The 57,144-nt window shown below is 57.1% G+C and carries 53 protein-coding genes, 1 tRNA gene and 1 pseudogene (2 of these 55 only partly in view); 20 read left to right on the top strand and 35 right to left on the bottom strand.

The genetic code is table 11. From position 1 onward, the window contains the following. The 3 genes in view from ACA054_RS24205 to ACA054_RS24215 are tightly spaced (at most 3 nt apart) and all read right to left on the bottom strand, a layout consistent with a single transcriptional unit that may run on beyond the window. Positions 1–502, bottom strand: the 5' end (the start) of a protein-coding gene (locus ACA054_RS24205) for a hypothetical protein (RefSeq protein ID WP_497686511.1). Its footprint begins 917 nt before the window's first position; the window shows 502 of its 1,419 coding nt (coding positions 1–502); its start codon is at positions 500–502; the stop codon falls past the left edge of the window. Further along, entirely contained in the window at positions 502–3,477 is a 2,976-nt protein-coding gene (locus ACA054_RS24210; protein WP_497686512.1) for an AAA family ATPase, read from the bottom strand. Before ACA054_RS24210 ends, ACA054_RS24205 begins: the two co-directional genes overlap by 1 nt. A 3-nt stretch (positions 3,478–3,480) precedes the next feature. Further along, the gene (locus tag ACA054_RS24215; RefSeq protein ID WP_497686513.1) at positions 3,481–4,290 is read right to left on the bottom strand and encodes a Wadjet anti-phage system protein JetD domain-containing protein; all 810 of its coding nucleotides are present in this window, start codon (positions 4,288–4,290) and stop codon (positions 3,481–3,483) included. 287 nt (positions 4,291–4,577) lie between these two features. Here ACA054_RS24215 and ACA054_RS24220 point away from each other — a divergent pair, with 287 nt between their 5' ends. Next, positions 4,578–5,453 carry a helix-turn-helix transcriptional regulator gene (locus tag ACA054_RS24220; protein WP_497686514.1) on the top strand — a complete coding sequence of 292 codons (876 nt, stop codon included), beginning with the start codon at positions 4,578–4,580 and terminating at the stop codon, positions 5,451–5,453. 4 nt (positions 5,454–5,457) lie between these two features. On the opposite strand, the gene ACA054_RS24225 is transcribed toward ACA054_RS24220, so the two are convergent. Then, the gene (locus ACA054_RS24225; protein WP_497686515.1) at positions 5,458–6,441 is read right to left on the bottom strand and encodes a YagK/YfjJ domain-containing protein; all 984 of its coding nucleotides are present in this window, start codon (positions 6,439–6,441) and stop codon (positions 5,458–5,460) included. 391 nt (positions 6,442–6,832) lie between these two features. Continuing rightward, entirely contained in the window at positions 6,833–7,027 is a 195-nt protein-coding gene (locus ACA054_RS24230; protein WP_497686516.1) for a helix-turn-helix transcriptional regulator, read from the bottom strand. A 1,713-nt stretch (positions 7,028–8,740) separates the two neighbouring features. On the opposite strand from ACA054_RS24230, the gene ACA054_RS24235 reads away from it, so the two are divergent. Beyond that, a complete protein-coding gene (locus ACA054_RS24235) occupies positions 8,741–9,829 on the top strand; it encodes a hypothetical protein (RefSeq protein ID WP_497686517.1) in 1,089 nt (362 codons plus the stop codon). Between the two features lie 963 nt (positions 9,830–10,792). Further along, positions 10,793–12,250, top strand: coding sequence for a tyrosine-type recombinase/integrase (locus tag ACA054_RS24240; protein WP_497686518.1), 1,458 nt, complete (start codon positions 10,793–10,795; stop codon positions 12,248–12,250). A gap of 43 nt (positions 12,251–12,293) precedes the next feature. Here ACA054_RS24240 and ACA054_RS24245 read toward each other — a convergent pair whose 3' ends face one another. The 4 genes from ACA054_RS24245 to ACA054_RS24260 all read right to left on the bottom strand — a co-directional run bounded on the left by ACA054_RS24245 (position 12,294) and on the right by ACA054_RS24260 (position 15,218). After that, the gene (locus tag ACA054_RS24245; RefSeq protein ID WP_497686519.1) at positions 12,294–12,845 is read right to left on the bottom strand and encodes a hypothetical protein; all 552 of its coding nucleotides are present in this window, start codon (positions 12,843–12,845) and stop codon (positions 12,294–12,296) included. After that, the gene (locus ACA054_RS24250; protein ID WP_497686520.1) at positions 12,838–13,950 is read right to left on the bottom strand and encodes a hypothetical protein; all 1,113 of its coding nucleotides are present in this window, start codon (positions 13,948–13,950) and stop codon (positions 12,838–12,840) included. Before ACA054_RS24250 ends, ACA054_RS24245 begins: the two co-directional genes overlap by 8 nt. Positions 13,951–14,251: 301 nt before the next feature. Next, positions 14,252–14,869: a recombinase family protein gene (locus ACA054_RS24255; RefSeq protein ID WP_497686521.1), complete on the bottom strand. Its 618-nt coding sequence runs from the start codon at positions 14,867–14,869 to the stop codon at positions 14,252–14,254. Positions 14,870–15,002: 133 nt separating this feature from the next. Next, positions 15,003–15,218, bottom strand: a complete 216-nt coding sequence (locus ACA054_RS24260) for a hypothetical protein (protein ID WP_497686522.1) — start codon at positions 15,216–15,218, stop codon at positions 15,003–15,005. A gap of 140 nt (positions 15,219–15,358) precedes the next feature. Between ACA054_RS24260 and ACA054_RS24265 the strand changes: the two genes are divergently transcribed. Continuing rightward, positions 15,359–16,210 carry an exonuclease domain-containing protein gene (locus ACA054_RS24265; protein ID WP_497686523.1) on the top strand — a complete coding sequence of 284 codons (852 nt, stop codon included), beginning with the start codon at positions 15,359–15,361 and terminating at the stop codon, positions 16,208–16,210. Between the two features lie 3 nt (positions 16,211–16,213). Here the strand turns inward: ACA054_RS24265 and ACA054_RS24270 are convergent, their stop codons facing one another. Next, positions 16,214–16,462 carry a helix-turn-helix domain-containing protein gene (locus ACA054_RS24270; protein WP_497686524.1) on the bottom strand — a complete coding sequence of 83 codons (249 nt, stop codon included), beginning with the start codon at positions 16,460–16,462 and terminating at the stop codon, positions 16,214–16,216. A gap of 129 nt (positions 16,463–16,591) precedes the next feature. Here ACA054_RS24270 and ACA054_RS24275 point away from each other — a divergent pair, with 129 nt between their 5' ends. Next, on the top strand, positions 16,592–16,780 hold the full coding sequence (locus ACA054_RS24275) for a hypothetical protein (RefSeq protein WP_497686525.1): 189 nt from the start codon (positions 16,592–16,594) through the stop codon (positions 16,778–16,780). Between the two features lie 632 nt (positions 16,781–17,412). Next, a pseudogene (locus tag ACA054_RS24280) lies at positions 17,413–17,694 on the top strand (TonB family protein); the annotation flags it as partial. Between the two features lie 178 nt (positions 17,695–17,872). Here the strand turns inward: ACA054_RS24280 and ACA054_RS24285 are convergent. The 3 genes from ACA054_RS24285 to ACA054_RS24295 form a co-directional block, all read right to left on the bottom strand. Continuing rightward, entirely contained in the window at positions 17,873–18,517 is a 645-nt protein-coding gene (locus ACA054_RS24285; RefSeq protein ID WP_497686526.1) for a YagK/YfjJ domain-containing protein, read from the bottom strand. A 515-nt stretch (positions 18,518–19,032) separates the two neighbouring features. Next, a tRNA-Ser gene (locus ACA054_RS24290) sits at positions 19,033–19,122 on the bottom strand. An 85-nt stretch (positions 19,123–19,207) separates the two neighbouring features. Further along, positions 19,208–19,366, bottom strand: a complete 159-nt coding sequence (locus ACA054_RS24295; protein WP_497686527.1) for a hypothetical protein — start codon at positions 19,364–19,366, stop codon at positions 19,208–19,210. 64 nt (positions 19,367–19,430) lie between these two features. Between ACA054_RS24295 and ACA054_RS24300 the strand changes: the two genes are divergently transcribed. From ACA054_RS24300 to ACA054_RS24310, 3 genes are all read left to right on the top strand, one after another. Continuing rightward, positions 19,431–20,120: a crotonase/enoyl-CoA hydratase family protein gene (locus tag ACA054_RS24300; RefSeq protein WP_497686528.1), complete on the top strand. Its 690-nt coding sequence runs from the start codon at positions 19,431–19,433 to the stop codon at positions 20,118–20,120. Between the two features lie 215 nt (positions 20,121–20,335). Next, a complete protein-coding gene (locus ACA054_RS24305; protein WP_497686529.1) occupies positions 20,336–21,058 on the top strand; it encodes a lysophospholipid acyltransferase family protein in 723 nt (240 codons plus the stop codon). Between the two features lie 1,172 nt (positions 21,059–22,230). Continuing rightward, positions 22,231–23,202: a magnesium and cobalt transport protein CorA gene (locus tag ACA054_RS24310; protein WP_497686530.1), complete on the top strand. Its 972-nt coding sequence runs from the start codon at positions 22,231–22,233 to the stop codon at positions 23,200–23,202. A 97-nt stretch (positions 23,203–23,299) separates the two neighbouring features. On the opposite strand, the gene ACA054_RS24315 is transcribed toward ACA054_RS24310, so the two are convergent. From ACA054_RS24315 to ACA054_RS24325, 3 genes are all read right to left on the bottom strand, one after another. Then, complete coding sequence (locus ACA054_RS24315; RefSeq protein ID WP_497686531.1) at positions 23,300–24,022, bottom strand: amidotransferase; 723 nt, start codon at positions 24,020–24,022, stop codon at positions 23,300–23,302. A 94-nt stretch (positions 24,023–24,116) separates the two neighbouring features. Further along, entirely contained in the window at positions 24,117–26,261 is a 2,145-nt protein-coding gene (locus ACA054_RS24320; protein ID WP_497686532.1) for a 3-hydroxyacyl-CoA dehydrogenase NAD-binding domain-containing protein, read from the bottom strand. 24 nt (positions 26,262–26,285) lie between these two features. After that, positions 26,286–27,491 (bottom strand): acetyl-CoA C-acetyltransferase, encoded by a 1,206-nt coding sequence (locus ACA054_RS24325; protein ID WP_497686533.1) that lies wholly within the window; start codon positions 27,489–27,491, stop codon positions 26,286–26,288. Between the two features lie 301 nt (positions 27,492–27,792). On the opposite strand from ACA054_RS24325, the gene ACA054_RS24330 reads away from it, so the two are divergent. After that, positions 27,793–28,122, top strand: a complete 330-nt coding sequence (locus ACA054_RS24330; RefSeq protein ID WP_497690409.1) for a hypothetical protein — start codon at positions 27,793–27,795, stop codon at positions 28,120–28,122. Continuing rightward, positions 28,104–28,925 (top strand): c-type cytochrome, encoded by an 822-nt coding sequence (locus tag ACA054_RS24335; protein WP_497686534.1) that lies wholly within the window; start codon positions 28,104–28,106, stop codon positions 28,923–28,925. Before ACA054_RS24330 ends, ACA054_RS24335 begins: the two co-directional genes overlap by 19 nt. Before the next feature lie 203 nt (positions 28,926–29,128). Here the strand turns inward: ACA054_RS24335 and ACA054_RS24340 are convergent, their stop codons facing one another. The 7 genes from ACA054_RS24340 to ACA054_RS24370 form a co-directional block, all read right to left on the bottom strand. Then, positions 29,129–29,938, bottom strand: coding sequence for a transglutaminase family protein (locus tag ACA054_RS24340; protein ID WP_497686535.1), 810 nt, complete (start codon positions 29,936–29,938; stop codon positions 29,129–29,131). Further along, the gene (locus ACA054_RS24345) at positions 29,935–30,885 is read right to left on the bottom strand and encodes an alpha-E domain-containing protein (protein ID WP_497686536.1); all 951 of its coding nucleotides are present in this window, start codon (positions 30,883–30,885) and stop codon (positions 29,935–29,937) included. The genes ACA054_RS24340 and ACA054_RS24345 overlap by 4 nt, the downstream gene beginning before the upstream one ends. Before the next feature lie 12 nt (positions 30,886–30,897). After that, positions 30,898–32,307 carry a circularly permuted type 2 ATP-grasp protein gene (locus ACA054_RS24350; RefSeq protein WP_497686537.1) on the bottom strand — a complete coding sequence of 470 codons (1,410 nt, stop codon included), beginning with the start codon at positions 32,305–32,307 and terminating at the stop codon, positions 30,898–30,900. 316 nt (positions 32,308–32,623) lie between these two features. After that, positions 32,624–32,968, bottom strand: a complete 345-nt coding sequence (locus tag ACA054_RS24355) for a ribonuclease E inhibitor RraB (RefSeq protein WP_056721847.1) — start codon at positions 32,966–32,968, stop codon at positions 32,624–32,626. Between the two features lie 219 nt (positions 32,969–33,187). Then, positions 33,188–33,421 (bottom strand): hypothetical protein, encoded by a 234-nt coding sequence (locus tag ACA054_RS24360; RefSeq protein ID WP_497686538.1) that lies wholly within the window; start codon positions 33,419–33,421, stop codon positions 33,188–33,190. A 133-nt stretch (positions 33,422–33,554) separates the two neighbouring features. Beyond that, positions 33,555–33,749, bottom strand: coding sequence for a PLDc N-terminal domain-containing protein (locus ACA054_RS24365; RefSeq protein WP_497686539.1), 195 nt, complete (start codon positions 33,747–33,749; stop codon positions 33,555–33,557). 82 nt (positions 33,750–33,831) lie between these two features. Next, a complete protein-coding gene (locus ACA054_RS24370) occupies positions 33,832–34,362 on the bottom strand; it encodes a hypothetical protein (protein WP_497686540.1) in 531 nt (176 codons plus the stop codon). Between the two features lie 178 nt (positions 34,363–34,540). On the opposite strand from ACA054_RS24370, the gene ACA054_RS24375 reads away from it, so the two are divergent. After that, a complete protein-coding gene (locus ACA054_RS24375) occupies positions 34,541–36,022 on the top strand; it encodes a methyl-accepting chemotaxis protein (RefSeq protein WP_497686541.1) in 1,482 nt (493 codons plus the stop codon). Positions 36,023–36,135: 113 nt separating this feature from the next. Continuing rightward, a complete protein-coding gene (locus ACA054_RS24380) occupies positions 36,136–36,501 on the top strand; it encodes an Mpo1-like protein (protein ID WP_497686542.1) in 366 nt (121 codons plus the stop codon). On the opposite strand, the gene ACA054_RS24385 is transcribed toward ACA054_RS24380, so the two are convergent. The 3 genes from ACA054_RS24385 to ACA054_RS24395 form a co-directional block, all read right to left on the bottom strand. After that, entirely contained in the window at positions 36,502–37,299 is a 798-nt protein-coding gene (locus tag ACA054_RS24385; protein ID WP_497686543.1) for an acyl-CoA thioesterase, read from the bottom strand. 218 nt (positions 37,300–37,517) lie between these two features. Beyond that, a complete protein-coding gene (locus tag ACA054_RS24390) occupies positions 37,518–38,276 on the bottom strand; it encodes a CHAD domain-containing protein (RefSeq protein ID WP_497686544.1) in 759 nt (252 codons plus the stop codon). Positions 38,277–38,351: 75 nt separating this feature from the next. After that, a complete protein-coding gene (locus ACA054_RS24395; RefSeq protein ID WP_497635977.1) occupies positions 38,352–38,630 on the bottom strand; it encodes a hypothetical protein in 279 nt (92 codons plus the stop codon). Between the two features lie 218 nt (positions 38,631–38,848). Between ACA054_RS24395 and ACA054_RS24400 the strand changes: the two genes are divergently transcribed. Next, positions 38,849–39,889 (top strand): patatin-like phospholipase family protein, encoded by a 1,041-nt coding sequence (locus ACA054_RS24400; protein ID WP_497686545.1) that lies wholly within the window; start codon positions 38,849–38,851, stop codon positions 39,887–39,889. A 143-nt stretch (positions 39,890–40,032) separates the two neighbouring features. Here the strand turns inward: ACA054_RS24400 and ACA054_RS24405 are convergent, their stop codons facing one another. The 6 genes from ACA054_RS24405 to kdpF form a co-directional block, all read right to left on the bottom strand. Further along, positions 40,033–40,731, bottom strand: a complete 699-nt coding sequence (locus ACA054_RS24405; protein WP_497686546.1) for a response regulator — start codon at positions 40,729–40,731, stop codon at positions 40,033–40,035. 68 nt (positions 40,732–40,799) lie between these two features. Further along, positions 40,800–43,445 carry a DUF4118 domain-containing protein gene (locus ACA054_RS24410; protein ID WP_497686547.1) on the bottom strand — a complete coding sequence of 882 codons (2,646 nt, stop codon included), beginning with the start codon at positions 43,443–43,445 and terminating at the stop codon, positions 40,800–40,802. A gap of 135 nt (positions 43,446–43,580) precedes the next feature. Beyond that, the gene (gene kdpC / locus ACA054_RS24415) at positions 43,581–44,126 is read right to left on the bottom strand and encodes a potassium-transporting ATPase subunit KdpC (RefSeq protein WP_497686548.1); all 546 of its coding nucleotides are present in this window, start codon (positions 44,124–44,126) and stop codon (positions 43,581–43,583) included. Between the two features lie 148 nt (positions 44,127–44,274). Continuing rightward, positions 44,275–46,332: a potassium-transporting ATPase subunit KdpB gene (gene kdpB, locus ACA054_RS24420; RefSeq protein ID WP_497686549.1), complete on the bottom strand. Its 2,058-nt coding sequence runs from the start codon at positions 46,330–46,332 to the stop codon at positions 44,275–44,277. 10 nt (positions 46,333–46,342) lie between these two features. Next, positions 46,343–48,037 (bottom strand): potassium-transporting ATPase subunit KdpA, encoded by a 1,695-nt coding sequence (gene kdpA / locus ACA054_RS24425; RefSeq protein ID WP_497686550.1) that lies wholly within the window; start codon positions 48,035–48,037, stop codon positions 46,343–46,345. 8 nt (positions 48,038–48,045) lie between these two features. Then, positions 48,046–48,135 (bottom strand): K(+)-transporting ATPase subunit F, encoded by a 90-nt coding sequence (gene kdpF / locus ACA054_RS24430; RefSeq protein WP_007899818.1) that lies wholly within the window; start codon positions 48,133–48,135, stop codon positions 48,046–48,048. A 376-nt stretch (positions 48,136–48,511) separates the two neighbouring features. Here kdpF and ACA054_RS24435 point away from each other — a divergent pair, with 376 nt between their 5' ends. Next, positions 48,512–48,679 carry a DUF2897 family protein gene (locus tag ACA054_RS24435; RefSeq protein WP_020796133.1) on the top strand — a complete coding sequence of 56 codons (168 nt, stop codon included), beginning with the start codon at positions 48,512–48,514 and terminating at the stop codon, positions 48,677–48,679. Positions 48,680–48,738: 59 nt separating this feature from the next. Here ACA054_RS24435 and ACA054_RS24440 read toward each other — a convergent pair whose 3' ends face one another. The 3 genes from ACA054_RS24440 to ACA054_RS24450 all read right to left on the bottom strand — a co-directional run bounded on the left by ACA054_RS24440 (position 48,739) and on the right by ACA054_RS24450 (position 51,363). Further along, positions 48,739–49,752 carry a GNAT family N-acetyltransferase gene (locus tag ACA054_RS24440; protein ID WP_497686551.1) on the bottom strand — a complete coding sequence of 338 codons (1,014 nt, stop codon included), beginning with the start codon at positions 49,750–49,752 and terminating at the stop codon, positions 48,739–48,741. Positions 49,753–49,851: 99 nt separating this feature from the next. Beyond that, positions 49,852–50,646, bottom strand: a complete 795-nt coding sequence (locus ACA054_RS24445) for a substrate-binding periplasmic protein (RefSeq protein WP_497686552.1) — start codon at positions 50,644–50,646, stop codon at positions 49,852–49,854. A gap of 93 nt (positions 50,647–50,739) precedes the next feature. Continuing rightward, positions 50,740–51,363 (bottom strand): TetR/AcrR family transcriptional regulator, encoded by a 624-nt coding sequence (locus tag ACA054_RS24450; protein ID WP_497686553.1) that lies wholly within the window; start codon positions 51,361–51,363, stop codon positions 50,740–50,742. Between the two features lie 178 nt (positions 51,364–51,541). Here ACA054_RS24450 and ACA054_RS24455 point away from each other — a divergent pair, with 178 nt between their 5' ends. From ACA054_RS24455 to ACA054_RS24475, 5 genes are all read left to right on the top strand, one after another. Further along, complete coding sequence (locus ACA054_RS24455) at positions 51,542–53,344, top strand: acyclic terpene utilization AtuA family protein (protein ID WP_497686554.1); 1,803 nt, start codon at positions 51,542–51,544, stop codon at positions 53,342–53,344. Positions 53,345–53,356: 12 nt separating this feature from the next. Further along, positions 53,357–54,226, top strand: a complete 870-nt coding sequence (locus tag ACA054_RS24460) for an SDR family oxidoreductase (RefSeq protein WP_497686555.1) — start codon at positions 53,357–53,359, stop codon at positions 54,224–54,226. A 3-nt stretch (positions 54,227–54,229) separates the two neighbouring features. Next, complete coding sequence (atuC, locus tag ACA054_RS24465) at positions 54,230–55,846, top strand: geranyl-CoA carboxylase subunit beta (protein ID WP_497686556.1); 1,617 nt, start codon at positions 54,230–54,232, stop codon at positions 55,844–55,846. 129 nt (positions 55,847–55,975) lie between these two features. Further along, entirely contained in the window at positions 55,976–57,133 is a 1,158-nt protein-coding gene (gene atuD / locus ACA054_RS24470; RefSeq protein WP_497686557.1) for a citronellyl-CoA dehydrogenase, read from the top strand. Next, positions 57,130–57,144: the 5' end (the start) of an enoyl-CoA hydratase/isomerase family protein gene (locus ACA054_RS24475; RefSeq protein ID WP_497686558.1), read on the top strand. 783 nt of this gene lie beyond the right edge of the window; only the first 15 of its 798 coding nucleotides appear in the window; the start codon lies at positions 57,130–57,132; the stop codon falls past the right edge of the window. The genes atuD and ACA054_RS24475 overlap by 4 nt, the downstream gene beginning before the upstream one ends.

The following is a 57,144-nucleotide window of genomic DNA, read 5'->3' on the forward strand; positions in this document are numbered from 1 at the left end:
ACTCCTTCATCTTTGAGACTCCTGCGCGAATTTCCTTGCGCAGAACACTGACCTGCTCCTTAAAGCCAATATCCTCACTACTCATCGATGGCAGATTTTGGAACACCTCATACAAACGGTTGAATGAGGCGCGAATCAGTTCGTAGTCCGCACTATTCAAGTGGCGCAGGCGGGCGCCATCGAAGTGGCGGAACATCTCGATCACGAATGGCGCAAAAACCATCGTGCCGCGTGCCTTGTCTATCTGAATGACCAGGCCTGACCGCTGAAGATTCTCGACCGAAAGTGCACTTTCTAGCTTGCGCCGCTCGGCCGGCATCTCGCGTACCTTAGCGCTAGGCATAGGTGCGACCTTATCCAGCAGTCCACACAACTTCTTTTCGTACATGACAGTACGGACTTCGTCACCCTCACCGACCTTGTCCATGTGGTCGATTAGATCCAGGAAGATCGACTTGTTCTCGATCATTTTAATGAGGGCAATATCAGTTTTGACGAACATCAATCCCCCTGCACTTCTTCATCCATGGTCACTGCTGCTTTGACTTTCCCCTGTTCGATATGAGCTCCACGGTCCAGTGCAATCAATGATTCGCTGAGGCCGGTGTATAGAATCGTACGATTGGGGTGATACGCCTGCTCCGTTGCGTTGAAGTAGTCGAGGTTCATGTAGTTACCCAAGACCTTGCTGATCCCAGAGGTGAGGCTAGGCGTTGCCCCAAACACGTAGAACCCATCGGCATCGGCAATGTCACAGGCCGAACGCAGGTTTTTGTCGTCGAGAGTAGACAGTTCATCGATAAACAATGGCAGGCTGACCTTAGTATCCGCTTGCAGCAATTCTTTGAGTAAAAAGGCCAGCAGCCGGCAGTTGATCATCACTGAGGTGCCCGTCGATTGAGCCTCGACGGTGAACTCCTGACTCCCTTTCAGACGAACTCGGTAGTCGACCGAGACAATCAGGCGGGACATATTCAGACTGGCTCCGCGTCGCTGATCGGCTTCGAAAAACTGTGTACAGAAACTCCCAAGACGGTCGTACATTAGTTGCGAAGGCAGATCGCTCCCAGTCATGTTTGCCGAGTCCACTGCGGTCAACAGTTCATCGAACTGCGGGTGCAGCTTGCAGTCGATGGCCACCGCATTGAGGTTCGACACTTGGATTGTAGACAAATGGCCTTCTATTTCTTTGATGAAACCATTGATCAGAGTGCGGGCATGCCTGATCGATTGCATTTGAATACTGGTATCGTCGTTATGCTCGATTACCTGTTGGCGGTGGTTGATCTCCTCCATATCTAGGCGGCCGTAGAGCAACATGTATTTCTCATGGAGGCTGGCGAGCGTTTCAAGGCTGAGCGTGCTTCGATGGGAAAAGTCGGCATCCTCATCCAGCGCCACAGCATCTAGCAGATTCGATACCAGTTCCTTGGCCTCGTTGAATCTCTTAGCGATCTCCTGGGTCCGCCTTTCGATGTTATCCATTAGTTTCTGCGTGACCACAACCTCACTTCGCTCACCTTGTCGGTAACCGCCCTTAAGGAATTCCAGGCGGGCATGGAGCGTCTCACTGACTCTACCACCCCAGGTGGTTAGGGAGAGCTCATGCCGCTTAGCCTCATCCAGCGCAGCTTTGGCCATATCGAGGCGGCCGACTGCATCCGAAAGTTCATTGTTGATCTCAAGGCACTGCGCCTCAAGAATGCCTAATAGTGCAGTGACCTCCTCGAGTTCCTGCCTGAGCCGAGCAAATTCGTCTTCAATGTGTTCACAACGCTTCAGCAGAGCAACGTTTCGTTCGCTCGATTCGAGCTGGCGCTGCTTACCGGCAATTGCGTTTTCAATCTGTTCCACGCTCATAGTGGTCTTTTTCGATAGCTCACCTTGACGTCTCTTTTGATGCCTCAGTCGCTCCTTAATGCGCACCAACTCGTCTTTGCGGTCCTGAAGCAGCTTGCCGGCATCGTACTGGCTGGCTATAACAGGCGTCTCCTTGCCCAAGAACGTCAGCGTCCCGTTGAGTTCATCAAAGAGCGCAGTGAAGCGGTTGATTGTCTCACTGTCGACCGCACGAATCTGCGGGCATTCGCCAGTAAAGGCCTGCTTATTCAGTGAATAGAGGATGTTCGCGGAGGATCCCGGGATAAGGTCCAGCAACGTCGGCCTGATGCCAGCAATGAGCCCCTCAAGGTGCTCAACTTTCGTATTGTCGTTGTTAATTGCGCGCGTCAGTTGCTCAAATTCTCGGCGGAACTGTTCATTGTCCTTGAGTGCTTCGATGTCGGCCTTCTCCTCACCGATCACTTCTTGTAGGATCTCCAAAATCTCCTCGACTGACTTGGAGCCATAGCCCTGCATGGCAGACGAAAGATCAAAGGAGTCCTTTTTTGACTTCTCGTAGTTCTTCTTGAGCTGACGCATCTCACCCGTGAGCTCGTTGCTCTTACGGTTACTGGCGCTCGCACTCTCCCGCAAGCTTGAAGTCTCGCGACTGAGGATGTCGTGCGTTGTATAGCGTGCCTGGCGCACCTCCAAGTGGGCCGCACGCTGATCGTTGATGTTTTGCTCTACATCGCAGAGAAGGTTCATCAGGTCCGAGCTTTGGACCTGTAAATTAGTGAAGTGCTGATCGAAGTGGTCCCAGCTTGGTTTGCCGTTACGAATTTTCTGAAGCCGATCCTTTACTCCGCGTAGGCTTGCATAGCGGGCCAAAATCTCAGTGAAGTTGACGTTCAGCTCTGCCTCGGTACGATCCTTGCGCCCTTCAATAATCGTGGCAATGGTATCCGGCAGAGTGCGCCGGTCTTTGGCCCCAATGTCGAAGGCCAGATGAATCAAGCGTTTCCAGGCTTCAATTTCACGGTTATCTTTTCCACCATTCCTCAGTGGCAGCAGGCAGTAGCGACCTAAATCCGGACGGGTTGGCTGGTGCCTGTAGATGCGCTCCTTAATAGTCGCCACATCCTTGAACACCACACCACCGAGCCTCTTCAGCTCCTCTGCGACCTTACTGATCGACAGCCCCTTAATCGGAGCTCCCATACCGTCATTGACCGGTGAGCCGTGATCCCAGAACAGATGCTCGATCTCTGAATACGGTACCGGTACCCCAGTGCGTTCGTAACTGTATAGCTTGGTGCCCATATTCAGGACAATGCAAAACGGCCCGTGTGGGTTTTCCGCCTCAAGCACGATAAATGAGTTTTTCTCGGGAAAGTAGAAGCCGAAGGTAGACTCTTTTGAATAGTGGCCCTTGGAGCTTTTGAAGGCGAACTTGCGCTCACAATCATGAAAATTTTCCTCGGGCAGGAGAAACAGCTTCAACGAGTTAAGCAGCGAGGTCTTGCCCTTGTTGTTATCCCCAAGCAGGGCGGTGTGCTGATCAATCCGTACCTGGGTATTGCAATAGACACCGCTGTTCACCAGGACAACCTGTTTAATCTTGAATGCTTCGTAAAACATCGATTCCATGACCATGCGCTATTCCTTTCCAGCCTTCGCCAAGTAAGTTTCTTGTTCAAGCACTCTGCTGCTGTCGCGCATGAAACGGATCAACTGATCCGTTTCATGCGACAAGTGCTGGTACTTAATTATTTCTTGCCGTTGCTGGTCAGTCAGCAGGGACTTCGACCGCCCTATGCGCTCTCGCACATCAGGCGGGGCAAGGAACACCGGCGGGTTGTTCGGCAGTAGAGCTACTAACGTGGAGAACATCCGTAATCCGCCCATGTCCACGTCGAACAGGCAGTACAGCTGACTAAACTCGCTTAGGAGGCTGGCATTCAGTTTATTGGTCACTTGATTACCCGAACCGAACACCAGCTCGATCTCTCCGGAAACGCCAGATAGAAGATTGGCAATAAAGGGCAGTGTTTCCTCGAAGCGGAGGAAATTCTCCAGATTTTCGACAATGACCCCAACGGAGCCCAGCGGGCGCGGCAGCAACCATCGTCCATCTTCAGTGACGGCCACCACCGGATGTCGCTGTGCGGCCGAGCGGAACATCAGCAGAGACTCGGATACAGCGACCCTATGGCTGTTTCCATCTACTGCCGCACCGACACGGCCACCGACCTCGGATGGCTGGAATCGCACAATCAACTGATTGAACGCATCGCGATCCAGCACGGTCACGTTGTACTTAGCCTTGCCCAGCTTGGCCCCTGAGATGATGGCGCTGATCTCAGTTCGCAGCACGCCAGCGGACACCAACTTCGCGATAAGCGGGTCAAGATTTACGGGGTGGCCGTGCTGGATCTTGGTGAGGTAGTTATAAATGACAGAAGACAACTAAATTCCCTTGTATAAATGAGCACTCTCAAAGCCCTTCGATAACCACACTATCGTCGACTACCAAAATCGCGTCTTCATATTTTCCGCTGGCGCTTTCGACGACTGCCCACCGAAGAAAGCAGTCCTCCCCTAGGGCTCAGCAGCCAAACCACACACGCGAGACCTGCAGGGACCGCCTCATTACGCTGCCCCTCTTGAACACCTCAATCACGATATGTAGTCTTCTACGACTTATCTAGAGTGTTTACACATACAGGTAAAGTTTTCAAACAGATGGGGTGGCGATGAAACGCAAGCAATCGATTGAATCCGTACGCTGGGATCTAGCGCTGCGCTATCGCCTGATTGAAACAGTAGCCTGGTGGGAAGGCCGCCTAACGACGAATCATCTGATGCAAAGCTTTGGCATCAGTCGCCAGCAGGCGTCGAAAGACATCAACACCTACATCAGTGAGCACGCTCCGAAAAACCTGGAATATGACAAGTATTTGAAGGGGTATGTACCGAGCAAGCAGTTCAAACCACTGTTCATCGACAACAGTGCCAGCGCCTACCTGCACCTGCTGAACCAGAATCACGACCGGGCACCACACATCGAAGGCCTGGCTCTGGCCTATGCCCATACCGAGGTGCTGCAAGTACCTGATCGCTCGGTGCGCCCCGAAGTGCTACGCCCTATCCTTCGCGCCTGTCGAGACGGGCTTCGCCTCGAGTGTGAATACGTATCCTTAAGCACACCTGGTGTGGAAGCTCGCCTAATCGCCCCCCACACACTGATCTACACCGGCATGCGCTGGCATGTACGCGCTTACTGCGAGAAGAACCACGATTATCGGGATTTCGTTCTGAGCCGTTTTCGGGGAATCCCTGAGCTGATGGATAACCAGTCTGGAAATACCCGTGAGCAGGACAGCGACTGGAACAGCCAGGTACAGGTCATCATCGAGTCTGACTCACGCCTAAAAGCCGAGCAGGCAGCCATAATCGAAACCGACTTTGGTATGAGTGACGGCCAGCTTGTCATCGATACTCGTGGTGCTTTGGTGCAGTACGTGCTGCAACGCTACCAAATCGACCCGACCAAGGTGCATGCAAAAGCTACAGCGCAGCAGATCGTGGTAGCGAACCTGGATGAACTGCAACCTTGGCTCTATCGGTGACGGGCTAGCTGCCTACCAGTCCCATTCGCAGGCATCGAGCCCTCAATGGCTTTAGCCGCAGCTGCTGAGCGTCCTTGACCAGGTAACACATCGCATAGTGGACATGGGGACGGATCTCCTGATCGTTCTGAAAGATCATGCCGATACCCAGTTCGCGCTTGCCCTCTGCCTTTTCCTCTTCCTTCTTACCGTACTTTTCTTCCTTGTCGTGGTTGCAGCTGTGGAAGTAGCCCTGCCCCCAAGTAATGCGCTCCCACAACTCGCCGATCTGCTGGGCCTTGTATACGTCAGCCCATACCTCGTTACCGTTGAAGAAGAAAGCCGCATGGATGTGGTAGCCACGATCTTCCCCCTGCTCCACTGCGCAGATATAGCCAATGAGGTGGTCGAAAATCGGGTTACGCTCACGCTCAGCAATCAACCGGTCGAGATCATCGAATATTTGCTCGACTCGCAGCCTGACCTGAACCGTCTGGTAGTAATAAAGATTGACCCGAATGATCAGCGTCCGCGAGTAGCGAGCAAGCATCGCGTCTGAATAATCACGGACACGGCCCCCCTGCTGGCCGGCCAGATCGCGACGATCCCCCTTCTTACGGCGATACCATTGCTGACCCGTTAACCGACGGATCTGGTCGACGAGTACGTTCATGCTGCGGTGATGGTCTAGGTAGGCTGTAGCGCTCTCGTTCAAGCAGACGGGACGTTCTATGCCACGTTCCAGCCCGACGTCTTGGCAAGCGTCCCAGAACGCTTGCAGGTGCTCGCTGTATTGGTATTCGCAGCGATCATCGAACAGGTCAATCATTTGCCGAATGTGTTTGAAGTACCTGGACAGTCTGGTCCGCTCAATCCACTCATTACCTGAACGCGTGCCTGGCAGCCAGAATGCTGGGGTGTCGGATCGCTCGATGGACTTAACGAGCCGCTCGATCTGGATGGCGATATCGGACTGGGGCAGGCTGGTATAGGGAGTGCTATGGCTCATGGTTGAGTACCTGGTTGGTTGTTCACATACCAGATACCGACTGTGCAATTTATAACTGTTGACCTACTCCCTTGATAGCCAGCAATGACTGGACCATAGGTAAATTATTCATAGGTCGTTGATGAGTGCTTCATGGCGAGTAGATTGGGTAGTGAATGTCTACCTAGGAGCTATATAAATAGATGCAGCTCCGACTCAAGTGAACGCTCCCGACGAGGCCGGGCAATGTCGATCCTCATTGCCAAGCGTGCCGGGGGATTTGCCAATCCGTCTTCTGTCGGAGTTAGCTGAGAGCTGATGACCATCAGTCGGCATAAACACCATGACCAACAGCAAGCTGGTCATGGTGTTTATGCTTGATGGTAAGACTTACTCGCCATTGTTTTCTGGGTCACGCGAGCGCCGCCAGATCACGTTCCTCGATCCTGGCCAGGATCCAGTCGGTCACTTCGCTCTCTACCCAACCGACGCACCGATCGCCTAACGAGACCGGCTTCGGGAAGCTGCCATCCCCGATGTATTTGTAAATGGTTGACCGGGCCAGACCGGTCGAGTCGATAACTTCTTTCAGGCGAATGATCCTCATGAACGGGGCTCCTCTGTTCGTTCAGAGGATGGGCAGGGTCGGTATAAAAATAATTGCCACCTCCACACCGCATGAATCGACTCGTCACTTCCTGAAGCTTTGAAACCACTCAGATTCGCGCAGGCAAAAACTACGCGAAGCGATGGCTATTTAGCTACAGCCTCACTATACGAACACTCTCTCCCTCAGCTACTACAGTCAGCCGCCCGCCTGGAGATGTTAATAGGCCGTAGCAAAATCGATCCTCAAGAATAATTTCCTGCTCCGTTGAAAACACTGCTGGAAAAGGCATTCTCAAATCGACTACATGACACCCACTTTCCTTACTTACAGCGCGGGAAGCCGAAAGCACGGACACGAATGGAAAAATTGAGTGCCCTCCATTTGAAACGACGGGACTCGGAAGGATCTGGTGATCCATTAAATGGAAATCTAAACGAACGACTAACTGCATTGCAGCTTGTACCCTTCGAGCCTTGCGGAGAGCAGCCAAATAAAGTGAATTCACAAGTTGCTGCAACTCGCCCTCATTGGGAAATACGTCACCTTCACTTCCAGTCGTTGTTCGTGGCGGTTCAAAATCCTCCCGAATACGATCCATCAAGACAGTGTTGTACGCGTGTGGAAAACTACTGAGTGACGTCCAGCTCGTAGACAAGAAGCAGGATGCATATTCATCAACTCTGACTTGAAAAATGCGTGAAACTGCTAACTGATGCTTATCATGGAAAAATGCTAGGAACCTATCATTCGAATGTATTTCTTCCCTGAACCGTACGGCCGCCTCCCCCTCGATTTCTTCACCCGCCCATGGATAGCACGATACGATTGAAGTCACTAATTGTCGGGGGCCCGCCAAATCGGGATGATTTAAATTTAGGAAGTAAAAGCTCTTAGTTGGTCTGAAGAGAACGGTGCTAGTCGCGCCTGGCACGTGCGCCCTGATCAGCCCGCCTGTCAAAAGTGTCTTTATCCGATTGCTCAAACGCTCACTGGTTAATCCGGTCAGCTTTGATAAATCAGCATGCCCAAGCGTACGAACAACGCCAAGCCGATCAGCGCGGCATAGCAGCACAGCCATAATCAGGCGATTCACATTACTCAGACGGCCAACCTGCCTAGTCTTCCTGACAGCTCTCCCCCGCACCCGAGCCCTTTCCAGCTGGACATCCTCACAATCCACTTCTGTTGGATAGTCCACAGGAGGCCTTTCTGTAGTCACCCGCGGTTGTTGCAATAGCTCGGCGATAGCCTCCAAGTGACAACTTGGGGACTCCGCGACACTGAGACAGCTGCCAGAGTCGCCCTTGATCCACTCTTTTGACGCCCGATAGAACCGTCCCGCGCGACCTTTGTTGCCTGTCAACTCAGAACGGCAAATGAGCGCCCCTACAGCGACTAGTGCCTTCAAAGACGCAGACATCACTGGCTCCGATACGCCAAAACTTTGCGCCATTTCTTTTGTAGAAAGCCCCTCGGACTCACGATATCCAAAGGACAAAACGAAGCATGCCAAGCAGTACCTAGACTCTGGCCCAAGTTCGTCACAGCGGGTGGTAAGCGCATCTAAAAGCATAAGTCTTCCGTGATAACCTCGTGATTGACTCTATATTACATTAGAAAATACACCCTGTATTTTTATTAAATATTATTCGTACCCCTATGAATAATTAGCCGTGATAAAGTGACCAAAAAATAGAGTTGAGTCACTTGATGAGCAATCAATCCCACCACCTGGCCTGGATCAACGAAAATGAAACCGGCCTAGCCGCTTGGATTCGCAGATACCTGACAAAGAGAGGGAAAAGCCTTCCGCGCAGCCTTCTTAAGCCCAATGAACTGGGTGGAATCAAAAGAGAGATTGAGAGGTGGCCGACTACCGGCCCAGAGGGCGACACGACATGGAAGCTATTGCGGCAAATGAACGAGGCCTGGACTCAGCAAAAGATCAGAGATAAGCGAAAGAAGAACAAGCAAAAGGCCTGTAGCTTCGTTCTATCCTCTGCAGCACAGAAAAATCTTCAGCAACTGACCAACGCGCATGGGCATGGCACTGCCGCTGATTGCCTTGAATGGCTACTGCAGAACAGCGGTGCTCAGTTCAAGGCCGCTGACAAGGAAAGGAAAGAGACAAAGGAACGACACAACGAAGAGTTGCGGGGAAAACAGAGCCATATCGACGCTCTAGGCCATCTTTTAGGCCATACGCTATGGGAACTTGCTATATCAACCACTGAATTGATTGAAGCCAAAAAGACGTGTCAGAAACTCTGCGGCGCTCAAGAAGGTGAAATTGAAAAAGCATACGGAGTTGCGCGTAAAAATGCGATTGGACGGATCTCAGGACTAACGCACCTATCACCAAAACATATTGCCGGACTCATTCAACGGCCAAGTAGTGAAAAAATTACAACCAGCGAGCCAAATACTCTGCCAGCCAAACTAGGGCAGCCTTCTACTTCAAACATCGAACCTCCCAACTCGCTAGAGCAAGAACACCTGAAAGCAGAGAATTACAAGGTCGGGGGAATTAGCACTGCGCGCCCAGAAGAGCCTTTAAAACTCGTAGGTCCCACTGAACAGTTCCCAAATATCACGAATCCAGATGATGCTGTGGAACTTCCTGGAGAACCAGAGCATTTTGAGCAATCACACACGCAACTAGAATTTTCTATAGAGGGGGTGAAACTACCAAAACGCGGAAAACTCTCTACCGATACGCAAAAGTCACTTTCAAAGCTTTTTCTTCCACCAAAGCAGCAGGGTTTAGTTCCATTAGAGCCGGACGATGCCAGCGATTGATTCAGGTCGCTGGCTCCCATCTCAACCATGCACAGAACTAGAGGCCTCAAAGCTGTCTTTCTGCGCTGATCGAGCAAGCAGATGAAAGTCGCCGCACCATGCATAACGATGTTCGACAACAGGCAGCCAAGGAAAAAGACAGAACATCAGAGCGAACGACTGAATTCAGCCCGTTAAAGTTCAACTGAACATCACCACGAAGCACTGCTTGAACGGATGAGCAACTGGGAGCTGTCCTTGGCGCAAGCTCAGCCATAGCTCTATAGGGCCGACACAGACACGGAGATGGAGACGCTGGTCCGGGACAAGATGGTCCAATCGAGGAAAGAGACTCAGAAAGCCATTTTCAGGCAGGATATTACGATACCGAAAGCGGCGTGGTTGCCAAGTCGGCGCCTGGAGCAATACTGACGATCTCAACATGATGATGGACGACCACTATCAACATGAATAGAAAACCTACCAGAATGATTTAACAGGCCACCCTGAGTACCTGTCGCACACCCTGATGAGTTAGAACCTATTCAGGGTTACAAGCACACAGAAAATCATCCACAGTGCCGAAACCGATCTGCCAATACTCGATGAAAATGAGGGGGCAGGCACTTCAGACTAACAATGCGGACCAACATCGTTTCAACCCGAAACCCACCCAAGTGAGCGCGGAGAAAAATCTACAGCCTAGGTGGCCTGAATTTGGCAATCTGGCCGTCGATCATCCCCATGAAACTCGTAGGAAACACTGAAAATCCAGGTGGGGGAACAAATGGGGGAACAGAATACGACGGATACAAAAAAGCCCCGTAAAACGGGGCCTTTAGGTTACAATTTGGCGGTGAAGGAGAGATTCGAATTTATCACTTCCAAGCCTCACAACTCCCTATATATCTGGGCTTAAAGTGTGATGAGTAGTACAATTGAGTAGTACAATACGCGACTTCCATACTCGTCAACGGCGTTCGAATGACAGACAACCTGATCCAGAAGAAAGGTGAATCCACATGGTATGTCCGGTTAGCTGTCCCGGCTGACGTACAGCGTAAGCTCGGAGTCAAGGTGTTGACCCTATCCCTGAAAACGGGACTACGGAAAGAAGCCCTTGATCGTCGCTTGCCAATCCTAGCGGCATGGAAATCTCGAATCAAAGCAGCGCGAGAAGGTATACCGTTACCTGAAGGCTGGCAGGACGACGCTATTTCGCTTCACACCGATCTTGGGCAAATGTTCGAAAATGAGAAGTTATCGCTAGTAGGTGTAGCTGCGGCACGTCCACCGACAGTTGACCCAACGATTGAAGCTCGGATGAGAAGCAACCCACGATTTGTTGCTGCCTTCGAGGCGTTCGTAAAAGAGCATCTCAAAGACGGGCTGGCTGGTAAGGTTCGTCTGATGGATGAATTGGCTAAAGATTTCCAATCCATGATTCCAACACTGTTGACCACTCGCTTCAACCTGCCTGATGGTCAGCAAAAAGAAGTGAGTGCGGTTCTCTCAGACCCTGCTAATCATAAGGCTAGGTCACCTATCACCACCGTTCGCTTGAAGACCTATCGCGAGTTTAGGGATAGTCGCGGCGGCGACCCCAAACATGTCGATCAGCAAGTGGGCAAGATGGAGCGACTGTCAGCCTTTCTCAAGAAAGAAGGATTGGTTTTGAACTTTGACACCGTAGACGTATGGCTCAAGTCGCTGGACCGGGCACCAGCGACGCTAGGTCAGTACCTAATGGCGGGTACATCTTTCTGGAAGTGGGCGATGAAGTACGACCCTGAATGGCGTAGAGAATACAAAGACAAGGTCAATCCGTTCGTAGGGCACGAACTTCCACAGGGTGGCGGTTCCGAAACAGCAGGGCTGGACCGGGAAATCTACACTCGGGACGAGACTCTCAAGCTGCACAAAGCCGCACTGGATAATGGAGATAGGCCGCTTGCAGATCTCATTGCACTAGGCTGGTACACAGGGGCCAGGATTGAAGAACTATGTCAGCTCAACAAAGTGAGCGTGATCACTGTTGATGGTATCCGGTGTTTCGACTTCCCTAAGAGCAAAAGCCCGGCAAGCAAGCGCGTGATGCCGATTCATCCGAGTTTCTTGCCTACCGTTGAACGCCTACTTCAAGACAGCACCGATACGTTCCTCATTCCTACGGAATCGGCCAATCACTATGGTAACCGCTCACATGCGATATCCAAGGCTTTTGGCAGACTACGCACAGCAGCAGGGTTTAGTAAACTGCACGTCTTCCACAGCTTCCGTCACACAGTAGTGACCGGGCTGATCAGGGCAGACGTGCCAGATGCCTTGGCAAAAGAGTTGGTTGGACACGCAACTGGGTCGGTGACACACGACATTTACTCGAAAGGCGCGAGTACCGCTCAAAAGCTGGCCGCGATTTCCAAATTACCTACCTTATTCTGATTAAGATGGAGATCGCTATTAGCAATCGAGTGCCACTGCGACGCTAGTCTTTTTTAGGCAACTCCTGCCTTTCAAGCCCCTCAGAGGCGCTCCTATGTATTATCCTTTCAGCATAAGAGAAAAAAACTCTCAAGGTGGTTTTTGCCGACCATATGGCACAAAAACATTGAATGACATAGCATATTGACAAAGCATACAGCGAATAATAGCCAGTCTGCACCTTTAAATCCATAACACCCGACAACCCATAGACGTAAGAAATCGCAAGCAAAACTATTAAAACGATCAGACTAAGAACCGCTGTTGTTGATATATCTTTGAACGCTACCACTTCATCGTTCGAAACAATATCCTTTACATTGCTTTTGGTTAAAGACTTCAATGCTCGCGGAAACACCAACGCAATCCACGCACCACTGATACCAAAAAGAATCATTGCAATGTTTATTAGTGAGTTTGTCAGATTTACAATATCTATGTCTTTCTTTTCAAACGCAGCAAAAATCTCTGGCTTATAAACATAAATAAAAACACACAAAACCACGGCCATTACAACATGTATAACTACCGCTATGATTGTGCTTCTATTAAGCATTGTATGCCTCTGCCTCATTTTCCATGCTTTGATCTTCGTCAGCAATGTCAACTGTATCATCAGACACCGCGTTATGTGTAGCAGATCCAAGTGGATTGTGTGAAACATCAATAAAATCTTGTATCTTATTGTTTTTATTGAAAAAAGACACCAAATCACTTGCCTTATATGGCCATTCTTTGCCATTCAAATCAAAGGCAGATGCTTTTCTGGCTTGAGTACCGTTGAGATAATAAATATTCTGCGACATATCCGTTGCAGTTTTCTTCGTAACCTTGAACCCAACTGTATCTTGCTTACCATTTACTTTTACGCACTCAATGTACTCGTCAATCTCAGACAAACTTTTAAAGTTAACCGGAACACTTATGCTAACCGTGCTCGACTTGGTTACTTCGCCTGCTGTTTTTCTAACCCAGGGACGTAACGCATTAAAAACCGCCCCCAAGTCTCTTGTAACAGTTTCAGTTGCCGTAATTTTATCCTTCATCATTACGCTTGAGATCGCGGAGAAATTCATTCTCAAATATTCTTCAATTGTTTTACTGGTAAATCGCTTTATAGCAAACGAGAAATAGCATGCTTTATCCTCCTCATTTGAAGGATCAGCCTTCAACACTGTTTCCTTATCTTTTTTGACACCATGCCCAGAATAATTATGAACAAAATCAGAAAGATAGTTCGTGAGCAAAGATGAGTCGCCAGAAGCACCTGGGAACTCCATGACAACTATAGAGTTAGTCGCTACGGAAATATAGAAATAGGCTGGCATCCCAATTATTCCAGAGGCATCGCCTTTGGCTTGCTTTAAATCACAGCCTATAACCCCATTTTTTGGCAGCGATAAAATTTTCCGATTCCCATAGCTCGTGATACCCAACCACAGTATTACTATGAAATCACCATTCGCCAATTTTTCAATATCATAGCAATATACTTCTTCCTTCCTAGCCGTGCTCATGCGACTATTTTTTGCCGTCCTACCTTTGATAAAGGATCTCAACAACTCTAAAAAATATGTTACATCTGTAATTTTTGGGGTGTGCGCATAATCAAACAGCCCTACTCGCTCAATCTCGAAAAGCTTTAATTTGCAGTCGCTCAATTTTTTTCTCAGCTATAATGGTAAAATGCCATATAACCATATTTTCTGTAAGTAGACTAGACCCTTTTTCAAGGCCCGAGTCGATTGAGGGATGATTATTTGTGCCCTTTGCTGATTGCGCTTCAGCGTATAAAAATAGAATGGATAGGCGTTCATAGGGAATGAACGTCGATTGATGCATAAAATGGCAGTCCGCATGGGATACTTCGTTCCATAGAATGGAACCAGCTAGATGTACCCACTAGCAGCTACCGGTACTAGTATGGAACCAGCTCAAATCCCCCCCCCCGAAAACGAGTGCCTAGCCCCCACGCTTGATTCTGTATACCGTCGCCACCCCCACTTCAGCGAGCTTGGCTAAATCTCCAGCCGACATCCCAGGATGCTTATTGATCAACGACTGCACCTTTGTCCATTTTTCGACATTTTTACCCTTGCCCTTAGGCATCCAAGCCGGATCCGCGAGACGCTTATTCGCCAAGCCTTGCTTGATTCGTTCGACGCGTTTTTCTTGGTCCAATCGTGACATAGTTGCCATGAGATCCAACAACATGCTGTTGATGACTTCCATTATTTGACCGGTCATCCCCTTGTCTTCGATCAGCATGTGACTTGTAGGTAAATCTGCAATCACAAGGCGTAAACCCTTTGCTTTGATCTTGGCTTTCAGTGTTTCCCAATCCGATTGGGACAGACGGCTTAAACGGTCAACGCTTTCACATACAATGCATTCACCGGGTTGTGCCGCATCTAGCAACCGCATCAACTCCGGGCGGTCTAGCTTTGTTCCGCTGACGTTTTCCGAATACACCCCAGCAATGACAAGACCTTTTTCGGTTACGAATGCATCCAAGCTAGCTTTAGCTCTTAAGGCGTCCTGATCTTTGGTGCTAGCTCGGAGGTACAGGTGTGCTTTCAATTTTTGTTATCCTTTATAGTTGAATTTGATAGATCTATGATAATTTGATCATATACCTATCTGCAATAGATTTTTGATAGCTCGAAACGAAGGGTCGTCGTACTACTAAAAAAGTAGACTTCTTTGATAGTGGCTACTGCCTCAACTTGAGAATACCGGCGGTAATTGCCGAGGCGTTTGTGTCGAGCGTATTCAGCGCCACGATGACGTTGCCATGTGTTTCAAGCGAACCATTTGAGCTAGCCCACAATGCAAGTTCTTCCACTGCTGCGGCTATCGCGTGCTGGTTGTGCAGCAGCAACGTCAGTACGTCAGCGGTTGCGATGTTGGCCTCTGTGTTGTCTGGCATATTGGTCATCCTTGGGTGGGGGTGAAATCGGTTATCGGAAGATCAGTTTGCTGTGCCATCAGTTTGCAGGCATCTTCCACTGTTGATACGTTCCACTCTGGTTCACGTCTTTTTTGATCGATTGCTTTTCGGAGAATGAAATGGATTTCACCGTCATTGACGTAGAGACAGCCAACCCTAACCTTGCGAGCATCTGTCAGGTTGGAATCGCGGTATTTCGAGACGGGAAACTTCACGATACGTGGACTTCCCTAGTCAACCCCAACGACTACTTTCACCCTATGAACGTATCCGTACATGGAATTGACGAAGCCATGATCTCGTCAGCACCATCTTGGCCCCAGATTTATAGCCAAATTTTGCCCTTCGTGACGGGTCAAATTGTGGCTAGTCATATGCCGTTTGATCGCACTGCAACCCTGCGAGCTTGTCAGAATGCGGGCTTAGCGCATTTCAATTGCTCTTGGCTCGATACAGCGAAGGTAGCCCGCAGAGCATGGGGCGAATTTTCGCGGTCGGGTTATGGACTGAAAAATCTTGCTGCCACCTTTGGGATCACTTTTGAGCACCACGATGCCCTGGAAGATGCACGGGCAGCAGGGGAAATATTGCTTCGCGCAATCGCTCATACTGGGTCAACGGCGGCGGAATGGTGTTCGCTCGTTAATTTGCCTCTATCAGCAGTGAATCCAACAGAACCACTCGTGGCCAATCAGGACGGTGTCTTGGCGGGTAACGTAGTAGTGTTTACCGGTGCGTTGTCGATCCCACGTCAAGATGCTTCTGCTATGGCAGCAGCGGGCGGTTGCGAGGTCGGTTCTGGTGTGACCAAACAAACCACTTTATTGGTGGTTGGCGATCAGGACATCACTCGATTGGCCGGAAAGAACAAGAGCTCGAAGCACATCAAAGCTGAAGAGTTGATCTCAAAAGGTCAAAAAATTCGCATTCTGGGTGAAAGCGACTTTCAGGCATTACTACTGCCAACATGACTGCTACGGTGCTTGGATGCCGCTTTTGAAATCTTTGATCAAATCGACAACGTCACATCCAAGCACCGCGCACAGGTCATAAATCTGGATGATGTCCAGTCGACGTACACCTCGCTCAACATCACTCATAAACGATTGTGGCCTTCCTAAAGCAGTTGAACACTGTACCTGTGTCAGCCCAGCATTGATTCGCCGTGCTTTCAGCAGGGCCAAAAAAACATCGTATTCCGGTCTGTAAATCGCCTTCGGCATGTGGCTGTCCAATAATTGAGCAGCCTTACAACCTATATCTGGTTTTCGTATATCTGAATTTCAGATATTCTGTCGGAGTGCATGACGACCAACCTAATGTTGGGCTGTGCAACGACCAAGGAAATGGATATGAAGCTTTACGCGGCAATGTTCCTCGCGACGTTATGTATGCCGCTGGCCAGTTTGGCCGGCATTTTTGCCATGGAGTTTGGATACGTCTGGAACATCCGCCAAGCGATTGGCATCGGCGCTCTTGCGGGCTCAGTGATTTTAATAGTGGCTATCATCACTTTCTTATCAAGCATTCCAATGACGTAGCGGTGTTTACGAAACCAGACCCGCGCCAGCAATGACTCCCATTGAGTTCAAGACATCATGCCGAAAATTGAAAAGGGATTTTTTGAATGAAGCTACCACTGATCGTTCTTCTATCGTCCATCACGTCTTTCGCGAATGCTGCCGAAATCGATTCCGGCGCATGGAGTCAATTCAATACCAGGATGCACGAGATGCTGGACACCACTGGTTGGCATTTCAATCAGGCTATGGACACCAAGCAAATCACCCAAGAATGGCAATCCAATCAAGCTAGAGCTCAGATTAAGTTCAGCAAACCGGGTATCTACCATGGGAGAATCAGCAAGGTTGTAGTCGATAGTCGCGGTACTTATTTTATTGTTGACCAAGGCAAAAGCACTGCTGTGACAGTGCTTCTGGACAATTATCAAGTATGGCCATGGAAGACGGGGAGTAAGCCGGAAATAGGCGGAATTCAGCCCGCTATCGAATTCGCTTCGAACTTTGGCGCAAGTCAAGAATTTTACTTTCAGTGTCGTCGAGTCGAATTTGGTTTAGGCATCTACCTAACCAACTGTTTGGCTTTCCCGCCAGCCGTTGCAATATCAAAATCTAGTCCTGAACTCATCAACGAAATTGATTCTGGCGAAGTCTTTAATGACTTGATCAAAGCCAGAGCTTCCGAAAGCTGGGTACGCCCACCATCAGCCCGAAGAAACCATTCAGTGACATTGCAAATTGGTATGGCTACCGACGGAAGGATCACTTCGGTAGACATTGCGAAGTCGAGTGGTGACGAACCTTATGATCAGTCTGTTGTGGCTACCATTAAAAATATTGGGCGGCTACCGGAAGCGCAAGAAATCAAACCAAGCGATCTAGCCAAATATCGGCTATTTAAGATGTCATTTACACCGGATGACTTGGCTTTATAACCGGTATCATGGCAGGCTAGTTGCATTAAAGAAAAAAACATCCCTGCAACCCCCTCCCAATCAAAACCCCCACAAGCCGTTTTGGGCGCAGTAAGCTGCTGGTCGCCACCCTCGCATTGCCGAAAACTTAAAAACCGGCCACGACCCTTGCAAGCGGCTTGCAGCCCCATCAAATTAGTCAGGCTGACATTAGCTCTTCTAACACCGTTAATTCTTTTTCCTTGAATGATAATTTCGAAAACCCAAAACGTCGATATGTTTCACCCGTGCCAAAATGCTTATCCCTAATCTTCGCCAGATAACTCAGATGCTCAAAGCACTCTGCAAACGCCTGCTTGTCGTCACGCTTCAAGAAGTGCGGCCTGATGAACTGTACCGTGCCACCTGTAAGCTCTTGCCAGCGGCATTCGAATAACTTCCACATGCCGGTGTGCCCGTCACCCGAAATCAGCCCCAAATTGCGCTGCAAGGTCTGGAACCCGAAAAACAAATGGTAGTGGGCGTTTTCGGCCTTACCAATTTCCTTGACCCATCCATGAATGAATCGTTTGTGGTTACTCCAATCGTTTGAACCAAGATCAGCCTTACACTTTCTGATGTACCGACTGAGCATTGTATTTTCATGCTTATGATTAGGTGTATGAACTGCCGAAAAATGCAAGTCGAGTCGAACAATCGTGATGCGGGAATGATAGCTTTGCAGGCTCATCAGCTGGTCGCGTGTACGGCCTAAAATTACCGGGTACACCCCGTGCCCCTTGGCTTTATTGGCATTTACCTTCAACCCCTTGAACCTATCATTGAAGCTTGCTTTCATTTTCATTTTTCGATTTGTTTCCTGTTCTCGTTAATTGTTAGTATGATGATTATAATATATAAAATGTTATTGGAACTAATTAGTGGAATACATATAGATATTAAAATGGTGCACGCAGCTGAATACTCCCCAAGCATTGCTGTTGGCGGTTATGGGTCGGCTTTATGATCGGACAAAAGAGGGTATTGCTGTTTGCACCCCTGAATGATAACGCACCAGCATCACACCACTAAACATTCAGAAAAAATAAGTTCTGGTGTCCGCATCGGATACGACTAAATCAATAGATTGTTATTGTCCCGTAGCAATCGGCGAACAGCCACAGCTAACTGCCGACACCATCTTCAGCATTGAGTAGTCGCTTCAAAGCACAATCGAAGTAGCACATTTCGGATGATGGATGCTGACAAGGGGCAAGGGGCAAGGGGCAAGGGGCAACACGGTAGAGTGGTACAAAACAGTAGTACAATCCAGAATGCAAAAACCCCGCAAACCGTTGATTTGCGGGGTTTTTCTGAATGTGGCGGTGAAGGAGAGATTCGAACTCTCGATACAGTTTCCTGTATACACACTTTCCAGGCGTGCTCCTTAAGCCACTCGGACACTTCACCGTTTCTCTTCAAACATGTTCTGTCTGTCGAGGCGCGCTAATGTAGTCGAAAGCTTTTCTGATGGCAAACATTTTTTTCAGAATTTTCATGCGCTTAACTCGCTTAGCTGTTTCTGGTTGCCCTGGGTAATGGCAAACCGGCCAATCTCCGGCCTGGCGCCTACCTCTATATAGCTGGCGGTGCGCGGCTGGCGTGCCGGGTGACGCTTGCCGACGGCGTAAAGGGTGACCGGCGAGTCAGTCACGGCGCTTTACCTGGCCGGTGGCGGTGAGTAACTTCTGCCCTACTTTATTGAAAGGATTAGCGTCATGAGTGAGTTGATTTCCTACCACCTCGAAGACGGTATCGCGACCCTGACCTTGAGCAACGGCAAGGTCAATGCCATCTCTCCGGACGTGATTGCGGCGTTCAACGCTGCGCTGGATCAGGCGGTGACTGATCGCGCGGTGGTGATCATTACCGGTCAGCCAGGGATTCTGTCGGGCGGGTACGATCTGAAGGTAATGACGTCCGGCCCCAAGGAAGCCGTGTCACTGGTGACATCCGGCTCGACGCTGGCCCGGCGCCTGTTGTCGCACCCCTTCCCGGTCATCGTCGCTTGCCCTGGGCATGCGGTCGCCAAGGGCGCGTTCCTGCTGCTGTCGGCGGATTATCGCATCGGTGTCGACGGTCCGTTCAGCATTGGCCTGAACGAAGTACAGATCGGCATGACCATGCACCACGCCGGTATCGAGATTGCTCGTGATCGCCTGGGCAAATCAGCCTTTCAGCGTTCCGTGGTCAACGGTGAGATGTTCAATCCGCAAAGCGCCGTGGCTGCCGGTTACCTGGATGCCGTGGTCGCGGCCGAAGAGCTGCAGGGCGCGGCGCTGGCGGCGGCTCGCCAGTTGAAGAAAATCAACATGACGGCCCACAAGAACACCAAGCTGAAAGTGCGCAAGGCGCTGCTGGAAGCCCTGGACAACGCGATCATTCAGGATCAGGAACATTTGGGCTGAGCCCGATGCCGTAGAAACTCAAGGAGCCCGACCGTCGTGTCGGGCTTTTTTTACGCGCCGTGTTGAAAAGGCCGGGATCGCTCTAGGACAAATCTGACCCGGCGCTTGGAAACATGTACTCAAACATCGCCTATCTCCCGCTTCTATAGTGGCAATTGCCGAAAACAGTGCACATCCGTACACTGCGCCACCTTTTGTCCCGGTGGGGCCTGCAAATGCTGTTCGCTTTACGTATGTCATTGATGGGCCTTCACTTTATTGTGGCGGGTGTGCTGGGCGTAGTGCTTGGCCTGTGTCGCCCGTTCAATCCGGACAACAGTCGCCTGTGCGCACGCCTCTATGCGTGGCCAGCGATGTGCATTTTGCGCCTGCGGGTAAAAGCCGACGTCGGGCCGTTGATGGATAAACCCGACAGCTGCGTGATCATTGCCAACCACCAGTCCAACTACGATTTGTTCGTGTTTGGCAATGTGGTGCCCCGCCGTACTGTGTGCATCGGTAAAAAGAGCCTGAAATGGGTGCCATTGTTCGGTCAGTTGTTCTGGCTGGCCGGCAATGTGTTGATCGACCGCGGCAATGCGCAGAAGGCGCGCCAGTCGATGTTGACCACCACCCATACCCTGCAAAACGAAGACACTTCGATCTGGGTCTTCCCGGAGGGCACGCGCAATCTGGGCGAAGAGCTGTTGCCGTTCAAAAAAGGCGCCTTCCAGATGGCCATCGCGGCCGGGGTACCCATCGTTCCGGTGTGTGTCAGCAGTTACGTCAAACACATGCGATTGAACCGCTGGCGCAGTGGGAAAATTCTGATCCGTTCCTTGCCGGCCATTCCTACCGCGGGTTTGAGCCTGGATGACATGCCCCTGCTGATGGCCCAGTGCCGCGAGCAAATGCGCGAATGCATCGATTCGATGGATCGGCAACTGCAAGCGGCCTGAAATAAAAACCCGCCAGCGGCGTAATGCAGCCTTGGCCATTTGGTGCTTCGCCAGCTACAGGGACCAGGGACGCTCGAAATCAGGCCGGTTGATAGGCCGCCTCGCTGTTGCTTTGGCTTTTATCTTCTTGCCCCTCGAGAGGCCGAGCGCAGGTTCTGCGCGTGCGGCCTGAGAGGATCGCTTTTTTTTTGCTGGATTTTTTTGGCGTACATATCCATTGCTGCGGTAACGGCCACTTATGGTTTCGCCCTTACGGCGAGTCCCTTTTTCAAACGCCTGTACGGACCGGACACAAACGCCAAAAAGGAACCAAAAGGCTTTGCCCCACCACTCGGTGCCTCGCCTGGGCTCGGCATGCCCTCTCTCCGGCATTGCTCCGTGGGTCGCCGCGATGGGCCATCCCTGGCCCAGCGCGGCTAAACCGGCATCCTGCCGGTTTACCCACTGCGCAATGCTTGCGTTCGGCCATCGTGGTTTAACGGGGCGCCCAAATCTGAAGCAAAAGCGAGGCGGCCTGACAGCCGACCTGATTTCAAGTGAACACGTTCTGATCGTTCCCACGCTCTGCGTGGGAATGCATCCTGTGACGCTCCGCGTCACCGTTGCGCATGGCTCACGTCATGCGTCGTCAGCGGAACGCGGAGCGTCCCTGGCGGCATTCCCACGCGGAGCGTGGGAACGATCCCATCGCGGACAGACCTGCAATCAGGTCGGCTACCAGGCCGCCTCGCTTTTGCTTTTGCTTTGGCTTTTGATTTTCTTGCCACATCGAGAGGCCGAGTGGAGGTCCTGCGCAGTGGGTAAACCGGCATGGATGCCGGTTTAGCCGCGCTGGGCCAAGGATGGCCCAGCGCGGCGGGCCCACGGAGCAGGACCGGAGCGAGGGCATGCCGAGCCACAGCGAGGCACCGAACGCCAGGGGCAAGAGCCCTTGGTTACTTGGGGCTCTTCCAAGTGACTCGCTGTAAGAGCGAAACCATAGGTAGCCGTTACCGCAGGAATGGATATGTACTCCGTCAACAAAATCCAGGTCGGCTGTCAGGCCGCCATCGCTGGCAAGCCAGCTCCTACAAAATTTCACTGACTCTCAAGTAGCAGACAAGGCTAAGCTGAACGCTGCCTGCCACGGCCATTTGCCATAGAAAGCTGCCAATAAGAAGTGAATCACCATCATGGGTAGAGTTGTTGCTGCTGCGGTTTACAGCGCTGGTAAGAAAGTCACCAACATCACCCTCGACGAAGGCGCGGCCTGGGCTGCAAAGCCGGGGCACTTTGTCTGGATCGGCCTTGAAGAGCCGAACGCAGAGGAACTGTACAACCTGCAACGCCAGTTCAACCTGCATGAACTGGCCATTGAAGACGCCCTGGAAAAACACAGCCGCCCGAAGCTTGAAACCTTCGGCGATGCGCTGTTCATCGTCACATATTCGCCGATACGTGAAGACGGCAAACTCAAATTCATCGAGACCCATATCTTTGCCGGCAACGGCTACATTATTACCGCGCGCAACGGTCATTCGGCCTCCTACGCCTATGTGAGGCAGCGTTGTGAGGCGCGTCCACTGTTGCTGGAGCACGGGGAAGATTTCGTACTCTATGCCATCCTCGATTTCGTCATTGAAAATTACCAGCCGATGGGCGAAGCGATTCATGCCGAGATCGATGAGCTGGAACGTAACGTCATGTGCAGTTCCCTGAACGAGCGCGACATTCAAAAACTTCACAGCCTGCGCCGCGACGTATTGCGCTTGCGCCGGTTTGCGGCGCCGATGGTGGAGATTGGCGAGGAACTGCAAAAGCTGAACTTCCCCTTCATCGACAAGAACATGCGCCCGTACTTTCGCGATGTGCAGATTCATGTGACGCGCCAGATGGAAGACCTGACGACCCTGGCGGACATTGCCAGCCAGACCATCGAGGTCGGGGTCTTGCTGGAAGCCTCACGCCAGAGCGTGGTGCAGCGCAAGTTTGCGGCGTGGGCGGCAATCCTGGCGTTCCCGACGGCGGTGGCCGGGATTTACGGGATGAACTTCCAGAACATGCCGGAGCTGACCTGGCATTACGGGTACTTCGGAGTGCTGGGGTTTATTGCGGTGGGGTGTGTGGGGTTGTGGGCGAGCTTCAAGAAGTCGGGGTGGTTGTAGGCGAGACCGAGGTGTCTGGGACAATCGCGAGCAGGCTCGCTCCCACATTGGATCTTCGATGCAGCACAGATCAGTGTGGGAGCGAAGTTTTTAGGTTTTAAACGGTTTCTGGCTTATGTGCCACAAACCGCATCATCCACTCGGCGACCGTAGCGCCGTGGTGCTCATGCTCCAGGCTGGCCATGCCTTGCGAATAAATCTGCTCGCCCAGCGCCTGCTGGCGAATTTCCAGCAACGCTCGGGAATAGTCGTGGATGAATTCCGGATGCCCCTGGAAGCACAGCACCTGATCGTTGATGTGGTAGGCGGCAAACGGGCAGAAATCGCTGGAGGCTATCACCGTGGCGTTTTCCGGTAGCGAGGTGACCTGATCCTGGTGACTGATCAACAGGGTCAGCTCTTCCTTCACCGGGCTCATCCATGGCGCCTTGGCGGCGAGTTTGTATTTATGGGTGCCAACGCCCCAGCCTTGCGTCGCACGTTCGCTTTTGCCACCCAGCAGCAGCGCCAGCAACTGATGGCCGAAGCACACGCCCAGCAGCTTGTCGCCACGTTCGTAGCGGTTCAGCAAGTAAGTCCTGAGCGTTTCGATCCACGGGTCGGTGCCAAAGGAATCGGCCTTGCTGCCGGTGACCAGATAGGCGTCAAACGTCAGGTCATCGCTGGGATACTCGCCCTGCATCACGTTGTAGACGGTGAATTCGGCGGCGATGGGTTGCTGCGAAAACAGGTGTCTGAACATCTGCCCGTAGCCCTGATATTGGTCAACCAACTCCGGACGCAGGATGTCGGTTTCCAGAATGCAGATGCGTAACGACATAAAAAATACCTGACACATGATGGGAATAATGCACACCCTAGAGCCTGCCTTGAAACACCGTGACAAGGCAAGCCCCGCAGTGTGTCACCGATCCCTAAAACTCCTCCCCTTTGGCGGCTTTTTCCAGCAGCAAGGCCGGCGGTGCAAAGCGCTCGCCATATTGCCCGGCCAGATACTGAGCGCGGGCGACGAAGTCCTTGACCCCGTACTGATTGATGAATTGCAGTGCACCGCCGGTCCAGGCGGCGAAGCCGATGCCGAAGATCGAGCCGACGTTGGCATCCGCCGTCGAAGTCAGTACGCCCTCCTCCACACAGCGCACGGTTTCGATGGCTTGCACGAACAGCAGGCGATCGCGCACATCCTTGGGCGAAATCTGCCCGTCAGCCTTTTCAAAGCGGGTTTTCAATCCCGGCCATAAATGCTTTTGGCCACCGGCCGGATATTCATAGAACCCACCCCCGGCGGCCTTGCCTGGACGCTTATATTCGCTGAGCAGCAAGTCAATCACGGCGTACGCCGGGTGCTCGATCAGCGCTTTGCCTTCTGCCTGCAAGTCTTTGGCGGTTTGCTGGCGGATATGGCTCATGAGGCTGAGGGAAACTTCGTCGGAGATCGCCAGAGGCCCGACTGGCATGCCGGCCTTGCGCGCCTCGGTCTCGATCATCGCCGCGCAGACGCCTTCACCCAGCATGGCAATGCCTTCATTGGTGAACGTGCCGAACACCCGGGACGTGAAGAAACCCCGACTGTCGTTGACCACGATCGGGGTTTTTCTGATTTGCAGGACGAAATCAAACCCGCGAGCCAGGGTTTCGTCGCTAGTACTGGCACCCTTGATGATTTCCACCAACTGCATTTTTTCCACGGGGCTGAAGAAATGCAGGCCGATGAACTTGCTCGGGTCCGGCACCGCCGTGGCCAGGCCACTGATCGGCAGGGTCGAGGTGTTGGAGGCGATCAGCGCATCCGCGCCAACCACTTTTTGCGCGGCCGATGAGACCTTGGCCTTCAACTCACGGTCCTCGAATACCGCTTCGATAATCAGATCGCATCCCGCCAGTTCGGCATCGTTTTCGCTGGTATGGATGCGCGCCAGCACGGCTTCACGTTGCTCGGCGCTGATCTGCCGGCGCGCCACTTTCTTGTCCAGCAACGCCGCCGAGTGCGCCTTGCCCTTCTCGGCCGCCGCGAGGTTGATGTCCTTGAGCACCACGTCGATACCGGCCGACGCGCTGACAAAAGCGATGCCCGCCCCCATCATCCCGGCACCGAGCACGCCGACTTTTTTCGTCACATAAAGCGCGAAGCCTTGAGGACGCGAACCTCCGGCATTGATTTGGTTGAGCTGGAACCAGAAGGTGCCGATCAGGTTTTTCGAGACCTGGCCGGTGACCAGCTCTGTGAAGTAACGGGTTTCAATCAGGTGCGCCGTGTCGAAATCCACCTGGGCGCCCTCCACCGCGGCACACAGGATTTTCTCCGGCGCGGGCAGCGTGCCCTGGGTTTTACTGCGCAGGATCGACGGCGCAATCGCCAGCATCTGCGCGACTTTCGGGTTCGACGGCGTGCCACCGGGAATCTGATAGCCCTTCACGTCCCAGCGCTGAACCGCCCTCGGGTTGGCAGTTATCCAGGTGCGCGCCTTGCTCAGCAGCGCCTCGCGATCAATCGCCAGGTCATCGATCAAACCCGCCTGCAAGGCCTGCTGCGGCCGGAGTTTCTTGCCTTCGAGTAGGTACGGCAGGGCTTTTTCAATGCCGAGCATGCGCACCATGCGCACCACCCCGCCGCCACCCGGCAGCAGGCCGAGGGTCACTTCCGGCAGGCCGAGTTGCACGGATGGATCGTCCAGCGCTATGCGGTGATGGCAGGCCAGGCAGATTTCCCAGCCGCCGCCCAACGCCGCGCCATTGATCGCGGCGACCACTGGTTTACCGAGGGTTTCCAGGGTGCGCAGTTGGCCCTTGAGGGTCAGCACCATGTCGTAAAAAGCTTTGGCCTGGGGTTTGCCGACCTTGATCAGCTCATTAAGATCGCCACCTGCAAAGAAGGTTTTCTTGGCCGAGGTGATGATCACTCCCGCGATGCCGTCCTTGTCGGCCAGCAGACGGGCGACACAGTCAGCCATGGCCTCGCGGTAGAGCGCATTCATGGTATTGGCGCTCTGGCCCGGCATGTCGATGGTCAGGACGACGATCTGGTCCTGGCCTTTTTCGTAGCGAATGGCTTGGCTCATAAACAGGTTCCTTGAAGTCCGGGCTCAGAGGCGTTCGATGATGGTGGCAATGCCCATGCCGCCGCCGACACACAAGGTCGCCAGGCCATAGCGCAGGCGTCGGGCTTGCAGTTCATCGAGCAGCGTGCCGAGAATTGCGCAGCCTGTGGCGCCCAACGGGTGTCCCATGGCAATGGAACCGCCGTTGACATTGACCTTGTCCGGGTCGACGGCCATGTCCTTGATGAACTTCAATACCACCGAGGCAAACGCCTCGTTGACCTCGAACAGATCAATGTCTTCGACCCGCAGCCCGGCCTTGGCCAACGCCTTGCGGGTGGCCGGCGCGGGGCCGGTGAGCATGAGGGTCGGGTCGGTGCTGGTGACCGCCGTGGCGACGATCCGCGCCCGTGGCTGCAAGCCCAGCGCCCGGCCCTTGGCTTCGGAGCCGATCAACATCAACGCGGCGCCGTCGACGATCCCGGAACTGTTGCCGGGGGTGTGCACATGATTGATACGCTCCACTTGGCTATAGACCCGCAGCGCGGTGGCGTCGAAACCCATTTGCCCGATCATTTCGAAACTTGGCTTGAGCTTGCCCAGGCCTTCCAGGGTCGATTCGGCGCGGATGAACTCATCATGATCGAGCAGGATGATGCCGTTCTGGTCCTGCACCGGCACCAATGAGTTTTTGAACGATCCATCGGCCCGCGCCCGTGCGGCTTTTTGTTGCGAGTGCAACGCGTAGGCATCGACGTCCTGACGGCTGAAACCTTCAAGCGTGGCGATCAGGTCGGCGCTCACACCCTGAGGGATGAAATGGCCGTGCAGGTTGGTTTCCGGGTCCAGCGCCCACGCCCCACCGTCGCTGCCCATAGGCACTCGCGACATGGTCTCGACGCCGCCGACCACCACCAGGTCTTCGAAACCGGAACGGACTTTCATCGCCCCCAGGTTCACCGCCTCCAGCCCCGAGGCGCAGAAACGATTGATCTGCACACCGGCCACGCTGACGTCCCAATCCGCCACCTGGGCCGCGGTCTTGGCAATATCGGAGCCTTGATCGCCGATGGGCGTTACGCAACCGAGGACCAGATCATCGACCTGGCTGGTGTCAAGGTCGGTTCGCTGTTGCAGCGCCGTGAGCAAGCCGGCCACCAGGCTCACCGGCTTGACACTGTGCAAGGCGCCACTGGCCTTGCCTTTGCCACGGGGCGTGCGTAAAGCGTCGAAAATCAAAGCTTGGGTCATGACGTCCTCGAACCTGACTGTAGGAGCTGCCGAAGGCTGCGATCTTTTGATCTATACCAAAGAGCCTCCACCTTATTCCGAGCTGCAGGCGATTCAATGACCGCAGCGCTCAAGGGCATTGACGCTCACGCTCAGACGGACGGTCATCCAACAGTCGGTGAACCGGTTCAGGACACGCAGGTGTCTAGCAAAAGGCCGCCCAAGAAGCTGGCAATAGGCCTCATGCCTTTTTAATAGCATTCAGCGAGAACACCATACTAAATGGATCTAAACCAAGCGTGACGCGGGCTCTAAGGTGAAGGTGTACGAAGTTGTCGTCGGGTTTTGCCGAGGCGCTCGTCCTACAGGAAGTGCAACGTTTGCCGTCATGGAGATGGGCAGGCAGGCATCAGGAAATAACAAAAAAAAGGCGGTCAGCCATGTTCAAACAATCGAAAGTTCGTCAAGCCGGGCTCATTCTTTTCGCCACCACTCTGTTGTTGATTTTGCCGAACCTGACCAAGGTGATCGGTTAGTCGATCTTAAAAAAGACGGCTATCGCCACGTAAATATGTGGCTGGCTCGCTTCCCGGACCAGCGTGGCTGTGCCAACCTTCGTGGCACTTCCACGACATGGATGGCGATCATTTGAAAACGCTCATTGTGTTCGGGGCCCTGCTGCTCAGCACGCCTCTTCATGCCGCACAGCTGAACCTGGAGCTGGGCGCGAACAGTCGCACGTGGCAAACCGAGGAGCTGCTCAAGCACCCTGAGGTTCAGACCATCAGCATCAGCAATGACGTGTCCTACAAGCGTGACATGACCTACCGCGCCGTACCGCTCGCCGCGCTATTGACCGACATCAAGCCTGACGACCACCTGCAAGCCGTGGCGCTGGACGGCTTTGCCGCGGAACTGGCGGCCGCGCCACTGCTTAACACCCAGGGCGCACGTGCCTGGCTGGCGATCAAAGATCCCGCCAAACCATGGCCGCCGCTGTCCGAAGGCAAACACAGCGCCGGGCCGTTTTACCTGGTCTGGACCGATCCGCGGGCAGGCAACATCAGCCCGGAACAATGGCCTTTCGAGGTCGCCAGCATCAAGCGCATGGCCCCCGTGGCCGCGCGCTTCCCTGCCCTGCTGCCAGATCCTGCGCTGAAGGCCGATGACCCGGTCAACCAGGGCTTTGCGCTGTTTCAGAAAAACTGCCTGGCGTGTCATCGATTGAATGGCGCCGGGGATTCACAGTTCGGCCCGGACCTGAATATTCCGTATAACCCGACCGAGTACTTCGGTGCGGATTTCCTGAAGCGCTATATCCGCGATCCGCAGAGTTTACGGCAGTGGCCGCAGGCGAAGATGCCGGGATTCTCGGCCGAGGTGTTGCCGGATGAGGATCTGCGGATGTTGGTGGGGTATTTGCAGCACATGGTCGGGCGCAAGGTAAAGCCGTGAATTTGTGTTATCTGCTCTGGCCCCTTCGCGAGCAGGCTCGCTCCCACATTTGTTCAGCGTAAGACACAAATGCTGTATCCACCGCGGTTCCCCTGTGGGAGCGAGCTTGCTCGCGATGGCAGTGTGTCAGTCACCAATGTTCTGACTGAAAGGCCGCTATCGCGAGCAAGCTCGCTCCCACAGGCTTATTGCGAGGTTCTGAATTACTGCTGTTGTACGGAAATCACTGGCATCGGCGTCGGCGATACGAACACCTTGGCATGCATCTGCTCACACCCACCACCGCGGCGCATCCCACGCACCGGGCAGGCGTCCAGGTAATCGAGCCCTACCGCCAGTTTCAAATGGCGCTCGGGACGGGCCAGTTCATTGGTCACATCGAAGCTGTACCAGGCGTCATCGAGCCAGGCTTCGGCCCAGGCATGGCTGGCCAGATGCTCGCTGTTTTCGCTGTACAAATACCCCGATACATAACGCGCTGGCACGCCCAGGCTGCGGGCACAGGCGAGGAACGCGTGGGTGTGGTCCTGGCACACGCCCGAGCGCCCGGCGAAAGCCTGCGCGGCGCTGGTGTCCACTTCGGTGGCGCCTGGCGTGTAGGTCATATGCTGGTTCAGGCCATGCATCAAGTCGATCAGCGCCGTACGATCGCGGCGCTGTTTGCACGCCTTGTCGGCGAACGCGCGTAGGGCCTGGTCGGCTTCGGTCAGCCGAGTGAAGCGCAGGAACGGCAATGCCGACTGGCTCTCGTGCTCAGCTTCGCGCAACTCGTCGATGTCGACCTGGCCACGGGCACCGATGATGATCGCCTCGTGGGGCTCGTCCATGGTCAGCACATGCAGGATGTTGCCGAACGGATCAAGTTGCGCGCGCACCGGCCGCGGCAGATCGAGCTGCCAGCTGAGCACGTGCTGGCGCTCACTGTCGTGTGGGGTCAGCCGCAGGTACTGGATGCTCGCCCGCACCTGATCCTCGTAGTGATAGGTGGTCTCGTGGCTTATGGAAAGTCTCATGCAGCCTCCAGGTAGGAACTGTGAATGGCGTTACCCAACTGGCGCACCAGCGGGATGAACTCGGTCAGCCAGGCATGCAGGCCTTCTTCGAGGATTTCGTTGATGCCGGTGTAGCGCAATCGCGCGTCCATCTCCGCCGCCAGCCGCTGTGCAGGGCGGCCGTTGGCCCCAGGCAGTTGCGCGAGGATCTGGTCGATTTCTTCGGTGCAGGCCCGCAAGGAGCGCGGAACATCGGCCCGCAGCAGCAGCAACTCGGCCACATGCCGGGCACCGGGTGCGTCACGGTAGATCTCGGTGTACGCCTCGAAAGACGATAAGGCCCGCAGCAACGCACTCCACTGGTAGTAGGCGTGGGCCGTGCCGTCGCTGACCGCTTCGGCCTGATCGCCAGCCATTTCGTAGCGGGCATCGAGCAGGCGCAGTGTGTTGTCGGCCCTTTCGATGAACGTTCCCAGGCGAATGAAGCGGAACGCGTCATTGCGCATGATGGTGCCGTAGGACGCGCCACGGAACAGATGGGACCGTTCCTTGATCCACTCGCAGAAACGGCTCATGCCGTAGCGGCTCAGGCCCTGCTCGGCGATGCCGCGAATCTCCAGCCAGGTGGCGTTGATGTTTTCCCACATGTCGGCGGTGATGCGGCCACGCACCGCATGGGCACTGGCCCGTGCGGCGCCGAGGCAACTGTAGATGCTGGCCGGGTTGGCCGCGTCCAGGGCAAAGAAATGCAACAGCCGTTCGGCATGCAGCTCGCCGTGGCGTTCGAGGTAATCATCCAGCGTGCCAGTAATCAGCAACGGCATGGCCAATTCGTGCAGGCCATTACCGCGGCCATCCTGCGGCATCAGCGACAGCGAATAACTGATATCGAGCATCCGTGCGAGGTTTTCCGCCCGCTCCAGGTAACGCGACATCCAATACAAATCCGAGGCAGTTCTACTTAACATGTCAGGCTTCCTTCAATCCTCGACCACCCAGGTGTCCTTGGTTCCGCCGCCCTGGGAGGAGTTCACCACCAGGGAGCCTTCGCGCAGGGCGACACGGGTCAAACCGCCGGGTACGACCCGGGTTTCGCGGCCAGACAATACAAATGGACGCAGGTCGATGTGGCGTGGCGCGATACCGCTTTCGACAAAGGTCGGACAGGTCGACAGCGACAGCGTCGGCTGCGCGATGTAGGCATGGGGCTTGGCGATGATGCGCGCGCGGAAGGTTTCGATTTCCGCTGCGGTCGCCGCTGGCCCCACCAGCATTCCGTAGCCGCCGGAGCCCTGGGTCTCCTTGACCACCAGCTCTGGAAGATTGGCCAGAACGTGGGAAAGTTCAGATGGATTACGACACTGCCACGTGGGTACGTTTTTCAGGATCGGCTCTTCGTCCAGATAGAAACGGATCATGTCCGTGACGAACGGATACACCGATTTGTCGTCCGCCACCCCGGTACCGATGGCGTTCGCCAACACGACATTGCCAGAACGATAGGACGACAGCAGCCCCGGCACGCCAAGCATCGAGTCGGGATTGAACGCCAGCGGGTCGAGAAACGCATCGTCGAGACGGCGGTAAATCACGTCGACAGCTTTCGGTCCGTCGGTCGTGCGCATGAACACCTTGTCGTCCCGCACGAACAGATCCGCGCCCTCCACCAGCTCGACGCCCATTTCCCGCGCCAGGAACGCATGCTCGAAGAATGCGCTGTTGAAGCGCCCCGGCGTCAGCACCACGACACTCGGGTTATCGATCGGGCTTGAGCTTTTCAGGGTGTCGAGCAGCAGGTTCGGGTAGTGGTCGATCGGGGCAATGCGCTGGGCCGCAAACAGCTCGGGGAACAGTCGCATCATCATCTTGCGGTCTTCGAGCATGTAGCTGACGCCGCTCGGCGTACGAAGATTGTCTTCGAGCACGTAGTACGTGCCATCGCCGTCGCGCACCAGGTCGACGCCGGAAATGTGCGAATAGATATCGCGGTGCAGGTCCAGCCCTTGCATCGCCAACTGGTATTGCTCGTTGGCCAGCACTTGCTCGGCCGGAATGATCCCGGCCTTGATGATGCGTTGCTCGTGGTACAGGTCGGCGAGGAACATGTTCAGCGCCTTGACCCGCTGGATGCAGCCGCGCTCGACCACACGCCATTCACTGGCGGGGATGCTGCGAGGGATGGTGTCGAAGGGAATCAGGCGCTCTGTCCCCTGCTCATCACCGTAGAGCGTGAACGTAATCCCGGCGCGATGAAATAACAGATCGGCCTCACGTCGCCGTTGTGCCAAAAGCTCGTCAGGCGTTTCGGCCAGCCAACGGGCAAACTCCCGATAATGCGGACGGACCTGGCCGCCGGCATCGTACATCTCATCAAAATAGGTGCGGATCATGCCGTACTCCTTGTCACCCGGACATCCAGGCCTTCGCAAGGCCCGTGCCATCGGCAGAAACGCTTAGATTTCAATCGGTTGGATAATCACCATGCGAGTACCGCACCAATCCTGTGCGGCAAATGCCCCAACCTGACTGCCCCCGCTTCATTGCAAGGCGTTGTTGTCGCCCATCACCAGCATAGACTGTAGGCGCCGGCTTGCCGGCTATGGGATCGGCCCTGTTCAATTTTCCCTGGGCAAAAAAGCTTGGGCAAAAACGAAAACGGCCAACCCGAAGGTCAGCCGCTATTGCTGGTTGTCACTGTTCATAAGTTTATGCGAGTCGCCCTCGTACCTCCTGTTTTACACCCCAGCCTTCAATGATGCCGCCCAGAGGCTCGACCACTGCCTCGAAACCCTGTTCGAAATCGCCAATGTCGTCGTAGGTGGCATACATGACTTTGCACAACTCCAGCGCCCAGGCGCCATCGTCGCGCGCACTGACTTGCGCATCCAGGGATTCACCGCGGTGGAAATGACCTGCCGCCCTGCGTGCCCGCTCCTCGTCCGGGAAAATGGCGTAGAACTCGATGGGATGAAACCGGGAAAAGTCGAAACCGCCTTCTTTCATGCGGCGCAGTACACTGCTGCTGATGTCTTCTTGATAGGCTGTGCTCATGAAACGTCCTCCTCAAACTGATGGATAGACTTTCCGTACTCCCTATGTGCATAACCAAACGGTGCGCACCAACCGACAAACATATGCCGACGGGAAACAAGCATGGAGCTGACAAGACCAGACCTTAGCGATCCATTCGCTGATCTCGATTGCAGAGTAGCCCCAAGATAGAGCCGCTGCCAAGGCCTGGTTTTGCTGTCGTCGATGACAAGAAGAGGTTCAGACGGGGGTAATGCTGCGGATTTCAATACTGTGCTGGGTTTTCAGGCTTTTGACGCCTGCATCAGAGGTTCGCCCCTCCAGATCGTTCAGATCCAGTTCGGCGGCCACGGGAAGGAGCCGTTCCTTGATGAGTTTGGCGGCCTGCTCATGATTCGGGCACTCCTCGCACTCGAAGACTTCGTCGATTACTTCACCATGATCATCCACGAAAGTGACTTTCCACTTTTGCATCGGTGCCTCCTCGATAAAACCCATGGATGGGCTTACACCTATCTCGACCCTGAACGCTGGGCAAATGTTCCGGCGAATCAACAATAGCAGGCGTCAAAAAAGTCTGCCTGACGCCGCGCAAGGCGGTGTTGCGCTATGAGATGCGCACATTCCCCCGGGGACCGGCAATGGCCCAGATAATCAGGCCCAGAACCGGCAGCAACAGGATCAACAGCACCCAGAAGATTTTCATCCCGGTCTCGGCGCCACTTTTCAGCACGTTGATGATTGCCCAGATGTCCAAGGCAAGAATGATCAAGCCAACCAGGCTATTGAACGTGGAACCCATGATGACGCTCCCGAAGAATGATATGCCCTCTTAGGATAGCCGGCCCTGACCAGGGTTCCTTTTTTTTGACAGCTTTACCGGTTCAGACGTGGATCGCCACTTTCAAGGCTTCCAGCGAGGGAGCGGCGGCGATGCCGACTTCGGCGCACAACTCGAGTACCCGTGGCACAGCATTGCCGTAGACCAGTACCACTTGCAGTTCATCGTCCAGCAAATGGCTGAAGTTCATCAGCGTGTAACCGCCGTTTTCCTTGTTCAGGCTGCTCATCTGCACCTGGATGCGATTCAGCGCAGTCAGGGCTTCGGTCTTGGCCAACTGCTTGGGTTTGAGATTGAACGCCACCCCCGGGCCGAACGAGGCAACGATCTGGGCAAACAGATCCACATAGGTGTCGGCCTGGAACAGCACGGTCTCGGGCAGACTGCCAACGACTACCCACTCACCCAGCGGGATCGGGAAGCTGTCGTCGTAGTTGATGTCCGGGTTGGCGCTCAGAAAAGCCGCCGGATCAGCGTAAGCCTGGGCCGCTTCGTCAGCGACTTTCTCGATTTCGTCATCGCCCATGCACCCGGAGCTGATGTTGCTGATGAGTTCGATGAGTGCGGCTTTCATGGGGGCGGATCCTGTAGCAAGAGAATTTTCAGGGCGCGCAGGATAGCGCATTACGCCCTGCGATGGCGGCGGGCAAGCAAGGCTCGCAATCTTGACCTGCATCAAGCGTTCAGCCGAAGAGTAGCGGCACAATAATGGCACCTTGCCAAAACTGTTTCCGCTATCAGAGAAGACCTCCATGGGTGCCTGGCTTAGCAACATCTCATTGAAGTACAAATTCTGGGCGGTGAATGCCGTCGCCTTCGTCACTACGCTACTGCTGGTGTTTTACGCCGTGCAACTCGAACAACAAGCCCGCAACCATGCCGCCCGGGTATCGGCCCAGGCCCAGGCGCGATTGCTCGCGGCCTGGCCTGCCGGGCAGCCACTGCCCAAGGCGGAGAATCTGCTGACCTTCGATCACGGCCAGGTACCACGGCTCAACGGACAGCCGCTGCAGGTACTGGCCGATGCCAACGGCTGGGTCGAGATCGATGCGCCGCGGTATTTCGGTGACAACCTGCCGATCGGCGCCGAAGTCTTCACCCGCGCGGATGGCCAGCGGGTCGCGCTGATTGCCCATGGCCCAAGCCTGAGCCAGGTGTTGGGCGAGCGTGTTGCCAACTATGCGCTGGCGGTGTTCATCCTGATGCTGGCGATGCTCGGTGCCTCACAGTTGTTGATCCGTTTTTTGCTCAGTCAGCTCAATACCTTGAAAGACGTGATGCTCCACGTTGAAAAAACCGGCGACCTGTCGGCCCGCGTCCCGCTGACCTGCAGCGACGAAGTCGGGCAGATGGCCAACGCGTTCAACGCCATGCAGGCCGGTTACCAACGCGTGGTCAACACCGTCGCCAGTACGGTCCGGCAACTGGACGACGGCGCTGCACGCCTGGCATCGAGCATGAATGAAGTGCGTCACGGCATGCTTGGCCAGCAGAGCGAAACCGACCAGGCGGCGACGGCCATCAATGAAATGACCGCCACCGTCTATCACATCGCCCAGCATGCCGGTGCCACCCGCGATCTGTCGCAATCCGCCGACACCTTGGCCGGCAGCGGGCAGGAGGTGGTCATGCGGGTGCAGCGATCGATTGCCGGACTGTCTACCGGGGTGCAACAGACCGCCGAGATGATCCAGCGCCTGGCCGAGGACAGCCAGAAGATCAACGGTGTGGTCAATGTGATTCACAGCATTGCCGAGCAGACCAATCTGCTGGCGCTGAACGCGGCGATTGAAGCGGCCCGGGCCGGTGAAATGGGCCGTGGGTTTGCGGTGGTCGCCGATGAAGTGCGCAACCTGGCCAAGCGCGTCCAAACTTCCACCGATGAAATCACCGTGATGGTGTCCGCATTGCAATCGGGCACTCGCGATGCGGTGGACTTCATGCAGGAGAGTTCATTAAAGGCCGATGAATGCGTACAGCAGGCCCAAGAGGCTGGGGCCGCGTTGGCGCAGATCACCGGGGCAGTGGCGCAGATGCGCGAAAGCAACACCCAGATCGCCGTGGCGGCCGAGCAACAAAGCCAGGTGGCCGAAGAGATGAACCGGGCGGTGGTGAGCATCCGCGATGTGACCGAGAATACGGTGCGCCAGACCGTCAGCTCGGCGACCACCAGCGATGAGCTGGCGGTGTTGGCCGGGGAATTGAGCAAGGCGATAGGGCAGCTCAGGCTATAACATCGATATTGAACATGATCCCTATCGCTTCGATAGCCAAGCTTGATTCGCCGCCTGCATTTACCGGGCCTATCCTTCACTCATGAGTTCAACATGGATCGAGGATCGACATCATGGGTAAACGTCACCCCAACCTACCCGCCTGGCAATGGCGTGCGTACCCGAACAATCACCAACACCCGACCAATCTGGTGTTGCACCTGATTGCCGTGCCGTTATTTATCGTCGCCTTTCTGTTGATCGTCACCGGGGTGTTCGGCCTGAACCTGGCAAACTTCGCCATCGGCGTCATCGGTGTGATTGCCGCCCTGGGCTTGCAACGTCACGGCCATACCCTTGAGGCGCAAGCTTCCGAGCCGTTCAGCGATCATAAGGATGCTGTATCGCGCTTGATGGTCGAACAGTTCCTGACCTTCCCACGATTTTTCCTCAGCGGCGGCTGGTGGCGCGCCTGGAAGGAGCGCCACCGTCGTCATTGATCAGCCGAACACCGTCACCGTCTGCCGACTCATGGCAATCAAGCGCCCTTCCACGTCCCACAGCTTCGCGGCGGCATGCCCATAGCCGTCGGCGGCATGCTCGGTTTCAACCAGGTATTTGCACCAGTCCAAAGTGCTCAGCTCCAGCAATGGCTGGACGAATTCGATGGTCCAGGTCAGCGTGCTGCCCATCGCCGGCTTCTTCAGAAACGGCATCAGGGCCGGTGGCCAGGCATCCACCAGCGCCAGGATGTGCGCCTCGGTGACCGGTTCCTCCTTCACATCACCACGCAAGCGCACCCAGCCGCCCATCTGGCGGGATGTGTTGCCGGTGAACGGCAACCCGCCAACACTCCAGCGCATGGCCAGATGCTGCATGAATTGCGGGAGCACGCCCTCGATGAAAGGCAGCTCCTGGCAGTCGTCCCAATGCTTCATCTCTGGCGCCGGCTCCGCTTGCACCGTCACTTGCGATGGACGCGAGGCGCCGAAGCTGCCTTGGACCAGGGTTACTACCTGCCCCCCCTGCATCGCCCGGCCCAGCACCTGGCTGACGGCCTTGCCCTCGCGCAATACATCCACTTCAAAACTGACCGGCACGTCGGGTTCGACCGGGCCGACAAAGGTGATTGCCAGCGAGCGCACCGGCCGGTCCGCCGGCACCTTGGCGCGCATGGCTTCGTATTGCAAGGCAGCCACCAGGCCGCCGAAACTGGCGCGCCCTTGCGCCCATCCGGCCGGGATCGACAGTTCCAGTGGCTGACGGCGGACAGCGTCGAGCAGATCGCAAAAGCGCATGAAGACCTCAAGGAAAGAAAAAGGATGACGGGATCTTAACCAGCCCGCGAAGGCTGTGCAGTGCCTATTCCGGTCAAATTGACTGACAGATGAGCCGCCTGTGCCGTGTCTTGGCCTTGGCGTTGGCCTGTGTAGGAGCTGCCGCAGGCTGCGATCTTTTGATCTTTCTAAGAGCAAAATCAAAAGATCGCAGCCTGCGGCAGCTCCTACAGGGGATTTCAGGTTTTGAAACAGGCCTTGCTGAGCTTGTCCAGTACACGGTCGGCACGCTGTTCAGCCACGGCCATGGTGGTTTGCCAAACGGTGACACAAGGCTGCAAATCCGCTTCCTGCTCGGCCATGGCCAACCATTGCACACAGTCGTGCCAGTCCCCCAGAGCCCCTTGGGCCGCTTTCAACCTGGGCATGGCGGCCTTGGGCAGGCGATCCAGTTCTGGATAGGCGTCGATGCCATAACGCACGCGCTTGATCAGCAGGCGCAAACGATGACGGTCATGGGCCGGATCGTGCAGGGCGGTGTCGAGTTTCTTCCACTGCTTGCCCAGGCGTTTTTCGATGCGCTTGCCGAACCCCTTGAGCAGCCCCTGACGCTGGGCGGCGCGCAGGAATCGCGGGAAGGCATCGAGGATCATCAGCAGCTGCGCAAGCTCGTTACTGGTCGCCACCGCTGGATACGCCTTGGCCATTTGCGCCATGCGCCGCTGCGCGGCTTCTGCTTGATCGTGCTCGAGCAAGTAGGCTGCCAGAACCTCGCGATCACGCAACGGCGTGGTCAAATCGCCCACCCCGGATGCCGCTACTTCCAGCTGCTCGACCCCGGGCAGGCCGCGCAAAGGCCGCAACAGGCTACGCAGCCGGCGTACCGTGGTGCGCAAGTCGTGCAAGGCCTCAGGGTCGGTGTGGGCACTCAAGCGTGCCTGACAGGCCAGCAGACGAATTTCCAGGCCCAGGACCCGGGCCACCAACCTATCGATCATGGGATTTACTCCGTAAACTGCTGCAAGCTGCAAGCAAACTGAATGTAGCTTGCAGCTTATTACTTGTAGCTGCTTCTATCGCCCCGCGCGCGATTCACGAATGTAGAACCGCGCCTTCTCGGCCTTCTTTGAGCAGCCCTCGAAGCCTTCGAACTGCTGCTGGGTCTTGGCCGCGGTCAACAGCGACAATGCCTTGGAGTAGCTGACGTTCCCGGCGAAACCTTCGGCCTTGGCCAGGTCCAGCTCACGCCACGCGGCATCGAGTTGGCTGCCGCAGCTGTCGCGATAAGCGGTTTTGCCGGCACAACCGGCCAGTGCCAGGGCAATCAGTGGCACACAGATCCAGGCTTTCATTTCTTACACCTCAAAGATAGGTAAACGCTCATGCAGGTAGGACGGTCTGGCGGGCAAAAAGTGCCGTCCATCGCCAACCCGAACCCTGCGGCGCGAGAATACCCATCTGCCGCCATGCAGTGTCGAAAAAACGACCCATTCGCGCGGCCGAACGACCTGGCGATTGAAGCGGGCCCCTCGATGGGTGCATTGTTGAACCATTCAAACGAGGGCGATCAATGAAAAAGCGTGTCGCACTGGTGTTGGGCTCGGGTGGAGCCCGGGGCTATGCCCATATCGGCGTCATCCAGGAAATCGAACGGCGTGGCTACGATATCGCCTGTATCGCCGGTTGTTCCATGGGGGCGGTGGTCGGCGGGATCTACGCCGCCGGCAAACTCGATGAGTATCGCGACTGGATCGAGAGCCTGGATTACCTCGACGTGTTGCGCCTGGTGGACGTCAGTTTTCGTCTGGGGGCAATCCGCGGGGAAAAGGTCTTCGGGCGGATCCGCAAGATCGTTGGCGAAATCAATATCGAAGACCTGCGCATCCCCTATACGGCGGTGGCCACCGACCTGACCAACCAGCAGGAAATCTGGTTCCAGGAGGGCTGCCTGCACCAGGCCATGCGTGCCTCGGCGGCGATTCCCAGTCTGTTTACACCGGTGATGCAGGGCAATCGCATGCTGGTCGATGGCGGCATCCTCAACCCGTTGCCGATCGTGCCGGTGGTGTCGAGCCATTGCGACCTGATCATCGCGGTCAACCTCAACTCCACCAACCAACGTCACTATCAGTTGCCGGTAATCCAGCGCCCGGCCGCGTTCAAGACCCGCTTCGACAGCCTGATCAGTTCCCTGGGTTCGAAGATGCCATTCCGGCGCAAGCAGGCCGAACAATTGCTGCTGCTGGAGAAGGAAGCGTTGCTGGCCGAAGCGGCGGAGATCAACCCTTGGGTCGAGTCTGCCAAGCCTGAAGCCCAACAACCGGCGGCCGCGCCTGAACGGGACGGTGCGCCGAAGTCCGCCACCGGGTCGTTCATCATCGACAACGTGGGGCCGGCGTCCCTGCTGGATTTGATCAACCAGAGTTTTGAGGTGATGCAGACCTCGTTGGCGCAATACAAGATTGCCGGGTACCCGCCGGACATCCTGATCAACGTGCCGAAGCGGGTGTGCCGGTTTTTCGAGTTCTACAAGGCGCCGGAGTTGATCGCGCTGGGGCGGGAGATTGCGCGCGATACACTGGATCGGTATGAGAGTGAGCGGGATTCCTGAGATTCTCGATTGAATGTGAGGGCCTCTTCGCGAGCAGGCTCGCTCCCACAGTTGATCTTCGGTGTTCACAATATATTTGTCTGACCCAGATCCAATGTGGGAGCGAGCTTGCTCGCGATGAGGCCGGATCAGGCAACACAAAACTAGAGGCTGCCCTCACTCAACAACCGATACCCCACCCCCGCCTCGGTCACGATGAACCGCGGCTGGGTCGGATCATCCGCCAGTTTCTGGCGCAAATGCCCGACCACGATCCGCAAGTAATGCGTGTCTTCGGTATGGGTGGCCCCCCAGATGTCCTTGAGCAGTTGCTGCTGGGTGATGACCCGTCCGGGATGCCGTGCCAGTTGCGCCAGCACCGCGTATTCCTTGCGGGTCAGCGCGACTTCGCTGCCATCAAGCAATACCCGGCGATAGGCCAGGTCCACCGTCAGCGGGCCGAAGGTCAGCGCCGCTTGCTGGGCCTCGCCCACCGGAGCCTGACGCAACAGCGCGCGAATCCGCGCCAGGAATTCCTGGATGCCAAACGGTTTGGTCACGTAGTCATTGGCGCCACCGTCCAGCGCTTCAACCTTCTGCCCTTCACCGGCACGCACCGAGAGCACCAGCACCGGCACCGTCGACCACTCGCGGAACTCGCGCAGCACCTGTTGGCCGTCCATGTCCGGCAGGCCGAGGTCGAGCACCAGCAAGTCCGGTTTGTTCAACGCCGCTTGCGCCAGGCCTTCGGTACCGGTACCGGCCTCCAGCACTTTGTAGCCTTGGGAAGCGAGGCTGATGCGCAGGAATTTGCGGATTTGCGGTTCGTCATCAATGACCAGGATGGTCGCGGTCTGGCTCATGAATTCACATCAACACAAAGAAGTGGCAAGAGAGTAACGCAAGCACGGTCAGGCTTCACTTTCGGCTCTTAATTTTCAAAGGCTGGCTGCGCCTGCAACGGCAAGTGCAAGGTGATACAGGTGCCGCGCCCCTCAATACCGTCGGCGACACTGATCCGCCCGCCATGGGCGCCGACCATGCCCTGACAGATCGCCAACCCAAGCCCGGTGCCCTGCCCGCCACGGTCACCGCGGGCGGCGGTGTAGAACATGTCGAAAATCTTGTCCCGCTCGGCCTGCGGAATCCCCGGCCCTTCGTCGCTCACCGAGAAGAACAGCTCTGTGTCATCCGCCCCGGCACGCAACTGCAGGCGCCCGTGGGACGGCGAGAAACGTGCGGCGTTTTCCATCACGTTGACCAAGGCCTGCTCGATCAGCGCGGCGTGGACGAACAGCAGCGGCAGTTGCGCCGGCACTTCGGTAGTAACCTGCAACGGGGCCAATACCGCGCGCAGGCGATTGAGCGCACTGCCGACGATGTCCGCCGGCGATACCCAGTCCCGCGCCAGCTTCAACGCGCCGTGACCGAGGCGGGTCATGTCCAGCAGGTTTTGAATGTAGCGATCAAGGCGTTCGGCTTCGTCGCGAGTACCTTCCAGCAGTTCACGGCGATCCTCCAGGGGAATGGCCTCACCGAGGGCCAGCAGGCTATCGATGCTGCCGCGCATGGAGGTCAGTGGCGTGCGCAAATCGTGGGACACCGAGGCCAGCAAGGCACTGCGCAGTTGCTCGGTTTCGCCGTGCAACCGCGCGGCTTCCAGGTCATCGGCCAGTTGTGCGCGGGCCAGCGCCTGGGCCAGCGGCTGGCTCAACGCGGTCAACAACCGCCGACGCTGGCCGCTCAAGGTCTGGCCCTCTTTCGCACACACACCGAGCAGCGCCAGCGGACCATCCTCCACCGACAATGGCCACCACCACCAACGGCCGAACGGCAAAGTCCCGGTGCCCGCGCCCGCCGGTTGATCGTGCTGCCAGGCCCAATCGGCAGCGGCGCGTTCGGCTTCGGTGAATTCCAGCGGGCCACCGGCTTCGACTTTCCAGTCGCTCTGACCGTCGCGGTCGAGCAGGCACAGTTGCACATCGCTCCAGCCGTTGAGGTGCTGGGCCGCCGCGCTGACCACGGCCTGACGATCGGTGGCGGCGGTGAGTTTGCGCGACAGGTCGAGCAGTTCGCTGGTCTCTTCCTGGGTATCACGCAGGGCCTGCAATTGCCGGCGCTGGCGTGCCGCGAGGTTGCCGGTGAGGGCTGCCATCAGCAGGAAGAACAGCAAGGTCAGCACATCTTCTTCGCGCTGGATGTTGAAGGAAAAATTCGGCGGGATGAACAAGAAATCGTAGGTCAGAAACGACAATGCCGCACAGGCCAGTGCCGGGCCAAGACTGCTGCGCACCGCCACCAGCAACACGGCGGCGAGGAACACCAGCGAGATGTTCGGCAACGGCAGCACACTCGCCACCGCCCATGCCAGGGCACTGGCCAATAGCGTCGCCACCACGGCCAAGGCGTAGTCGAACCATACCAGCGACTGCATCGAACGCTGGCGTGGCTGATGCTGTTCATGCTCAGTATCGAGCACGTTGATTTCCAGCCCGCGGGCATTGCGCAGCAGGCGCGCCGCCAGGCCGCCACCGAACAATCGACGACGTAGACGCGGCCTCGACTGGCCGACCAATACCAGGCTGGCGCGGCGTTCGGCGGCGTGCTGGATCAGGGTTTTGGCTACCTCGCCGGCTCGCAGCAGCACCACTTCACCGCCGAGGCGCTCGGCCAGTTGCTGGGCACTTTGCAGGCGTAGGCGCGACTGCTCGTCACGCAAGCTACCGTTATCCACATGCACCAGGCTCCACGGCAGATGCCGACGCTGGGCGACGCGACTGGCATGACGCACCAGGCGCTCGGCCTGGGCATCGCCATCGACGCCGACCAACAAGCGACCGCGCACTGTTGGCGCCGCTTGTCCCATCTGGCGATAGCCTTGGGTCAGGTCGTTATCGACCTGGGCGGCGGCCGTTTGCATCGCCAGTTCGCGCAGGGCGGTAAGGTTGGTCTGGGAGAAAAACGCATCGATCGCGGCCCGTGCCTGCTCCGGCACGTAGACCTTGCCGTCGCGCAGACGCTCGAGCAACTCCCGTGGCGGCAAGTCGATCAGCAGCAGTTCGTAAGCTTCCTGCAGCACCCAGTCCGGCAGGGTTTCGCGCACCTGCACGCCCGTGATGCCGCGCACCTGATCATTCAGGCTTTCCAGGTGCTGGACGTTGACCGTGGTGTACACGTCGATGCCCGCGGCGAGCAGTTCCTGAATGTCCTGCCAGCGTTTTTCGTGACGGCTGCCGGGGGCGTTGGTATGGGCCAGTTCGTCCACCAGCACCAGCCTGGGCTTGGCCGCGAGCAGACCGTCGAGGTCCATTTCCTCGAGCTCCACGCCACGGTATTGCGAGCGCACCAATGGCAGTTGCGGCAAGCCGCCGAGCAACGCTTCGGTCTCGAAGCGGCCATGGGTTTCGACCACCCCGGCGATGACTTTCACGCCTTGGCGCAGTTGGGTGTGGGCTGCTTGCAGCATGGCGTAGGTCTTGCCGACACCGGGCGCGGCGCCGAGGAAGACCTTGAGCCGACCACGGCCATCGCGGGGCAGGTCTGCTAACAGCGCGTCGGCGCGGCCGGAATCGCTCATGTTTTATGTTCTCTCTATTGATCGTTCCCACGCTCTGCGTGGGAATGCAGCCCGGGACGCTCCGCGTCCCATCCAGAAACGGACGCAGAGCGTCCATTGATGCATTCCCACGCGGAGCGTGGGAACGATCGCCAACTACAGCTTTTCCAGCGCCAGATTCAACTCAAGCACATTCACCACCGGTGGCCCTACCAACGGCTGTTCGGTGTACGCATCCAGCAGGTTTTGCAGGGTCGCCACCGGCAGATTGCGCGCCGCCGCGACACGCGCCAGTTGATAGGCAATCGCCGCCGGAGGCAAGTGCGGATCGAGGCCGCTGCCGGAGGTGGTGAGCATGGCCAACGGCACCGGCCCTTGACCGGGTACCAGTAGTTTGTTGGCGTCGTCGATCACCCGAGTGGCCAGGGCCGGGTTGCTCGGCGACAGGTTGCTGGCGCTGCTCGACACGGTGGCAAAGGCACCGGCCGATGGTCGTGGATGGAACCAGGCGTCGCCGACGAAATCCTGGGCAATCAGCGATGAGCCGCGAACTTTGCCGTCGGCATCGCGCACCAGGCTGCCATTGGCCTGATCCGGGAAGGCGACCTGGGCCACGCCGGTGACCACCAGGGGATAGGCGACGCCGGTGATCAGGGTCATCAGGACCAGCAGGCTCAGGGCCGGGCGTATCATTGTGGACATTTCAAAATCCTCGAATTCGGTGAACAAATACCGCGTTCAGTCAGGTGCAACCTGTCGTCTTCTTCGCGAGCAGGCTCGCTCCCACAGGGAAACACGGTGCCTTTGTGGGAGCGAGCCTGCTCGCGAAGGCGGTACGCCTGACACACGGTCAAACCAGATGCAACGCCGTCAACAGCATGTCGATCGCCTTGATGCCCACGAACGGCACCGCAATCCCGCCCAGGCCATAGATCAGCAAATTGCGCCGCAGCAACGCTGCCGCGCTCGCCGCCTGCACGCGCACACCGCGCAACGCCAGGGGAATCAGCACCACGATGATCAGGGCGTTGAACACGATCGCCGAGAGAATCGCGCTCTGCGGGCTGTGCAGCTGCATGACGTTCAACACGCCCAGTTGCGGGTAGATCGCGGCAAACAGGGCCGGCAGGATTGCGAAATACTTGGCCACGTCGTTGGCGATGGAAAAGGTCGTCAGCGCGCCGCGGGTCACCAGCAATTCCTTGCCGATCTGCACCACGTCCAGCAGCTTGGTCGGGTCGCTATCGAGGTCGACCATGTTCGCCGCCTCGCGCGCCGCTTGGGTGCCGTCGTTCATCGCCATGCCGACGTCAGCCTGGGCCAGGGCCGGGGCGTCGTTTGCGCCGTCGCCGCACATGGCGACCAAGCGACCGTCGTTCTGCTCGTGACGAATGCGTGCCAGTTTTTTCTCCGGCGTGGCTTCTGCCAGCACGTCATCCACACCGGCTTCGGCGGCGATCGCTGCAGCGGTCAGCGGGTTATCGCCGGTCACCATGACGGTGCGGATCCCCAGTTTGCGCAGTTCGGCGAAACGCTCGCGGATGCCGGGCTTGACCACGTCCTTGAGGTGGATCGCACCGAGCAGTTTGCCGTCGGCGCAGACCAGCAACGGCGTACCGCCACTCTGGGCAATCTTGTCGATTTCCCGGGACAGCGGCGCGGCCAGATCGGCGCGTTTGAGGCCGACAAACGCCAGCAGCGAATCCACTGCGCCCTTGCGATACACGCGGCCCTGATAGTCGACACCCGACAGCCGGGTTTCGGCGCTGAACGGTACAGCCGTCAGCAATTCAGCCCCCGGCTCAGGTTGCGGTTGCGTGCCACGCAGGTATTCGACAATGGATTTACCTTCCGCCGTGTCATCGGCCAGAGAGGCAAACAAGGCACCCTCGGCCAGTTCCCTGGCCGTCACGCCCGGAGCGGGAACAACGGCGGTGCATCGCCGGTTGCCGAAGGTGATGGTGCCGGTCTTGTCCAGCAGCAGGACGTGCACGTCCCCCGCCGCTTCCACGGCGCGTCCGGACTTGGCAATCACATTCAGGCGAACCAGACGATCCATCCCGGCGATACCGATGGCCGACAACAAACCGCCAATCGTAGTCGGGATCAGCGTGACCAATAACGCCACCAGGAACACCAGCGGCAGGCTGCCATTGGCGAAGTGGGCGAACGGTTGCAGGGTCACGACCACCAACAGAAAGATCAGGGTCAGGCCGATCAACAGGATGTCCAGCGCCACTTCGTTCGGGGTTTTCTGGCGCTTGGCGCCTTCGACCAGGGCGATCATGCGATCCAGGGTCGACTCGCCGGGGTTGGCGGTGATCTTCACCAACAGCCAGTCAGACACCAATCGGGTGTTGCCGGTAACGGCCGAGCGGTCGCCACCGGATTCACGAATCACTGGCGCCGATTCACCGGTGATTGCCGCTTCGTTCACTGCCGCGATGCCTTCAATCACTTCGCCGTCACCGGGGATCATCTCCCCCGCTTCGACGCGCACCACATCGCCTTTGCGCAGGTTGGCGGCCGGCACCACCTGGAAGGTGCCGCTGCTGGTTCTGCGGCGTGCGCTCAAGCCTTCGCTACCGGCCTTGAGGCTGTCGGCGCGGGCCTTGCCGCGACCCTCGGCCAGGGCCTCGGCGAAGTTGGCGAACAGCACGGTGAACCACAGCCACAGGGCAATTTGCGCGGCGACGAAGCTCGGCACCGCCGTGTCGGGAATGAAGCACAGCACGGTGGTCAGGATCGCGGTCAGTTCGACCACCAGCATCACCGGCGCGCGCTGTAATTGCCGTGGATCGAGCTTGACGAACGCTTGCACGAGCGCCGGGCGCCAGAGGGCCGAGATCGCGGTTTTGGGTTGTTCCGGCGCCTTGACGGCAACGGTTTTGGTTACGGGCATATTCATCATCAACTCCTTAGAAGCCCATGCTCAAGTGTTCAGCGATGGGACCGAGCGCCAATGTCGGCAGGAAGGTCAAACCACCCACCAGCAAAATGGTCACAGTCAGCAAGGTCACAAACAGCGGGCCATGAGTCGGGAAGCTGTTCTGGCCAATCGGTGCGGTTTTTTTCATCGCCAGGCTGCCAGCCAGGGCCAGCACCGGCAGGATGTAGCCGAAGCGACCGATCAACATGCCCAGGCCCAGCATCAGGTTGTGGTACGGCGTGTTGGCGCCGAAGCCACCGAACGCCGAACCGTTGTTGGCACTGGCCGAGGTGTAGGCGTAGAGCAATTGGCTGAAACCATGGGCGCCGGGATTGCTCACCGAGGCCACAGGCCCTGGCAGGCTGGCGGCAATCGCACCAAGGACCAGCACGCCGATCGGCATGACCAGCAAGGTCACCACCAACAGCTGCACCTCCCGGGCTTGCAGTTTCTTGCCGAGGTACTCCGGCGTCCGGCCGATCATCAAGCCGGCGAGGAACACCGCGATCAGCACGTTGAGCAACATGCCATAGAGCCCGGCGCCGACGCCGCCGAAGATCACTTCGCCGACCATCATGTTCACCAGCGCGACCATGCCGCTGAGCGGGTTAAGGCTGTCATGCATGCCATTGACCGAACCGTTCGAGGCCGCCGTGGTGGTCACCGACCACAACACCGTGGCCGTGGTACCGAATCGCGCTTCCTTGCCCTCCAGCGGTGCGGTCTGTTCGACGGCGACGTTGTCCAGGCTCGGGTTGGGCTGCGACTCTGCCCACAGCGAGGTCGCGCCGCCGATCAGGAACAGGGCGAGCATGCAGGCAATGATCGCCCGGCTCTGACGCAGGTCTTTGACGTAATGACCGAAGGTGAACACCAGCGCGACGGGAATCAGGATGATCGACGCCACTTCGAACAGGTTGCTCCAGGCCGTCGGGTTCTCGAACGGATGTGCCGAGTTGACGCCGAAGAAGCCACCACCGTTGGTGCCCAGCTGCTTGATCGCAATCTGGCTGGCGGCAGGCCCCAGCGGGATCACCTGATCGACACCCTGCAGGGTCAGCGCATTCACGTACTGCGCGAAGGTTTGCGGCACGCCCTGCCAGACCAGGTACAGCGCCAGCAGCAGGCACAGCGGCAGCAGGCCGTAGAGGGTGGCGCGTGTCATGTCGACCCAGAAGTTGCCCAGCAATGCCGTGGATTTGCGACCGATGCCACGGCAAAGCGCAACCAGTACCGCCAGGCCCGTGGCGGCGCTGACAAAGTTCTGCACGGTGAGGCCGACCATCTGGCTCAGGTAGCTCAGCGATGCTTCGCCGCTGTAGGCCTGCCAGTTGGTGTTGGTCATGAAACTGATGGCGGTGTTGAACGCCAGCGTCCACTCCTGGCCCGGCAGGTTTTGCGGGTTCAGCGGCAAGTGGTCCTGGAACAACAGGATCGCGAACAACAGCAGAAAACCTGCAAGGTTGAAAGCGAGCAAAGCCAGGGTGTACTTCTGCCAGCTCTGTTCGGCCTGCGGATCGACGCCGGCCAGACGGTAACAACCGCGTTCGATCGGGCCGAGGATCGGCGTCAGCCAGGTGCGCTGGCCTTCCATGACCTTGTAGTAGAAACGTCCAAGAAACGGCGCCGGGACCAATACCAGGGCGAAAAACGCCAGGATCAGCCAATAGTCATAACTGTGCATAGCCGCTCCTAGTTCCGGTCCGCGCGCAACAGCGCAACCAACAGATAAATGAACAGTCCCACTGCCAGCAGCAGTGACACTCCGTCCAGAACGCTCATGGAAGTTCTCCGTGTTACGGCGTATTGCCGCGTGTGGAGGTATTGTCGGCAGGGAGGCTGTAAAGGAACGAGACCGAGGGGTGTGGCGGGGCATAAAGAAAGCGTAAAGAGTGGGTTTATGGCTTTGTTACAGCGTTGTTCTTGCCGGCCTCATCGCGAGCAAGCTCGCTCCCACAGGGGAATGCGTTCGCCCATACACTCAAAAAACCTGTGGGAGCGAGCCTGCTCGCGAAGGCGGCAAGGCAGGCAACAATGCAGGGGTGAACGACGCAGAACAGGCATAGAATGGAACCACTGCGAAACCCAATCGCTCAAAGTGGTATGCACGTTCGACAGGCGAAACCCTCGCCCGCCGACCGGCTTTCAAGGAGGTCCTATGCCCTGGTATGCCTGGTTGATTCTGGTGGTTGCCATTGGCTCTATCGTTGGCGGTTTGATGATGCTGCGCGACACCGCCCACAAGGTTGAGCTAACCGATGAACAGCGCAAACGCGTCGCCGAACGCAATGCGGAAATGGACGCCAAGGAAGCGCAGGACCGCTAGCTGCAAAATCGTCCGAAGCCTCGCACGGCATTCGGACGATTTTTTGCCGTGGCCCCGGATCAGGTCAACGAGCAGCGATCAAAAAACCGCTCGCGCCCCAGCGCCATCAATGCTGCGCGCTTGTGTGGAAAGTCGAATTCCTTTTCGCAATGAAACCCCTGGCCCTGCATGTGCCCGATCATCTTCGCGTTGTCGGCACGGGGTTCGGCGACCACCCGCCGGGTCCGTGGATCATCGAGAAACAGGTAGTGCACCAGCGCCGACAGCCAGCTCGCCACCTTGTGCGGACCGCGGTGATTTTCTTCCCCAACCAGCATATGGATGCCACGGTCGTAATCATCCGCATCATAGAAGGGTGCGATGCGATCTTCCTTGGCCCAGTAGGCTTCAAAATAGGCGAACGGCTGATCGTCGAAACAACCGATCAATGTCAGGGTATGGGGATCGTCCTGGAGTTTGCCCAGGTACTCGCGGTGCTGTTCGAGACTGCCCTGCTCCTGCCAGAAACTCGCTACCCGAGGGCTGTTCTGCCAGCGATTGAAACGCGCAAGGTCCTCGTCGATATCCACCGTGCGCAGGGAAATCCAGGCCCCCAGCCTGGCATCGAAACGCCGATACACCTCGCCACGCGGCTTCGGCGGGCGCAGCGGGTGACGCTTGCCGCCGCTGATGACCATCTGCTGTGGATAACAGCCCGTCAGCGAGTGACCCACCCATGGCTGTGGCAACTGCCAGAACAGCGTGCGTTCGCTGCGATATTGGCCGACCGTTTCGGTAGGGACCAGCAATGCGCTGAGCAAGGCGGCAGGCGGCGCTTCATCCAGTTGCCAGAGCAGTCGCTGGCAAGCAGGGTCTTGGGCGAACAACCAATAGCAAGTGGCCCAGACGGCTCGATTGTCGAGGCTGCCTGCGCCCTCGTGCAACTGCAGCAGCAACTCGGGCTCGCGCGTCAGGTGCAGCTGGATCAGCGGCTGGCCTTCAAGACTGAGGCTCAGCCCGGTTTCGGTTTCATCGGCTACAAGACTGCTGCCGGTCGGTAAGGCCAGCGCAGTCAGGACATTGGGATTGGACATGGGTCGGGCTCACGATATTCGTCGACAGGTCAACGGTTGACGTGAGTGGAGCCTGGAAATTTAAGCGACATGCGCCGATACGCGACCTGTGGTGCCCGCTCAGTTACCCGGCACCGGCAATACCGCGATTTTGTAGGGGTCGAAAATCTTCAGCATTTGGCCATTATCGCGCAAACCTCGCAGCAACTTGGCGAAGGCCTCGCCGCTGATCGGCGCGGCCGGGCGAAGGATGGCGTAGTGGTGATAGATCTGGTCAACGCGCTCGGACACCAGCAACTCCTTGGCGACTTTCTCGTTGCGCAGAAAGTAGTCGCTCAGGTAGGACCGCGTGACCAGGGCGACATCGGCCCGGCCACGCAGCACCATCAGCAGGTTGCTGTCATGCGAATAGGTCGACGTAGCATTGAAATGAGTGGCGAGGTACTTGGGATCGGCGTTGAAGTTGGCGAATTCGTAGTGATACCCGCTGAACAACGCCAGGCGCTTGCCGGAGAGCTCGCTGAAGTAGCTTTGCTGTCGTTCCGGCAGGCGTTGCGCGACGAAGATTTCCGCATCTTCCAGGCCCATGTCGACGCTGGTGTGGGGAATTTCCTTCCAGCCCCAGTCGGGGTTTTCGAAGATCGCCATGTCCACCCGGCCTTGCTTGAAGTCGCCAAAACGGCGGGGAATGGAGGTGGGTACCAACACGAACTCATAGTCGCTTTGCAGGGTGTTGAGGGCCTCGACCAATTGCGGCAACAGCCCGGTGTCGGCACCGGACTCCGGGCGCACCGTATAGGGCGGAAAATGTGCGGCACCGATACGCACCAGTTGTGCGGCCTGGGCCGGCATGACTGATAACGCCGCGAGCACCGCCAGTAAAAGTCGCGAAGCCGTCCGAATTGGCGAAGACATCAAACAACCCACTCCCCGAAATACTGCATCAATGCATTGAAGCTAGGCGGTTTCGCCCAGTTAGCCAGTTTCCTGCCGCCCCGCCCCCACGCCTTACTTGCCCGCCAGCACCAGAATCAAGGCCTCCTCGGCCAGTTGATCCAGGTTCATGCTGCCATCGGCACGAAACCAGGTGGTGGTCCAGGACAGCGCCCCGGTCAGGAAACGCCGGGTGATAAATACATCGCCGCGGATAAAACCGGCGCTCTTGGCTTCACCCAGCACCTGAAGCCAGATGTCTTCATAGATATCGCGCAACGCCAGAACCCTGGCCTGCCCCTCATCGGACAGTGAACGCCATTCGTAGACCAGCACGGCCATGGCCTCGCCACTGCCGCCCATGATGGACTGCAATTCGCAGCGGATCAGCGCCAGGACCCGCTCGCGCACGTTGCCAGCCTCGGCGATGGCCGCACGCATCAACGCGGTGTTGTAGCGAATGGTCTCCTCCATCACCGCCCGCAGGATCTCGTCCTTGCTTTTGAAGTGATGAAAAATACTCCCCGACTGGATGCCCACGGCACCGGCCAGGTCGCGCACGGTAGTACGTTCATAGCCTTTGTTGCGAAACAGGTGGGCCGCCACTTGCAGCAACTTGCCACGGGCGCTGTCCGGGTCGGTCAATTGCCCGCTGTCGACCAACTCGCGCATGACACTCAAGGCCTTTTGCTCATCCACCCGTTCTCTCCTACAGTCGATCAGTCCAATGTCGCGCTCCCCGCGAAAACATTGGGGTTGCGCTGGCAATTTAAGCAACTGGCGACGACCAAGCAAGCGCTCGGGCAGAAGATAGTTCAGCCGTTTACAAACCAAGCGCTTGCTTGGTAGTCTCGAAGCATTGCTGCTGGAGGTGGTTATGGAGTTGACTGCGCCAAGAACAATTCGCATCGGTTGCGCCAGCGCCTTCTGGGGCGACACCTCGACCGCCGCCGCGCAACTGGTGGAAGGCGGGCGCCTGGACTACCTGGTCTTCGACTACCTGGCCGAAATCACCCTGTCGATCATGGCGGGCGCACGGATGAAAGATCCCCAGGCCGGGTACGCCAGCGACTTCATCGAAGTCCTCGGTCCTCTGCTCTCTCAACTCGCCGAACAAAAGATCCGCGTCATCAGCAATGCTGGCGGGGTCAATCCACAAGCCTGTGCCGTTGCCCTGCAGGCAGCCTGCGACAAGGCCGGGGTCGCACTGAAGATCGCCGTGCTGTTGGGCGATGACCTGCAACCGCAGTTCAAACAGCTGGGCAGCCTTGGCATTCATGAAATGTTCAGCGCCGCCCCCCTGCCGCCGATGTGTGTCTCGACCAACGCCTACCTTGGCGCGCCGGGCATCGTCGAAGCCCTGCGCCTGGGCGCGGACATCGTGATCACCGGGCGCGTGGTCGACAGCGCCGTGGTCAGTGCCGCGCTGGTGCATGAGTTCGGCTGGTCGTGGCACGACTACGACAAACTGGCCCAGGCGGCGCTGGCCGGGCACATCATCGAATGTGGCGCCCAATGCACCGGCGGCAACTTCACCGACTGGCGCGATGTACCCGATTACGAGCACATCGGTTTCCCCATCGTCGAAGTCAGCGCCGACAGCCAGTTCATCGTCAGCAAACCCGAAGGCACTGGCGGCCTGGTCACACCCTTGACCGTGGGCGAACAGATGCTTTATGAAATCGGTGACCCGCGGGCCTATCTGCTGCCCGACGTGGTCTGCGATTTCACCCTGGTCAAACTCGTGCAGCAGGGCAAGAACGCGGTCCGGGTCCATGGCGCAAAAGGCTTGCCACCCACCGCTCAGTACAAGGTCAGCGCCACCTATCCGGACGGTTTCCGCTGCACCGCCAGTTGCCTGATTGCCGGGATCGATGCGGTCGACAAGGCCCGCAGGGTCAGCGAAGCGATCATCAACAAGACCTCGCAGATGTTCAGCCAACGCGGCTGGGCGCCCTACAGCGAGGTGAATATCGAACTGCTCGGCAGTGAAGCCACTTACGGCCCCCACGGCCAGCGCCAGGACAGCCGCGAAGTGGTGATCAAGCTCGCGGTACGCCATCCGCACAAACAGGCATTGATCCTGTTCTCCCGGGAAATCGCCCAGGCCGCCACCGGCATGGCGCCAGGGCTGACCGGGATTGTCGGCGGCCGGCCGACGGTGTATCCGCTGATCCGCTTGTTTTCGTTCCTGATCGACAAAACCGCCTGCACGCTGGAAATTGATCTCATGGGCCAGCGCCACCCGTGCGCCCTGCCCGCCCTCGATGTGCTCGACAGCGCCGACTTGCCCGTGCCATTTGAGCCGCCCCGCCCCACGGGACCTGCCGACGCCAGCGTCGCCCTGGTCAAGCTCGCGGTCGCCCGCTCCGGTGACAAGGGCAACCACAGCAACATCGGCGTCATGGCCCGCGACCCGCAGTACCTGCCGTGGATCGCCGAAGCCTTGACCCCGGCAGTGATCGTCGACTGGATGAGCCATGTCCTCGACCCGATCCACGGGCGTGTCGAGCGTTGGTATTTGCCCGCCACCCACAGCCTGAATTTCCTCCTGGAAAACGCTTTGGGTGGCGGAGGCGTGGCCAGCCTGCGGATCGATCCGCAGGGCAAAGCCTTTGCCCAGCAACTGCTGGAGATCCAGATTCCGGTGCCACAGCGCATCGCCGACCAGGTCAACTAGAGGATTGCCGCCATGGCCTACGATTCGATTTTCAAAGCCGATGTATTTGCCGGCCAGACCATCATCGTCACCGGTGGCGGCAGTGGCATTGGCCGCTGCACCGCTCACGAGCTGGCGGCCCTCGGTGCCCATGTGCTGCTGGTCGGGCGCAAAGCCGAGAAGTTGAAAGCCGTCGCTGCCGAGATCGCCGAAGACGGCGGCAAGGCTGACTGGAGCACTTGCGATATCCGTGAGGAAGAAGCGGTCACGTACCTTGTCAGCGAATTGATCCGCAAGCACGGCCCGATTCACGGCCTGGTCAACAACGCCGGCGGCCAGTACCCGTCGCCACTGGCCTCGATCAATCTGAAGGGTTTCGAAACGGTGATGCGCACCAATCTGCTGGGCGGATTCCTGATGGCCCGGGAAGTGTTCAACCAGTCCATGAGCAAGCACGGCGGCGCCATCGTCAACATGCTCGCCGACATGTGGGGCGGCATGCCCGGCATGGGCCACTCGGGGGCGGCGCGCTCAGGGATGGACAACCTGACCAAGACCGCCGCCTTCGAATGGGGGCACGCCGGGGTCCGGGTCAACGCCGTGGCGCCGGGCTGGATCGCGTCCAGCGGCATGGACACCTACGAAGGTGCGTTCAAGGCGGTGATCCCGACCTTGCGTGAACACGTGCCGCTCAAGCGCATCGGCACCGAATCGGAAGTCAGCGCGGCGATCGTTTTCCTGCTCAGTCCGGCCGCGGCGTTCATCAGCGGCAGCACCCTGCGCATCGACGGCGCGGCCAGCCTCGGCGGACGGGCATGGCCGATTCACAAGGCGACCCACAGCGAGTCGTACAACGGCTTCCACCGCGCGTACTTGCCTGATGTCCTCAAGGACAAGGAATAACCCATGCCGGTGATTGAGTCGCAACTCGACCCCCACAGCGAACAGTTCGCCCGCCATCGCGCGGCAATGCTGGACGCCGTCGAGCAGGTCCGCACACTTGAACAGAACCTGCTGGACAAGGCTGCCGACGCCAGGCCCAGGTTCGAAAAACGCGGTCAGTTGCTGCCCCGCGAACGCCTCAACCTGTTACTCGACCCTGGTGCGCCGTTTCTCGAACTGGCCAGCCTGGCCGGCTACAAGCTGCACGACGACAAGGACGGCAGTTCGGCCGGCGGCGGCTTGATCGCCGGGATCGGTTACGTGTCGGGTGTCCGGGTGCTGGTGGTGGCCAACAACAGTGCGATCAAGGGCGGCACCATTTCCCCCTCGGGCCTGAAAAAGTCCCTGCGTCTGCAACAGATCGCCATGGAAAACAAACTGCCGGTGATTACCCTCGCCGAGAGCGGTGGCGCCAACCTCAATTACGCGGCGGAGATTTTCGTCGAAGGCGCGCGCAGCTTTGCCAACCAGGCACGGATGTCGGCCATGGGCCTGCCGCAGATTACCGTGGTCCACGGCTCGGCGACGGCGGGCGGCGCCTATCAGCCGGGGCTGTCGGACTATGTGGTGGTGGTACGTGGCAAGGCCAAGCTGTTCCTGGCCGGCCCGCCTCTTTTGAAAGCGGCCACCGGAGAAGTCGCCAGCGACGAAGAACTTGGCGGTGCCGAGATGCATGCGCAAACCGCCGGCACCGCCGAATACCTGGCCGAAAACGACGCCGACGGCGTGCGCCAGGTGCGCGAGATCGTCAGCCTGCTGCCCTGGAATTCGCGCTTGCCGGTGTTGCCTGCCAGGCAATGGCAGGAACCGCTCTACCCCATCGACGAATTGCTCGGCCTGATCCCGGATGACCCGAAAAAACCCTACGACGTGCGCGAGATCGTCGCCCGAATCGCCGATGGCTCGAACTTCCTCGAATTCAAGGCCGAGTTCGATCAGCAGACCGTTTGCGGCCAACTGAAAATCCAGGGTCGCGCCTGCGGATTTATCGGCAACAACGGTCCGATCACGCCCAAGGGCGCGAGCAAGGCTGCGCAATTCATTCAGCTGTGCGACCAGAGCCAGACACCGCTGCTGTTTTTTCACAACACCACCGGGTTCATGGTCGGCACCGAATCGGAGCAGCAAGGGGTGATCAAGCATGGCGCCAAGATGATCCAGGCGGTGGCCAATGCACGGGTGCCGAAACTGACCGTCGTGGTGGGCGGCTCCTATGGCGCCGGCAACTACGCGATGTGCGGCCGTGGCCTGGATCCGCGTTTCATCTTCGCCTGGCCCAACAGCCGCACCGCCGTCATGGGCGGCGCCCAGGCAGGCAAGGTGCTGCGCATCGTCACCGAGGCCAAGCAGGCCAAGGACGGCCTGGTGCCCGACCCGAAAATGCTCGACATGCTCGAACAGGTCACCGCACAGAAACTCGACAGCCAGTCCACGGCGCTTTATGGCAGCGCAAACCTGTGGGATGACGGGTTGATCGACCCTCGCGATACCCGGACCTTGCTCGGTTACTTGCTGGATATTTGTCATGAAGCCGAGGTTCGCTCGCTGCAAACCAGCAGCTTCGGTGTCGCGAGGTTTTGATCGTTCCCACGCACTGCGTGGGAATGCAGCCCGGGACGCTCCGCGTCCCAAGAGCGGACGCAGAGCGTCCATAGAGGCGTTACCACGCAGAGCGTGGGAACGATCATGGGACAAAGGAGAACAATAAGAATGATCTTCACCCAGGAACACGAAGCGCTGCGTCGCACCGTTCGCCAATTCGTCGATCACGAGATCAACCCTCACGTCGATGAATGGGAAAAGGCCGGGCGCTTTCCGATCCATGAGATCTTTCGCAAGGCCGGCGACCTCGGCCTGTTGGGCATATCCAAACCGGAAAAATTCGGCGGCATGGGCCTGGACTACAGCTACTCGATTGTCGCGGCCGAAGAGTTCGGCACCATTCATTGCGGTGGGATTCCCATGTCGATCGGCGTACAGACCGACATGTGCACCCCGGCCCTGGCACGTTTCGGTTCCGATGAGTTGCGCGATGAGTTCCTGCGCCCGGCCATCAGCGGCGAGCAGGTCGGCTGCATTGGCGTCTCCGAAGTCGGTGCCGGCTCCGACGTGGCCGGCTTGAAAACCACGGCGCGCAAGGACGGCGACGATTACGTGATCAACGGCAGCAAGATGTGGATCACCAACTCACCGAGCGCCGACTTCATCTGCTTGCTGGCCAATACCTCGGACGACAAACCGCACATCAACAAGTCGTTGATCATGGTGCCGATGAACACGCCGGGCATCAGCCTGAGCTCGCACCTGGACAAGCTCGGTATGCGCAGTTCGGAAACCGCCCAGGTGTTTTTCGACAACGTGCGGGTGCCACAGCGCAACCGCATCGGTCATGAAGGCGCGGGGTTCATGATGCAGATGCTGCAGTTCCAGGAGGAACGCCTGTTCGGTGCGGCCAACATGATCAAGGGCCTGGAGTATTGCGTCGACAGCACCATCGAGTATTGCAAGGAGCGCAAAACCTTCGGCAGTGCGCTGATCGACAACCAGGTCATTCACTTTCGCCTGGCCGAGCTGCAAACCGAGATCGAATGCCTGCGGGCGCTGGTCTATCAAGCCACCGAGCAATACATCAAGGGCCAGGATGTCACGCGCCTGGCGTCCATGGCCAAACTCAAGGCCGGTCGCCTGGGCCGCGAGGTCAGTGATAGCTGCCTGCAGTACTGGGGCGGCATGGGCTTCATGTGGGACAACCCGGTGGCGCGCGCCTACCGCGACGTGCGCCTGGTGTCGATCGGCGGCGGTGCCGACGAAATCATGCTGGGGATCATCTGCAAGCTCATGGGCATCCTGCCGGGGAAAAAGAAATGAGTACCCTGCCG

The sequence above is a fragment of the Pseudomonas sp. LBUM1653 genome, from assembly GCF_059716115.1.

Excerpts from the sequence above, each read along its gene's own strand:
- ACA054_RS24390 (WP_497686544.1), bottom strand. The coding sequence starts at position 38,276 with ATGATCGATAGGTTGGTGGCCCGGGTCCTGGGCCTGGAAATTCGTCTG.
- ACA054_RS24275 (WP_497686525.1), top strand. The coding sequence starts at position 16,592 with ATGAAGCTTTACGCGGCAATGTTCCTCGCGACGTTATGTATGCCGCTG.
- ACA054_RS24220 (WP_497686514.1), top strand. The coding sequence starts at position 4,578 with ATGAAACGCAAGCAATCGATTGAATCCGTACGCTGGGATCTAGCGCTG.
- ACA054_RS24210 (WP_497686512.1), bottom strand. The coding sequence starts at position 3,477 with ATGGTCATGGAATCGATGTTTTACGAAGCATTCAAGATTAAACAGGTT.
- ACA054_RS24310 (WP_497686530.1), top strand. The coding sequence starts at position 22,231 with ATGGGTAGAGTTGTTGCTGCTGCGGTTTACAGCGCTGGTAAGAAAGTC.
- ACA054_RS24380 (WP_497686542.1), top strand. The coding sequence starts at position 36,136 with ATGGGTAAACGTCACCCCAACCTACCCGCCTGGCAATGGCGTGCGTAC.
- ACA054_RS24260 (WP_497686522.1), bottom strand. The coding sequence starts at position 15,218 with ATGCCAGACAACACAGAGGCCAACATCGCAACCGCTGACGTACTGACG.
- atuD (WP_497686557.1), top strand. The coding sequence starts at position 55,976 with ATGATCTTCACCCAGGAACACGAAGCGCTGCGTCGCACCGTTCGCCAA.
- ACA054_RS24375 (WP_497686541.1), top strand. The coding sequence starts at position 34,541 with ATGGGTGCCTGGCTTAGCAACATCTCATTGAAGTACAAATTCTGGGCG.
- ACA054_RS24400 (WP_497686545.1), top strand. The coding sequence starts at position 38,849 with ATGAAAAAGCGTGTCGCACTGGTGTTGGGCTCGGGTGGAGCCCGGGGC.
- ACA054_RS24360 (WP_497686538.1), bottom strand. The coding sequence starts at position 33,421 with ATGCAAAAGTGGAAAGTCACTTTCGTGGATGATCATGGTGAAGTAATC.
- ACA054_RS24460 (WP_497686555.1), top strand. The coding sequence starts at position 53,357 with ATGGCCTACGATTCGATTTTCAAAGCCGATGTATTTGCCGGCCAGACC.
- ACA054_RS24335 (WP_497686534.1), top strand. The coding sequence starts at position 28,104 with ATGGATGGCGATCATTTGAAAACGCTCATTGTGTTCGGGGCCCTGCTG.
- ACA054_RS24345 (WP_497686536.1), bottom strand. The coding sequence starts at position 30,885 with ATGTTAAGTAGAACTGCCTCGGATTTGTATTGGATGTCGCGTTACCTG.
- ACA054_RS24285 (WP_497686526.1), bottom strand. The coding sequence starts at position 18,517 with ATGAAAATGAAAGCAAGCTTCAATGATAGGTTCAAGGGGTTGAAGGTA.
- atuC (WP_497686556.1), top strand. The coding sequence starts at position 54,230 with ATGCCGGTGATTGAGTCGCAACTCGACCCCCACAGCGAACAGTTCGCC.
- ACA054_RS24305 (WP_497686529.1), top strand. The coding sequence starts at position 20,336 with ATGCTGTTCGCTTTACGTATGTCATTGATGGGCCTTCACTTTATTGTG.
- ACA054_RS24320 (WP_497686532.1), bottom strand. The coding sequence starts at position 26,261 with ATGAGCCAAGCCATTCGCTACGAAAAAGGCCAGGACCAGATCGTCGTC.
- kdpB (WP_497686549.1), bottom strand. The coding sequence starts at position 46,332 with ATGAATATGCCCGTAACCAAAACCGTTGCCGTCAAGGCGCCGGAACAA.
- kdpA (WP_497686550.1), bottom strand. The coding sequence starts at position 48,037 with ATGCACAGTTATGACTATTGGCTGATCCTGGCGTTTTTCGCCCTGGTA.
- kdpC (WP_497686548.1), bottom strand. The coding sequence starts at position 44,126 with ATGTCCACAATGATACGCCCGGCCCTGAGCCTGCTGGTCCTGATGACC.
- ACA054_RS24225 (WP_497686515.1), bottom strand. The coding sequence starts at position 6,441 with ATGAGCCATAGCACTCCCTATACCAGCCTGCCCCAGTCCGATATCGCC.
- ACA054_RS24340 (WP_497686535.1), bottom strand. The coding sequence starts at position 29,938 with ATGAGACTTTCCATAAGCCACGAGACCACCTATCACTACGAGGATCAG.
- ACA054_RS24270 (WP_497686524.1), bottom strand. The coding sequence starts at position 16,462 with ATGCCGAAGGCGATTTACAGACCGGAATACGATGTTTTTTTGGCCCTG.
- ACA054_RS24410 (WP_497686547.1), bottom strand. The coding sequence starts at position 43,445 with ATGAGCGATTCCGGCCGCGCCGACGCGCTGTTAGCAGACCTGCCCCGC.
- ACA054_RS24235 (WP_497686517.1), top strand. The coding sequence starts at position 8,741 with ATGAGCAATCAATCCCACCACCTGGCCTGGATCAACGAAAATGAAACC.
- ACA054_RS24435 (WP_020796133.1), top strand. The coding sequence starts at position 48,512 with ATGCCCTGGTATGCCTGGTTGATTCTGGTGGTTGCCATTGGCTCTATC.
- ACA054_RS24325 (WP_497686533.1), bottom strand. The coding sequence starts at position 27,491 with ATGACCCAAGCTTTGATTTTCGACGCTTTACGCACGCCCCGTGGCAAA.
- ACA054_RS24440 (WP_497686551.1), bottom strand. The coding sequence starts at position 49,752 with ATGTCCAATCCCAATGTCCTGACTGCGCTGGCCTTACCGACCGGCAGC.
- ACA054_RS24265 (WP_497686523.1), top strand. The coding sequence starts at position 15,359 with ATGGATTTCACCGTCATTGACGTAGAGACAGCCAACCCTAACCTTGCG.
- ACA054_RS24445 (WP_497686552.1), bottom strand. The coding sequence starts at position 50,646 with ATGTCTTCGCCAATTCGGACGGCTTCGCGACTTTTACTGGCGGTGCTC.
- ACA054_RS24365 (WP_497686539.1), bottom strand. The coding sequence starts at position 33,749 with ATGGGTTCCACGTTCAATAGCCTGGTTGGCTTGATCATTCTTGCCTTG.
- ACA054_RS24350 (WP_497686537.1), bottom strand. The coding sequence starts at position 32,307 with ATGATCCGCACCTATTTTGATGAGATGTACGATGCCGGCGGCCAGGTC.
- ACA054_RS24405 (WP_497686546.1), bottom strand. The coding sequence starts at position 40,731 with ATGAGCCAGACCGCGACCATCCTGGTCATTGATGACGAACCGCAAATC.
- ACA054_RS24230 (WP_497686516.1), bottom strand. The coding sequence starts at position 7,027 with ATGAGGATCATTCGCCTGAAAGAAGTTATCGACTCGACCGGTCTGGCC.
- ACA054_RS24245 (WP_497686519.1), bottom strand. The coding sequence starts at position 12,845 with ATGCTTAATAGAAGCACAATCATAGCGGTAGTTATACATGTTGTAATG.
- kdpF (WP_007899818.1), bottom strand. The coding sequence starts at position 48,135 with ATGAGCGTTCTGGACGGAGTGTCACTGCTGCTGGCAGTGGGACTGTTC.
- ACA054_RS24240 (WP_497686518.1), top strand. The coding sequence starts at position 10,793 with ATGACAGACAACCTGATCCAGAAGAAAGGTGAATCCACATGGTATGTC.
- ACA054_RS24355 (WP_056721847.1), bottom strand. The coding sequence starts at position 32,968 with ATGAGCACAGCCTATCAAGAAGACATCAGCAGCAGTGTACTGCGCCGC.
- ACA054_RS24370 (WP_497686540.1), bottom strand. The coding sequence starts at position 34,362 with ATGAAAGCCGCACTCATCGAACTCATCAGCAACATCAGCTCCGGGTGC.
- ACA054_RS24395 (WP_497635977.1), bottom strand. The coding sequence starts at position 38,630 with ATGAAAGCCTGGATCTGTGTGCCACTGATTGCCCTGGCACTGGCCGGT.
- ACA054_RS24300 (WP_497686528.1), top strand. The coding sequence starts at position 19,431 with ATGAGTGAGTTGATTTCCTACCACCTCGAAGACGGTATCGCGACCCTG.
- ACA054_RS24385 (WP_497686543.1), bottom strand. The coding sequence starts at position 37,299 with ATGCGCTTTTGCGATCTGCTCGACGCTGTCCGCCGTCAGCCACTGGAA.
- ACA054_RS24315 (WP_497686531.1), bottom strand. The coding sequence starts at position 24,022 with ATGTCGTTACGCATCTGCATTCTGGAAACCGACATCCTGCGTCCGGAG.
- ACA054_RS24455 (WP_497686554.1), top strand. The coding sequence starts at position 51,542 with ATGGAGTTGACTGCGCCAAGAACAATTCGCATCGGTTGCGCCAGCGCC.